This is a genomic window from uncultured Nonlabens sp. (assembly GCF_947495285.1).
Classification (GTDB): Bacteria; Bacteroidota; Bacteroidia; order Flavobacteriales; family Flavobacteriaceae; genus Nonlabens.
On record NZ_CANLXZ010000024.1, the window covers coordinates 1 to 47,868 of the forward strand.

Annotated in this window: 42 protein-coding genes, 2 tRNA genes and 3 pseudogenes; 14 read left to right on the forward strand and 33 right to left on the reverse strand. The window is 32.0% G+C overall.

Features of this window, described 5'->3' with window-relative positions:
- Positions 1-112 precede the first annotated feature (112 nt).
- The 7 genes and pseudogenes from Q0838_RS10435 (at position 113) to Q0838_RS10465 (ending at position 5,799) form a co-directional block, all read left to right on the forward strand.
- A complete protein-coding gene (locus Q0838_RS10435; RefSeq protein ID WP_298954544.1) occupies positions 113-1,042 on the forward strand; it encodes an alpha/beta hydrolase in 930 nt (309 codons plus the stop codon).
- Positions 1,042-1,515, forward strand: a pseudogene (locus Q0838_RS10440) (RNA polymerase sigma factor). Before Q0838_RS10435 ends, Q0838_RS10440 begins: the two are co-directional and overlap by 1 nt.
- Before the next feature lie 796 nt (positions 1,516-2,311).
- Entirely contained in the window at positions 2,312-2,686 is a 375-nt protein-coding gene (locus Q0838_RS10445) for a hypothetical protein (RefSeq protein WP_298954547.1), read from the forward strand.
- A 403-nt stretch (positions 2,687-3,089) separates the two neighbouring features.
- The gene (locus tag Q0838_RS10450; protein WP_298954550.1) at positions 3,090-3,341 is read left to right on the forward strand and encodes a type II toxin-antitoxin system ParD family antitoxin; all 252 of its coding nucleotides are present in this window, start codon (positions 3,090-3,092) and stop codon (positions 3,339-3,341) included.
- The gene (locus Q0838_RS10455) at positions 3,334-3,633 is read left to right on the forward strand and encodes a type II toxin-antitoxin system RelE/ParE family toxin (RefSeq protein ID WP_298954553.1); all 300 of its coding nucleotides are present in this window, start codon (positions 3,334-3,336) and stop codon (positions 3,631-3,633) included. Before Q0838_RS10450 ends, Q0838_RS10455 begins: the two co-directional genes overlap by 8 nt.
- A 122-nt stretch (positions 3,634-3,755) precedes the next feature.
- The gene (locus tag Q0838_RS10460; RefSeq protein WP_298954556.1) at positions 3,756-5,132 is read left to right on the forward strand and encodes an AAA family ATPase; all 1,377 of its coding nucleotides are present in this window, start codon (positions 3,756-3,758) and stop codon (positions 5,130-5,132) included.
- A gap of 1 nt (position 5,133) precedes the next feature.
- Positions 5,134-5,799, forward strand: a complete 666-nt coding sequence (locus tag Q0838_RS10465) for an RloB family protein (RefSeq protein WP_214986716.1) — start codon at positions 5,134-5,136, stop codon at positions 5,797-5,799.
- A 49-nt stretch (positions 5,800-5,848) separates the two neighbouring features.
- Here Q0838_RS10465 and Q0838_RS10470 read toward each other — a convergent pair.
- Positions 5,849-6,516: pseudogene (locus Q0838_RS10470) on the reverse strand (transposase).
- 368 nt (positions 6,517-6,884) lie between these two features.
- Here Q0838_RS10470 and Q0838_RS10475 point away from each other — a divergent pair.
- Positions 6,885-7,568, forward strand: a complete 684-nt coding sequence (locus Q0838_RS10475; RefSeq protein WP_298954560.1) for a VOC family protein — start codon at positions 6,885-6,887, stop codon at positions 7,566-7,568.
- Positions 7,569-8,561: 993 nt separating this feature from the next.
- Here Q0838_RS10475 and Q0838_RS10480 read toward each other — a convergent pair.
- The 5 genes and pseudogenes from Q0838_RS10480 to Q0838_RS10500 form a co-directional block, all read right to left on the reverse strand.
- Positions 8,562-8,838, reverse strand: a pseudogene (locus Q0838_RS10480) (IS110 family transposase); the annotation flags it as partial.
- 309 nt (positions 8,839-9,147) lie between these two features.
- Complete coding sequence (locus tag Q0838_RS10485) at positions 9,148-9,696, reverse strand: hypothetical protein (protein ID WP_298954563.1); 549 nt, start codon at positions 9,694-9,696, stop codon at positions 9,148-9,150.
- A gap of 18 nt (positions 9,697-9,714) precedes the next feature.
- On the reverse strand, positions 9,715-10,263 hold the full coding sequence (locus Q0838_RS10490) for a DUF1629 domain-containing protein (protein WP_298954566.1): 549 nt from the start codon (positions 10,261-10,263) through the stop codon (positions 9,715-9,717).
- An 18-nt stretch (positions 10,264-10,281) separates the two neighbouring features.
- The gene (locus Q0838_RS10495; protein WP_298954569.1) at positions 10,282-10,830 is read right to left on the reverse strand and encodes a DUF1629 domain-containing protein; all 549 of its coding nucleotides are present in this window, start codon (positions 10,828-10,830) and stop codon (positions 10,282-10,284) included.
- A gap of 18 nt (positions 10,831-10,848) precedes the next feature.
- Positions 10,849-11,409, reverse strand: a complete 561-nt coding sequence (locus tag Q0838_RS10500; protein WP_298954572.1) for a DUF1629 domain-containing protein — start codon at positions 11,407-11,409, stop codon at positions 10,849-10,851.
- Positions 11,410-11,906: 497 nt separating this feature from the next.
- Between Q0838_RS10500 and Q0838_RS10505 the strand changes: the two genes are divergently transcribed.
- Positions 11,907-12,314 carry a hypothetical protein gene (locus tag Q0838_RS10505; protein WP_298954577.1) on the forward strand — a complete coding sequence of 136 codons (408 nt, stop codon included), beginning with the start codon at positions 11,907-11,909 and terminating at the stop codon, positions 12,312-12,314.
- A 171-nt stretch (positions 12,315-12,485) separates the two neighbouring features.
- Entirely contained in the window at positions 12,486-12,713 is a 228-nt protein-coding gene (locus tag Q0838_RS10510; protein WP_298954580.1) for a hypothetical protein, read from the forward strand.
- 406 nt (positions 12,714-13,119) lie between these two features.
- On the opposite strand, the gene Q0838_RS10515 is transcribed toward Q0838_RS10510, so the two are convergent.
- From Q0838_RS10515 to Q0838_RS10525, 3 genes are all read right to left on the reverse strand, one after another.
- Positions 13,120-16,431 (reverse strand): N-6 DNA methylase, encoded by a 3,312-nt coding sequence (locus Q0838_RS10515; RefSeq protein WP_298954582.1) that lies wholly within the window; start codon positions 16,429-16,431, stop codon positions 13,120-13,122.
- A gap of 1,526 nt (positions 16,432-17,957) precedes the next feature.
- The gene (locus tag Q0838_RS10520) at positions 17,958-18,764 is read right to left on the reverse strand and encodes a hypothetical protein (protein WP_298954585.1); all 807 of its coding nucleotides are present in this window, start codon (positions 18,762-18,764) and stop codon (positions 17,958-17,960) included.
- Entirely contained in the window at positions 18,761-19,564 is an 804-nt protein-coding gene (locus Q0838_RS10525) for a hypothetical protein (RefSeq protein ID WP_298954587.1), read from the reverse strand. The genes Q0838_RS10520 and Q0838_RS10525 overlap by 4 nt, the downstream gene beginning before the upstream one ends.
- A gap of 444 nt (positions 19,565-20,008) precedes the next feature.
- Between Q0838_RS10525 and Q0838_RS10530 the strand changes: the two genes are divergently transcribed.
- Positions 20,009-20,584, forward strand: a complete 576-nt coding sequence (locus Q0838_RS10530; protein ID WP_298954589.1) for a hypothetical protein — start codon at positions 20,009-20,011, stop codon at positions 20,582-20,584.
- A 10-nt stretch (positions 20,585-20,594) separates the two neighbouring features.
- Here the strand turns inward: Q0838_RS10530 and Q0838_RS10535 are convergent, their stop codons facing one another.
- From Q0838_RS10535 to Q0838_RS10620, 19 genes are all read right to left on the reverse strand, one after another.
- Positions 20,595-22,193, reverse strand: coding sequence for a hypothetical protein (locus tag Q0838_RS10535; protein WP_298954592.1), 1,599 nt, complete (start codon positions 22,191-22,193; stop codon positions 20,595-20,597).
- A 221-nt stretch (positions 22,194-22,414) separates the two neighbouring features.
- Positions 22,415-24,364 carry an AAA family ATPase gene (locus Q0838_RS10540; protein ID WP_298954595.1) on the reverse strand — a complete coding sequence of 650 codons (1,950 nt, stop codon included), beginning with the start codon at positions 24,362-24,364 and terminating at the stop codon, positions 22,415-22,417.
- Entirely contained in the window at positions 24,306-24,773 is a 468-nt protein-coding gene (locus Q0838_RS10545) for an ABC-three component system middle component 5 (protein ID WP_298954597.1), read from the reverse strand. The genes Q0838_RS10540 and Q0838_RS10545 overlap by 59 nt, the downstream gene beginning before the upstream one ends.
- Before the next feature lie 50 nt (positions 24,774-24,823).
- Positions 24,824-25,399 carry an ABC-three component system protein gene (locus tag Q0838_RS10550; RefSeq protein WP_298954599.1) on the reverse strand — a complete coding sequence of 192 codons (576 nt, stop codon included), beginning with the start codon at positions 25,397-25,399 and terminating at the stop codon, positions 24,824-24,826.
- Positions 25,399-25,566 (reverse strand): hypothetical protein, encoded by a 168-nt coding sequence (locus Q0838_RS10555; RefSeq protein ID WP_298954601.1) that lies wholly within the window; start codon positions 25,564-25,566, stop codon positions 25,399-25,401. Before Q0838_RS10555 ends, Q0838_RS10550 begins: the two co-directional genes overlap by 1 nt.
- Before the next feature lie 46 nt (positions 25,567-25,612).
- Positions 25,613-28,294: a DEAD/DEAH box helicase family protein gene (locus tag Q0838_RS10560; RefSeq protein WP_298954603.1), complete on the reverse strand. Its 2,682-nt coding sequence runs from the start codon at positions 28,292-28,294 to the stop codon at positions 25,613-25,615.
- A gap of 6 nt (positions 28,295-28,300) precedes the next feature.
- A complete protein-coding gene (locus Q0838_RS10565; protein WP_298954605.1) occupies positions 28,301-28,594 on the reverse strand; it encodes a hypothetical protein in 294 nt (97 codons plus the stop codon).
- A 5-nt stretch (positions 28,595-28,599) separates the two neighbouring features.
- Entirely contained in the window at positions 28,600-30,204 is a 1,605-nt protein-coding gene (locus Q0838_RS10570; RefSeq protein WP_298954607.1) for a site-specific DNA-methyltransferase, read from the reverse strand.
- Between the two features lie 202 nt (positions 30,205-30,406).
- The gene (locus tag Q0838_RS14395; protein WP_366942037.1) at positions 30,407-30,583 is read right to left on the reverse strand and encodes an NUMOD1 domain-containing DNA-binding protein; all 177 of its coding nucleotides are present in this window, start codon (positions 30,581-30,583) and stop codon (positions 30,407-30,409) included.
- Positions 30,584-30,601: 18 nt separating this feature from the next.
- Positions 30,602-30,793 (reverse strand): hypothetical protein, encoded by a 192-nt coding sequence (locus tag Q0838_RS10575; RefSeq protein ID WP_298954610.1) that lies wholly within the window; start codon positions 30,791-30,793, stop codon positions 30,602-30,604.
- A 533-nt stretch (positions 30,794-31,326) separates the two neighbouring features.
- The gene (locus tag Q0838_RS10580; protein WP_298954615.1) at positions 31,327-31,554 is read right to left on the reverse strand and encodes a hypothetical protein; all 228 of its coding nucleotides are present in this window, start codon (positions 31,552-31,554) and stop codon (positions 31,327-31,329) included.
- A gap of 9 nt (positions 31,555-31,563) precedes the next feature.
- On the reverse strand, positions 31,564-32,322 hold the full coding sequence (locus tag Q0838_RS10585) for a hypothetical protein (RefSeq protein ID WP_298954616.1): 759 nt from the start codon (positions 32,320-32,322) through the stop codon (positions 31,564-31,566).
- A gap of 952 nt (positions 32,323-33,274) precedes the next feature.
- Positions 33,275-34,252: a DUF3871 family protein gene (locus tag Q0838_RS10590; RefSeq protein ID WP_298954619.1), complete on the reverse strand. Its 978-nt coding sequence runs from the start codon at positions 34,250-34,252 to the stop codon at positions 33,275-33,277.
- A 9-nt stretch (positions 34,253-34,261) separates the two neighbouring features.
- Positions 34,262-35,122: an AAA family ATPase gene (locus Q0838_RS10595; protein WP_298954622.1), complete on the reverse strand. Its 861-nt coding sequence runs from the start codon at positions 35,120-35,122 to the stop codon at positions 34,262-34,264.
- A gap of 66 nt (positions 35,123-35,188) precedes the next feature.
- Positions 35,189-35,533, reverse strand: coding sequence for a hypothetical protein (locus Q0838_RS10600; RefSeq protein ID WP_298954625.1), 345 nt, complete (start codon positions 35,531-35,533; stop codon positions 35,189-35,191).
- Positions 35,534-35,740: 207 nt separating this feature from the next.
- Positions 35,741-36,949, reverse strand: coding sequence for a site-specific integrase (locus Q0838_RS10605; protein ID WP_298954627.1), 1,209 nt, complete (start codon positions 36,947-36,949; stop codon positions 35,741-35,743).
- A gap of 209 nt (positions 36,950-37,158) precedes the next feature.
- Positions 37,159-37,233: transfer RNA gene (locus tag Q0838_RS10610), tRNA-Pro, on the reverse strand.
- 84 nt (positions 37,234-37,317) lie between these two features.
- Positions 37,318-37,401 (reverse strand) — tRNA-Ser (locus Q0838_RS10615).
- Positions 37,402-37,498: 97 nt separating this feature from the next.
- Positions 37,499-39,532, reverse strand: coding sequence for an HDIG domain-containing metalloprotein (locus tag Q0838_RS10620; protein WP_298954630.1), 2,034 nt, complete (start codon positions 39,530-39,532; stop codon positions 37,499-37,501).
- 139 nt (positions 39,533-39,671) lie between these two features.
- Here Q0838_RS10620 and Q0838_RS10625 point away from each other — a divergent pair, with 139 nt between their 5' ends.
- Both Q0838_RS10625 and Q0838_RS10630 read left to right on the forward strand, forming a co-directional pair.
- Positions 39,672-40,844, forward strand: coding sequence for an acetyl-CoA C-acyltransferase (locus Q0838_RS10625; protein ID WP_298954634.1), 1,173 nt, complete (start codon positions 39,672-39,674; stop codon positions 40,842-40,844).
- Between the two features lie 11 nt (positions 40,845-40,855).
- The gene (locus tag Q0838_RS10630) at positions 40,856-41,605 is read left to right on the forward strand and encodes a C40 family peptidase (RefSeq protein WP_298954637.1); all 750 of its coding nucleotides are present in this window, start codon (positions 40,856-40,858) and stop codon (positions 41,603-41,605) included.
- Between the two features lie 740 nt (positions 41,606-42,345).
- Here Q0838_RS10630 and Q0838_RS10635 read toward each other — a convergent pair.
- From Q0838_RS10635 to Q0838_RS10645, 3 genes are all read right to left on the reverse strand, one after another.
- Positions 42,346-43,803 (reverse strand): aminoacyl-histidine dipeptidase, encoded by a 1,458-nt coding sequence (locus Q0838_RS10635; protein ID WP_298954640.1) that lies wholly within the window; start codon positions 43,801-43,803, stop codon positions 42,346-42,348.
- A 107-nt stretch (positions 43,804-43,910) separates the two neighbouring features.
- Positions 43,911-44,594: a tRNA (5-methylaminomethyl-2-thiouridine)(34)-methyltransferase MnmD gene (mnmD, locus tag Q0838_RS10640; protein WP_298954642.1), complete on the reverse strand. Its 684-nt coding sequence runs from the start codon at positions 44,592-44,594 to the stop codon at positions 43,911-43,913.
- Positions 44,595-45,149 (reverse strand): DUF4920 domain-containing protein, encoded by a 555-nt coding sequence (locus Q0838_RS10645; protein WP_298954645.1) that lies wholly within the window; start codon positions 45,147-45,149, stop codon positions 44,595-44,597.
- A 248-nt stretch (positions 45,150-45,397) separates the two neighbouring features.
- Here Q0838_RS10645 and Q0838_RS10650 point away from each other — a divergent pair, with 248 nt between their 5' ends.
- A complete protein-coding gene (locus tag Q0838_RS10650) occupies positions 45,398-46,459 on the forward strand; it encodes a branched-chain amino acid aminotransferase (RefSeq protein ID WP_298954647.1) in 1,062 nt (353 codons plus the stop codon).
- A gap of 76 nt (positions 46,460-46,535) precedes the next feature.
- Here the strand turns inward: Q0838_RS10650 and Q0838_RS10655 are convergent, their stop codons facing one another.
- The gene (locus Q0838_RS10655; protein WP_298954650.1) at positions 46,536-47,186 is read right to left on the reverse strand and encodes a hypothetical protein; all 651 of its coding nucleotides are present in this window, start codon (positions 47,184-47,186) and stop codon (positions 46,536-46,538) included.
- Positions 47,183-47,719, reverse strand: coding sequence for a hypothetical protein (locus Q0838_RS10660; RefSeq protein ID WP_298954653.1), 537 nt, complete (start codon positions 47,717-47,719; stop codon positions 47,183-47,185). The genes Q0838_RS10655 and Q0838_RS10660 overlap by 4 nt, the downstream gene beginning before the upstream one ends.
- Positions 47,720-47,868 lie beyond the last annotated feature (149 nt).

The window sequence follows — 47,868 nt, forward strand, 5'->3', positions numbered from 1 at the left end:
AAAAAAATGGACAATCAAACTATAAAATCAATCACAGGAAATCATCATTATCTAAAAGCTTTTTATACGGCATTTAAGAACTAAATTGGTATGAAAACTAAAAGGAAACAAAATGAAAAAAACATTAGCAGTATTCGTATTTATAGTATCTACAATCGTAGTCAACTCTCAAACAATTTATTCAAAAGCATTTGGTAATCCAAATGATAAGCCAGTAATCTTCCTTCACGGTGGACCAGGATATAATTCTGTGGGTTTTGAAGCAACAACAGCTCAGAAACTTTCGGAAAATGGTTTTTATGTCATTTCTTATGATAGACGTGGAGAAGGAAGGTCACCAGATAAAGATGCAAAATTCACATTTAATGAAACTTTTGATGATTTAAATTTAATTTACAAAAAATATAATTTAACATCAGCAACATTAATAGGACATAGTTTCGGTGGTATAATTGCAAACTTATATGCAGAAAAATATCCAAATAAAACTAAATCTATTATTCTTGTCTCTGCACCACTTTCGATGCAAGAAACTTTTTCTACCATCTTAAATTCATCAAAATCAATTTATATAAGTAAGAATGATTCAGTTAATCTTAACTATATAAATATGTTGGAGAAAATGGATAAAAACTCTATAGAATACAGTTCATACTCTTTTAGTCACGCTATGCAAAATGGATTTTATTATGCAAAAAAACCAACAATTGAAGCTTTAAATATTTATAAAAAATTTAGAACAGATTCTTTGCTTATAAAATATAGTTCAAAACTGACGTATGAAGCACCAAGAGGTTTTTGGGAAAATGAAAAATATACAACTTTAGACTTAAAAGATAATCTAAAACAAATAGTGAAGAATGGCATACCTGTTTTTGGTTTATATGGTAAAGATGATGGGCTGTTTTCAGAAACTCAAATAGAAAATATTGAAAATTTAATTGGAGACGTTAACTTTAAATATATGGATAACTGTTCGCATAACCTCTTTATAGACCAGCAAACCAAATTTATCAATGCATTAAAAAAATGGACTGAATAATGGATTTTGAAACTATTTATAAAACACACTGGCAAAAAGTTTTTAGGCTATGTATGGGTTACGTAAATGATACTGATAGAGCAAAGGATTTAGCTCAAGAAACATTTATTAAAGTTTGGCAACAATTACCCAAATTTAGAAACGAATCTTCTATTGGAACTTGGGTATTTAGGATTGCATCTAATACTTGCTAAAGGCAGATTCAAAAAGATAACAAAATGCCTAAGTCCGAATTACCATTAGATATTAAAGATGAAATTTTGGACACAAACATAGAGAAGGATATTCAGTTTTTATATCAGTGTATTTCTGAACTACAAGAAGTAGAACGAATCATTATATCATTAGAATTAGAAGATATAAATCAAAAGGAGATAGCTCAAATTCTTGGTCTGTCTGAAGGCAACGTTAGAGTTAAGATTCACAGAATAAAAGAAAAATTAACACAAAAATTTAAAAAAAATGGAAACTAATATAGATTTAAAAAAATATGGAATAAACAAAAGATAGAAACTCCAAAAGTAGAAATTCTTTATGCTAAGGCAAATAAACTAAAAAGTAGAAGTTTTTTAAAACTAATAGTAGTCAACATCACACTTTTACTAACCATCACTTTTATTGGCTTTATTTGGTATTATTATCAACCTGAATTAGTAACGACTAAGATTGGTATTATATTAACTATTTTAGCTATGATTATTTTTTTGCTACCGTACAATAAGCAATTTTCTCTACTTTCTAAAACTAAAACAGAACCTAATAGCAAGGAATACCTCCAACAACTTATAAAATTAAAAGAAAAACAAACATTTCAACAAACAACAATGTTAAATATCTATTTTATAATTCTTTCTTTAGGAATTGGGCTATATCTTTTTGAGCATGTTTCTAGAATGACAATTACTTGGGGAATAATCACCTATGCTATAACGATACTTTGGTTTGCGATAAATTGGTTTTATTTAAGACCTAAAACAATTACGAAACAGAACGCAAAACTTAATAAACTATTAGTTGAATTTGAGAAATTGAATAATCAAATGATTGAATAAAAGGCAGCATACAACAAAGACGTGTATAATTCATTGCTAGTTATAGCCTACTTACGAAAGTCCTCGCGGACTTTCTATCTGTGATTTATTTGCTAACTTTAGTGCTTAAACACGCAACGAAATCATACACAAAACCGTTGCCATTCATTGGTAAAATCACTCATAATAAGGAATAAAAGAGAAAAACAGAAATTACGATAAAATAAATTATTGAAAAATGATACTAGAAAACACAGGTCCAAAATATTCTGAAATGTTAATGCAACTTGTCGAAGAATTTGATGAACAATTACCCAACAAATTAACATTTGAGGACACTTTAGAAGTTGGAATTGATGCCTGGAATTTAGCAAATAAAAAGGAATTTCTAGTTGCTAAACATTTATATGAAAAAGAATTAGAGAATTATGAATATCATTCGGTTATTGACAAAATGGTTAATTATAAAATAGATAAATTTCCGAAATTTAAGAATGAGATTATTGACTTTAGTACTAAAGATAATATTCTTCAAGTCAAAACTCAAACTCAAGAAAATCATTTCAATAGCATTATAAAACAAATGGTGAATATGAAATCAAAAAACGGCTGAAATAAGCAAATTGGAATTGAAAAATATTACGGAATAAAAAGCTGACTGAACACACTCAAACGCTGAAAAGTGGAAAAGAAATTAGTCGAATAATAGAAACCTGAAAAAAACGTCGAGTAGGTAAAGGGGAATCTCACCCCTAAACCTCTCACAGAACCGTACGTGATAGTCTCCCATCATACGGCTGTTCTTAGCAAGTCATTGCATACATCCATATTGCCAGTGTACGAACATTTTAGGATACTGCTTTGCAGTTTCTTGTAACCATTTGTAGGTAGTAAACCAGTGTTTATGCCTAAATCTTAGTTCAGGCCAATTACCTGCGGCCGTAGTTCTACGCAATTTGAAAAAAACTTTGAGATTATACCAAATTTTGGTACATTTGAATTAAACTAGTTTCAAAATGAACAAAAACACATCAATATCGCTCGGAAATTATTTTGACCAATTCGTTCAAAGTAGTATTAATGAAGGAAGGTTTAAAAACGTTAGCGAAGTTATTCGTGCAGGATTAAGACTTTTGGAAGAGGAAGAAAGTAAAGTGATTGCATTGAAAAAAGCAATTCAAGAAGGAATTGACAGTGGAATAGCTCACGACTTTGACCCAAAAAAACATCTTGAATCTCTAAAAGCGAAAAAGCACTCGAATGGCTGAATATAAACTGACTAACAAAGCTGTCGAGGATTTATCAAAGATTTGGGATTACACGTTTGAGGTTTGGTCAGAAAAACAAGCCGACAAATATTATGATGAATTAATTTCAGATTGCGTAGAAATTGCTGAAAACCTTAATTTAGGGAAAAAATACGAAGGAATTTCAAATCAACTTCTCGGATTTAAATCGAACCGACATATAATATTTTACCGAACACTAAGTGAAAGTTATATTGAAATAACGAGAATATTACACGAAAGATTAGATTTAAAAAAGAGAATAACGGAATAAAAACTGCGTAGAACACCGTTGTGCAACGGGCGGAAAAACTAAACTACTAATCAACTTCACATTAAATAAATCAGCTTAGATGTGATTTATTCACTACATTTGCATAAATTACAAATAAAACTATGTTAATCAGGTTTACAGTTGAGAATTTTTTGTCATTTAAAGACCGAGAGGTGTTTTCTCTCATTCCTGGAAGAGGAACTTTAAAATCACATCATAAATCCAAATCAATAAAAGGAACTTCCGCTCTTAAAACAGCCGTAGTTTATGGTGCTAATGCATCTGGAAAATCAAATTTAATCAAAGCTTTTGAATTTGGAAAAGAACTTATTCTTAAAGGTAATAAAGCAGAACAACCTATAAAATTTAGTAGTTTTAAACTAGATAAAAAACTATTAAAGCAAAATTCAAGAATAGAATACGAAATACAGCATAAAAACAAAAACTATGCTTATGGTTTTGTTTTCAATTCAAAAGAAATAATAGAAGAATGGCTTTACGAAATCTCAAAAAAATCTGAAAAAGAAATATTCACTAGAGACAAGAATAGAACAAAAGAGTTTGACCTTGAAGCAATACTAACCAAAAATAAAAAAAAAGAGGAAAAACAATTTTTAGAATTCACTGCAAAAGGAACGCAAAAAAACCAATTATTTCTGTCTGAAATTAGAACACGAAAAGTTAAGGAAAACGTTTCTAATATTGAAGACCTTATCAATGTCATTGATTGGTTTCAAAATGCTTTAACTGTTATATATCCTAATTCTAAAAATGTTGGAAAGAAATTTGAATTATTAGAAGACACAGATTTAAATAAAGTTTTTACTGAAATGCTTGGTTATTTTGACACAGGTATTGATGGAATAGAATTTAAAGAAGTCGATATAGACAAAATTGACATCCCAAATGAAATCTTAAAAGATATTGAAAATGATTTATTAGGAGATAAATCAGAAAAAACTAATGCATTTATTTCTAATATACAAGATGACAAATATTATGTCATTTCTTTACTTAAAGACCGTTCATTAAGAGCTCAACTTTTGAAAACAAAGCATAAGATTTCTGGAGGTGGTTATGAACTATTTGATTTAAGAGATGAATCAGATGGAACAAGGAGGATAATGGACTTAATCCCATTAATAATTGATTTTTTCAAGGGAGATAACGTCTTTGTAATTGACGAAATGGAAAGAAGTTTACATCCTAATTTGATATATGACTTATTCGATTTTTTTCTATCTAAGTGTAAAAATGTTAATAGTCAGTTTATCGTTGCAAGCCACGAGTCAACGCTTTTAACACAAAAATTATTAAGAAAAGATGAAATATGGTTTGTTGTTAAAGATAAGTTAGGAGCAAGTAGACTTCATTCATTAGAAGACTACAGCATTCGATTTGACAAAGAAGTTAGACGTGATTATTTACTTGGAAGATATAGAGGAGTTCCTAAATTTGGGAATAGAGATAATTTAACTGTTATCCCACAAATTAACTAATATGCCAAGAGAACCAATACCATTAATAAGAGAAGGAGGTTTTAAGGATGCGGAAAAATTATACATTCTATCCTATGAAGGTCAGAAAACTGAAGTCACATACTTCAATGATTTTAGACAATCTGAATTCTTTAATGATTCGGGAATAATAGAAATTATACCTTTGGAAAGAGAGGTCAATACAGGAACAGACCCATTGAGTGTTAAAAGGTTGCTTAAAAAAGCTAAAGCAAATTATCCTTTTAAAAAATCAGATGAATTTTGGCTTATTGTAGATAGAGACCATTGGGAAACTATTCATAAAATAGATTTTAATCAATTAGTAATAGACTGTAATAAAGAAAAAAACTTTTTCTTAGCAATGAGTAATCCTTGTTTCGAAATATGGCTAATTATGCATTTAAAAGAAATTTCGGAGTTTAATGAGGAAGAACAAAAAGAACTTTTAGAAAATGCTAAAGTCAGTAAAAAGAAAAACCATATTGATATAGTTTTAGGAAATTTACAAGGGATTGGTTATAACAAAAATCCAAACCCTGAAACATTTTTACCTTTGACAAAAACTGCAATTGAAAGAGCTAAAAAATTGGATGTTGATAATGAGCCATACCCAAAGAATTTAGGTTCACACATTTATAACTTAATTGAGAAACTGCAGAAAGAATAAAGCCCGATTGCACAACAAAGTACTGTGGTGAAAAACTGGTAAAAACTCATTAATTTTTCAATAAAACACTTCTATAATTATTATCATAAGTTAGCCCTGATTTTGCTATAGCAAATGCATGTTTTAAGAGCTTATTACAGACAGCTATAAGGCTAGTTTACTCTTTCTTTTGGCTGTACTATTCGATCTTAAATTGCCTTGTGTGTCTTGTTGTATTTGTATTTACAGGCATTAAAACTGCGCATAAATAATAAATTTCGGAGCTTTTGATTACCTATTTTACTAATTCTAGCGCTTCCGTTTATCCTTGTTCTGCTTTGCCGTATTTTGAGTGTCTAGTCATTTGAAGGCATTCTATTTGATGTTTAGAATTACCTTGCCATAGCATTAAATCTACTTGTTTTGCATAAGCACAAATCAATTTAGAATCACTTTTGTCTGTCTTGATTTTTGACAATTTCATCTGTATAAATCGCTTTACAGATAAAGGATTCTCTACCGATACTTTCTTACCTGATTCTAATAGATAATAAGCAGTTGGTAGTGATAATATCTGGTAGCTTCTATTACACCATGACTATTAAAATCTAACAATTTTAACAACTTTTTAAAGCCAGAAACACTGTTTTTAAACCGGTAATAATTACTATCAGAATCTTTAACATCAAAAACCAAATGACTAATATCTATTGCAAAATATTTTATATCTTTATCCATAACAAAATGTTTTTTGAAAGGACAAGCTACGCAAGTTTCAACAACTTAAAATCGAGGTCTAAAAGCCTCATAGAACTGTACGAAATCTGTGTAGTAAAAGAGAGGGGATTTTCAATGTTGACGAGATCATAGTCTCTGCGTATATAATAACCTTATTCCTCTCTTTTGTTCTTTCTATTTATAAGTCTTTAATTTAGTGATTTCAAACTTAAGACGTATATAATCCATTGCTAGTACTCGCCTATTTACGAAAATCCTCGCGGATTTTCTATTCGGTTTTTATTTGCTAAATTAGTTGCTGACACACGCAACGTATCATATACAAAACCGTTGGCAGTAATTCTGACCAATTTAACTGAAAATTGACAATGAAATTTAAGAAACTTAAGCTTTACACAAATAAGTTAGAATCAGAATTAAGGTTCTACTCGGAAACTTTAGGATTTGAAATATTAGAACAAAAAGAGAAGTTTTTTACTGTAAAAGTTGGCTGGAGTGAATTATCGTTTGAAAAATCTGAAAAAGAATATAAATATCATTATTGCTTTCTAATTCCTGCGAACAAATTAAACGAAGCTTTAGAATGGATGGAAAAAAGGACTGAAATTGTGAATATTGATAACGGTAGAAAAATTCAGAACTTTGAATCTTGGAATGCTGACTCTTTTTACTTTTATGATGCAAGTGGTAATATTGCAGAATTTATTGTGCGATACGATTTGAAAAATAATGACAATTATGACTTTGACATTTCTAAAGTTTTAGGAGTGAATGAAATGGGAATGCCAACAGCGGATGTTAAAAAAACAAATGACCAACTTCAAAATGAATTAGGAACAGAATACTGGAAAGGAGATATTGTACGATTTGGAACTAATGGAACACAAGAAGGAATATTTCTTTTACCAAACTATGATATTAAAGACATTTGGTTTCCAACTTCAATAAAGATAAAACCAGAACCATTTGAAGCTATTATTGAAAATGGAAAAAAGGAATATCATATAGAATACAGGAACGAAAAAATAAAAACTACTGCCAACAGGGTATAAAAAAACATAGGGCGGTTTTCGCTTTCCGAAAGGTCTGTGTTTATTTACAAAGTCGCCAAATATAAAATTTGGCATTTTCAACAAAAAAGATAAAAGCAAAATATTATATTTGGCTTAGTATAAAACCGAAACGTATCGTTTATCACCTGACCTACGTTTCTTATAATCACCGTTATAAGCAATGACAAAAACCAAATGAATATAAAAGGCTTATCCATATTTGCAGTTTTTTGCTTAGTAATCGTTTTGATTATTGACTTTTCAACATTTAAAATTCCTATGCTAATAGAAGGAACTGCAACAAGAGCAGAAACATTAATTTATACTTTGTGCATTTCATACATTGCTACTTATATTTTCTATGTCTTAAATGTTTATTTAAGACATAGAAAAAGGAAAGAGATTCATTACTACCTTTAATAGCTAATGATGTCTTACTAATTATAGTCAACAATCAATCAATAATAAACGCACTGAAACAACAGGATATAAACAGGCCTTTAAAAGATCTACCAACACAAGAAGAATTTAAACAGTTGCTAAAAGATGTCGACCCAAAGAAAAATGCTCCAAAATTCTACAAAGACAAACCTTGGACTTATCTATTTCAGAATAGAAGAGTAAGTACTTTAGACAAGATTGATAAAATATTTTCATTAGGTAAACATGTTGACGCACAACTGAGAGCTACTTTATTTAAAATGCAAAGGTCTCTATATTTAAGAGAGCACTATGCTTTTAATTCATCGAGTTATGAAAAGGATTATCTAGCTGAATACAGTTTAGTTTTCTACAATTATTTTGAATTAATTCAAGAGTTGCTTGGCTTCTATCAAAAGAACCTAAAGAAATACTACGAACGAAGTTTAACTGAAAAAATGCATATTTTGACTCCTATTGGGGACGACAAGTTTAAAATTGAAACTCAATATCGAAAAAAGAAAAAATAAAGCTTATAACAAAGAACTGTGGTAAAAAACAAGCGAATTTCACTTAATTTCTAACCAGTACACTTCTATATCCGTCATCATATATTAATCCTGATTTTGCTATAGCAAATGCCTGTTTTAAGAGCTTATTACACACAGCTATAACGCTATTTTACTCTTTCTTTTGGCTGTACTATTCGATCTTAAATTGCCTTGTATGCTTTGTTGTATTTGTATTTACAGGCATTAAAACTGCGCATAAATAATAAATTTCGGAGCTTTTGATTACCTATTTTACTAATTCTAGCGCTTCCGTTTATCCTTGTTCTGCTTTGCCGTATCTTTAGTGTCTTGTCATTTAAAAGTATTCTATTTGAAGTTTAGAATTATCTTGCCAAAGCTTAAATCTACCTGTTTTACACAAGCACAGAACAGCTCTATAATTCATTCTTGTCTGTCTTTATTTTTAACAGATTTCTTTTTTAATTCCGCTTTCGCGAAAGCGAACTCGTAAAAGACTAATAATCTAACGCCTTAAAAAGTAGGAATGGTATTTTAAATTTGAGATATACCATATGAAAATGGCCCCTAGAATAGAGATTAGAAATGTTATAAGTTTCTGAAGAAATGCTCAATGCATTAATATAATATTACAAAATGGTATACTCGTCGGTTTCACATAAAATAGCACCGCTTAAACCTTTATCGACTAAATAATTTTTGAGTTCGTCGTTTATAATAACGAGACGTGGCGATTCTGCTAATCGAAAAATAGCCGCACCACCTGTTTTCTCAGGATCAATTGTAAACCGCTCTAAAAAGGTAGGTCTGTCTAGTGGCTTAGCATTATGATCGTATCCCTTAACACACTTAATTAATCCTACTATATTTATTAAATAATAACCGTACTCTAGTTCTTGATCTTGGGGATCTAATAAGTGAACTGGACGGTACTGAATATTATCCACACCAAATTCTTTTATCCAAAGTATGAGTTCGTCCCGATAAAGTGGCAACATTCCACCAATAATATGCCCTCTGAAATCGCTGCTTCCTGATTTTAGTGTCATATTAACTGGTTCTCGAGAAGATGGTATAGATTTACCTGATAACCATTCCAGTATATCTATACCTTCTGGTATGTCAGATGTAGAGGGATAATTTTTTATTTTATCATTTTCTTTTAAAATCCAATACATATAATAGTTTCTGATTATTTATAAAATGGTATACTCGTCGGTTTCACATAAAATAGCACCGCTTAAACCATTATCGACTAAATAATTTTTGAGTTCGTCGTTTATAATAACGAGACGTGGCGATTCTGCTAATCTAAAAATAGCAGCATCACCAGCCTTTTCTGGGTCAATTGTAAACCGCTCTAAAAAGGTTGGTCTATCTAGTGGTTTAGCATTATGATCGTAACCCTTAACACACTCTATTAGTCCTACTATATTAACTAAAAAATAACCGTACTCCGTTACATTTGTGTCGGGATCTAGAAGATCTACAGGGCGATATTGCACATTATCAACGCCAAATTCTTGAAGCATTAAAAGTAGCTTTTTGTGAAAAAGTGGCAACATTCCACCCATAATATGCCCTCTGAAATCGCTGCTTCCTGATTTTAGTGTCATATTAACTGGTTCTCGAGAAGATGGTATGGATATACCTGAGAAATAATCAAGCATATCTATACCTTCTGGTATGTCAGATGTGGATGGATAATTTTTTATTTTATCATTTTCTTTTAAAATCCAATACATATAATAGTTTCTGATTATTTATAAAATGGTATACTCATCGGTTTCACATAAAATAGCACCGCTTAACCCATTATCGACTAAATAATTTTTGAGTTCGTCGTTTATAATAACGAGACGTGGCGATTCTGCTAAGCGAAAAATAGCGGCATCACCAGCCTTTTCTGGGTCAATTGTAAACTTTTCTAATGAGGTAGGTCTGTCTAGTGGTTTAGCATTATGATCGTAACCCTTAACACACTTAATTAATCCTACTATATTTACAAGAAAGTAATCATACTCACTTTTATTTGTATCGGGATTTAAAAGATGAACCGGGCGATATTGCACTTTATCAACGCCAAAATCTTGAAGCATTAAAAGTAGCTTTTTGTGAAAAAGTAGTAACATTCCACCCATAATATGCCCTCTGAAATCGCTGCTTCCTGATTTTAGTGTCATATTAACTGGTTCTCGAGAAGATGGTATGGATATACCTGAGAAATAATCAAGCATATCTATACCTTCTGGTATGTCAGATGTGGATGGATAATTTTTAATTTTATCATTTTCTTTTAAAATCCAATACATATAATAGTTTCTGATTATTTATGAAATGGTATACTCATCGGTTTCACATAAAATAGCACCGCTTAACCCATTATCGACTAAATAATTTTTGAGTTCGTCATTTATAATAACGAGACGTGGCGATTCTGCTAATCTAAAAATAGCAGCATCACCAGCCTTTTCTGGGTCAATTGTAAACTTTTCTAAAGAGGTAGGTCTGTCTAGTGGCTTAGCATTATGGTCGTAACCCTTAACACACTCTATTAGTCCTACTATATTAACTAAAAAATAACCGTACTCAGTTTCATTTGTGTCGGGATCTAGAAGATCTACAGGGCGATATTGCACATTATCAACGCCAAATTCTTGAAGCATAATCAATAATTCTTTACTGTATAAAGTCATCATACCGCCCATTATATCACCACGATAATCACTTGCTCCAGCTTTAAGAGTCATATTTACAGGAACTCTTAAAGATGGTATAGATTTTCCAGAAAACCACTCCAACATATCAATACCGTCTGGAACACCTACTGTATAATTATAATCGCTCATTGCGTCATTTTCTTTTAAAATCCAGTACATAGTTCTATCCATAGTCCACTAGTTAAATGTTAAATAGTCATGAGAGCAGCTAAGTTTTAAAAGCAATTTAAAATAGTTAATTTCATTACTTGAGATCGTATTTTTCATACACTGAAAAACTAGACCGCCTCTCTGTACCAAATATACTATATCTACCGAGATAAGCATGACTGTTTTACTGGTAAGAAGTTAGTTATAATTAAAAAATAGATGCAGAATCAAAAGATTAGGACTACCTATTTATTCAGAAACTGATAGTATTTCTAACTTCTGTTCTAAGGTCTTTTTCTTATATTTTATATCACAAATACAATAGTTTTTAAAATTTAAAATATCGCTACTATTTTTTAAGAGAATGAATGAGGCTAGATATAAAATAGGCGCTTACAATGAATGATAAACACAATATATTTATATTTGGATTAATGTTTAAATCGTTGGGCCTTTAATATTTAAAGCTCTAACTTTTTATTTCTTACGTTAGAAAATACTGAAATTAAATTTAAATAATGAGCTCAAAAGATTCACTAAATAACATACCTGCCTTTGATCAACCAAAATGGGGAGATGAATCATTTGATTATTTTGGGTGGTTTAAATTTCATCATCTCAATACACTGAAGAAACACCATACCTTAATTAAAGAACACTACAAAACACTTCCTTCGGGAAAAGGTTATCATAAAGAAGATATTGAATTGTTACTGAATTCTCTCGATGAATTAATTAAGCTTTATGATTGGTTACCAAATACTGCTGGAGGCACTGATGCAATGGATAAGGTAATTAAATACCGTAAAGAATTTGAAGAATTATATATGAATAAGAATGCTGATGATAGTAGCTACTGGTTAGCTCAAGAGATTATATTTAAAGTATCTACCATCTATAATTATATGGATTCTATTTGTGAGTGAAGGTTAACGAGTTGAAAAGAGAAAATACAAAGATTCTAAAAACACAGGATAAAAAGCATTAAGACGACTTTTATTCAACAAAATTTCATGATTTGTTTTTTTGAAAAGGCGAATGGAAAGAAATCAACTAAACTTTATGAATGCATTTATAATTATGTAAACTAATTGAAAATGAGTAGGTCTATAAAGAAAACAAAAATACAAGGAATTACAACTGCCCAATCTGAAAAAGAAAATAAGCAAGATGCAAACAGAAAATTGCGTAGAGTAATAAAACAAATGGTTAAAGAAGTAAAAACTGAATTACCAGAGTTGCGCGACGTTTCAAATACCTGGAGCTTTGACAAAGACGGAAAACGTTATAATCCTGAAATGACTGACAAAGATATGCGTAAATAAAAACGACCCAACAACAAAGAACTGTGGTAAATAACAAGCGGATTTTACTTAATTTCTAGCAAGTATAAAGTAAACTTCTATGATCCATCTTCCTATATTAATCCTGATTTTGCTGTAGTAAAATCCTGTTTTAAGAGCTGATTATACACAACTATTAAGGCACGTTTTAGCTTTAAATCTATTGGTTTAACCTATTCAAAAATCAACTATAAATTATTCTTGTCTGTCTTTATTTTTAACAGATGTCTTTTTAAAAATTCCGCTTTAGCGAAAGCGAACTCGTAAAAGACAAAAAATCCTGTCCCTTAAATGTATTTTTTTGCATAGGTTATGATTGAATCAATTGCATGATTTAATGCATCTCCTGTTAAAAATGTACTTATTATTTTTAATTTCAATTTAATCCCTAACTCTCCTCCACTATCGCAATCTCCTCATCACTCAACCCATACAATTCATAAACCATCTGGTCTATTTCTTTTTCGGTTTGATTGATTTGTGATTGTAGTTCTTGTACTTCTTTTTTCTTTTCTTCAAATAGCTCCATCCACTCAAACTCATCTTTTTTAGTGAGTGTTGGGATCTCGACTGCGCTCGATCTGACTTTGTTCTCGTTGTCAAGTCGAGCGCAGTCGAGACTGTTTTTAGTTCTCGATGCTGACTCGTTCTCGACTGCGCTCGAACTGACATCTTTTATAGAACTGACATTTGCGGCAGCTTCTTTTTTAAGCCTTCTATTCTCTGCTTTTATGGCTTTATTTAACTCTTTGATAAAATCTCCAAAAGCCAACTCGTGCCAGTTTTGGAGTTTTCTAGTCAAATTAGAAGTAGTTAAACTTACTAAGTAGTCAATAAACTTATTAATTTTTGAGTTTTCGCTTGATGTTAATTCTATTATTTCATTTGTTTTACTGATCAATCTTGTCTTAATCAACGATGGATAGAAATCAGGTAAAGGAAACTTTTTACAATTTGCAATCAATATTTTCTGAAATAACTCCTTCTCTAAATCTAAAAATGAAAATTTGTGATAAAAATTAATCAATGTGGAATTTAAAATTGCCAATAATATCTTTATATCCAAGACTTCGTTATTCGGTATAATTGAAAAGCCTATTTGAGTAAAATACAAATCTGATTCCGAAAAGCCCGCATATATTCTAGGTGGATTTCCAGAAACTATCTGTCTAACAATAATCCTTGGTTCTGTAAAAAACCTTTCCTCTCTTGCAGCGCCGAGCCACTCTCCATAATATATATACTCTTTGATGTCTTCCGTTACCAAATATCTTGAGATATTTGAACCGCTAATTAATGGCTTATAATTATGATTAATCGCTGTTCTAGAATGAAACTCTCGATTTTTGATCAATTCTTTTGAATGTCCTCTATACTTATCATATGGAGTGATGCCTAAGGTAAAGTCCGCAAGATCACCAAGGAGGTTTTGATTTTTTTCTATTTTCCTGAGTGTTTCAAGTTGTTGCTTGGAAACGAAAATGTTATAATTAATAGATTCATTTTCTTTCCAAATCTCACGATCTATTTTCCTAATTAAATTATTGTCGACAAATTCAATCGCTTCGTTTTTGGAATAAACAATTGTATCTATAGTAGGATCAATATTGTCTTTACGAAACTCAAATATTATTGTTTCAACAATTGCATCTTTAAAAACTCCATCTGGTAATTTTACTATTAATGACATATGATCAATTAACAGACTTCTAATTTTTGTGTAAGACGAATTAATTAAGATTGAGTTGGGATTAATAAACGACAAATAACCTCTACTTTTTATCAAATCAAATCCTCTTTCAATAAAAATAGAGTAAAGGTTAATTCGGTTTTCCGCCGTCTTATACTTTTTAAATAGCTCTTTAACAATTATTTGATCCAAAGCCTTAATGTCTACATAAGGCGGATTCCCAATCACGACATCAAAACCACCTTTTGCGAAAACTTGTGGAAACTCTTCTTCCCATTTAAAAGCCTTGTCGCCAGCGACGGCTTTTACGTCTATAAGACTGTTACCGCATTTTATGTTACTGCTTAAATCGTTTAACTTCCTGCGTGGTTGTGCGGTGCGTAGCCAAAGCGATAATTTTGCAATCTCGACACTTTCTTCATTGAGATCTACACCATAAATGTTGTTCTCTAGAATGGTGTTTTCTATGTCTGACAGTGCGATAGAACCACCTAAGAGTTTTGATTTTAACTCGTCTATATAATTGTGCTCAGTAATCAGAAAATCCAGTGCCTGGTTAAGGAAAGCTCCACTACCACAGGCAGGATCGCAAATAGTAAGTTGCAATAACCACTCGCGGTAATCGTCTAGAATTTTGACCAGATTTTCTAAGGTAGATTTATTACGGTTTTTACGACCACGGTAATATTCAGATTCGTCAAAACCCAACTCGGTTTTCTTCTCTTCACACAGTTTCCCTACTGTATTATCTACGATGTATTTGGTAATGTATTTAGGTGTGTAAAAAACACCATCTTTTTTACGTTTGCTGGTTTGTTTATCAAAGTCGGCACCATCGATCTCTGCATTAACGCTCTCGATCTCGTTTAAGGAGTTTTCAAAAATATGCCCTAGAATATTGACATCTACTTGCGATTCAAAATCGTAAGCCGCTATTTTCTTAGTGTGTTTTAAGAGTAAATCGTCACTAATAATGATGTGATCTAGAATGGTATCTGGTTTAAAAAGCCCACCATTATAAGCAAATATTTCACTAACGCCATCGGTCTTTTTGCGTCCTTGATCTAGGTAGTTAAAATGTTTTTTAAAACGATCGTACAGCGATTCTTCCACACCTAGTTTGCGCACCGTTTCCCATTCTTCTATACTTTTAAGCGTATAATTAGGTTGGAGTAAACCACGATCTTCAGCAAAAAAGATAAATAGAAAACGATCTATGAGTTTTTGCGATTTTTTAAATAAGGTACGTTTTACATTTTTTTCTAGTCTGGTAAGATCATCATCTGCCTCAGTAACCAGACCATCTACTATCTCATTTTCTACACTTCTATGCTGGGCAGCGAGTAATTTCAGTGATTTTACATTATTCTTTGCCAGATCTTTCCACAACTCTCGTTTAAAAAGCGAGTAATCCTTATAAAATGATTTGGTTATTTTCTCCTCTTCAACTAGAGATTCCTCTTTTATAGATTTAGGTGTATGCTGTAATAACTGTTCTTTATTTATGCACAGGTATAGAAGTTCAAACCGCTTTCGCGAAAGCGAGAACAAATCAAACTCTTCAAAATTACTAGCGTCGTCTATATAAAAACGCAGCTTTTCAAAATTAGAAGTGATCACATAATTACAGCCTGTATTGAAATTTTTATAGTCAAAAGCCTGTTTTCTAATACTCTCTAAATCCTTAGTTTTAGTTCCTTTTAATTCTATCACCGCAGTAACAGCATCGCCTTTAAGAATAGCGCCGTCTGCCTTGCGAGAGTTGCCCTCATTCTTTTGCTCTGTCACCAGGTTGTGATTTTTATCAGGAAACAGTGTGTAACCAAAGATCTTAACAAACAACTCGGTAAGAAAAGTCGCCTGGTATTGCTCCTCTTTTGCCACTTTAATATTCTCCTGAATCTTAGGGTCTAGAAAATAGTTTGCAAACTGTTTATAGGCTTTATCTATCGCTTTATGATCTAATAAGGCAATATGGCTCTTAAGAACCGATGGTTGGAAAATGGGCATAATGTAACTTCTGGTTGAAAAAGATAAAGTTACGATATGTTAACCATTGTACTACTGCGGGAATCCTCATTTTATAAGGTTTTATTAACTAACACCGTGTATTTATACATTTATAATGAGGTACATAAAAGGCCATCTATTCTATTGATTTTAAAAACAAGATATCTTAAAGTTATTTTAATCAACACACTACTAGTTGATTATCTAACTAGACATCTTTAAATTATAATGACTTTAAAGCGACGGCACGTTTATAACTGAATCAGTACGTGTATTTACACAGGCACAAATCGTGTGCAATACAACACTATAAGCTACTGAAACTACATCATACAGCGATTACAATGATGCCAGCGCTGTTAACGATGTAGAAATACAATTTACCTAGGTATCCATTAACGACGTCTACAGCGCTATCTTATAGTTGTTAAAGCTCATTTTATACTAGCTAGCAAATATTTATTATTATAAGAACAAACTTTTATGAATGGTAGATTTTTAATGACCGCTAGTAAATTAGAAAAAGATATATTTTTTAATTGCGAGTCTAAAAAAATTGCTGGCTCCTCATAGATTTAATTTAAAAATAATAACTATGTGGAATAAGCCATATAATAACAGCTGAATAGAAAACTAAGATCTGTTTACAAGAAATGTAAAGACTTTATACTGAGATTCGTTATCCTATAGTCGTTAAAGCTCATTTTATACTGGCTAGCAAATATTTATTATTATAAGAACAAACTTTATGAATGGTAGATTTTTAATGACCGCTAGTAAATTAGAAAAAGAGATATTTTTTAATTGCGAGTCTAAAAAAATTGCTGGCTCCTCATAGATTTAATTTAAAAATAATAACTATGTGGAATAAGCCATATGATAACAGTTGAATAGAAAACTAAGATCTGTTTACAAGAAATGTAAAGACTTTATACTGGGATTCGTTATCCTATAGTTGTTAAAGCTCATTTTATACTAGCTAGCAAATATTTATTATTATAAGAACAAACTTTTATGAATGGTAGATTTTTAATGACCGCTAGTAAAATAGAAAAAGAGATATTTTTTTAATTGCGAGTCTAAAAAAATTGCTGTCTCCTCATAGATTTAATTTAAAAATAATAACTATGTGGAATAAGCTATATAATAACAGCTGAATAGAAAACTAAGATCTGTTTACAAGAAATGTAAAGACTTTATACTGGGATTTCATATGTATAAAAAGAAATTTTGACCAACAACTGCGGGCTGTAATAAAGGTATGAAAAGATGATAAAATAGATTCTTACCTCATCTAACACACTTGAAATCGTTTCCTATAATTAAAAAAATAAGCTAAGAGAAATAAAAATTTGTGAGCAGTATGGCGGCAGTTTATGTCATAAAAAAAGCCTCACTACACAAAGTAGTAAGGCTTTTTGTCGGGGTGGCAGGATTCGAACCTGCTTTATTATTGATCTAAATATCAATAACTTAACCTCTTTGCAAACCTTTAAACAGCCTAAAAGAGCACCTTTCACAGACGTTTAATAGTTTATACTACCTGATCTGGTTTCTAATCCTGGTCTAACAATTCTATATGATGTTGGATGATCATCATTATCATATTCATAAGTAATTATAACAGCTTCATTACTAGCAATATTTTCTCTTCTAACTACATTGTTTTTGAAAAAACAGAAGTTTTCTCTTGGGAAACTTCCAATGTCAAAAAATGAAAACAAGAAAGAATCATTTATCCAGTCTTTATATAAAGGGTTAACCTTATCATCAAATGTTAATTCCCATCTTACTACATCAGATGCATTAAATAAGTTTCTCCTTGTGTAAGCAACTGGATTATCAGAAGTACCATCATATATAAATGTAAATAGAAATGAACCTAGCTCAACGGAATTTATGGTATCATCTGCATTGTACGTGAAAATTATTCCTGCTGATTGGTAATTTCCAGTAATAGATGTAAGAAAAGCACCAGTATAATTAAACTGAGCTTCTAATGGGGTAGTAACACCTGTCAGATAATCATAATTAAACCCTGTAAAAGGTAAGCTGGCATTTCCTGTGCCATCAGTATTCATTCCTTCCACCTTTAAATCTGAATTATATTTAAGATGATGATAAATGGTAGTATTTTGACTATAGTATTTCACGATCCTATCGTCTTCCCTCAAAATATAAAGGTCATCATTACCAGAACTGGCAATAATTGATTCAATACTTTTTCTATTTATAGTAGGTTCTACTACACTAGATGGCTCATCATCACTTGAAGAGCAAGACTGTATTAATGTTGCTAGTGCAATGAATAAAATGTTGTTTAAGTGTTTCATTTTGATTTATTTAATTTATTGTTTAAAAATTTTGTGATTGTTTGTAAATCATCATTTTGTAGTCGTCCCATATTTGAGCTTGATCCGTTTGCGTTTACCTTTCTTAAAGTAAAACTGTTTAGCAAAAAAGTTTTAACTACTACATAAATAAACACAGGTTGATCGTTTTCAAAATGAATTATGTATCTCGTAGCTACTGACATTGGTAAATTATCTTCAGTAGATTCTCCAAAATCATTGGACAATACCTCTAGATAATTGTTTGGATTATTCAGTGTAATACGTTCAGCTTTAAGGGTAAACTTAAAAGAGTTATGCTGTTGATGGACACTATCGTTAACTTTAATTATAATACCTTTTGATTTTGCCTTTCTACTAAACAGGATAAGACTAACAGCATCTTTTTGAGTATTATACTCATTCATTATTTGTCTTAAATGATAAGATATCTCTTGACTATCTAAAATAACGTTTGAATAATATGAATCAAAACAGAATTCATAAAAAACACTTGTTACTAAGTTATAATCCGTAACGCAAAGACTTTTTAAATCATCTTTATTTTTTAATTGGCTTTGATCTACTGGCTTTTCCTTTTGCTCATCATTTTTCTTTTTAGAGTCCTTAAATAGACTATCAACTATGGTAATCACTAAAAATATTGAGACTCCAAAAATTGCTAATGCTAAAAAAAGTTGAGCTATACCTTCATTTGGAACAATGTCTTCTATTAGGTTCATTATTAATACTGCTAAAATCGTCCCCATAATAAATGATAAGATGATTTTTAATGTGTCCATATTGTTTAAGTTTTTAAAAATTTGATTGGCTAAGATGTTTTATATATGTTAAAAAGTCTAATACTTACTTTTTCCATGTCCAAATAGAACCAATAGAATTGTTAAGATTAATAGACCGACAATGACATAAATAATCCAAACCGATTCATCTAGAAAACCTTTCAAAAAGCTACCGTCTGTAAAGTATGAAACTATACCACATAGAATTCCTATAAATAAATTCATCCCGATGATGAAACAGATTATAGCAGCAATTGGACTCTTTTCTTTACTCATTTTTTTTAGTGTATTTAGTTTCCTTACAAAGGAAAATCTTTATTGTTTATATATTTTACGGTTTCCCTCATCTGAAACTAGTTTAATTTATAGTCCTATTTTTTATTTATATTGTTACTACAAATAGAAGTAATATAATTGCAGTCTATTTGCAATTCTCAATTAAATATGCCAGTAAATCTCAATGCTTTAATTAGATATAAAACTATAGACTTGTGTTTAAGAAACACTGCTGTACTAGTTGATGTTGACTATTTGATTAAGCAATGCTCGGAGGCTTTATATGATTCTACAGGGAACAAAAGCGGTGTGTCTGAAAGAACTATCAGAAATGATATTAGGATTCTTAGAAGTGATATTCTAGGCTTTAACGCTCCTATTATTGTTAAAGATGGAGTCTATAGATATACTGATAACGACTATTCTATTTTCAAGACCTCTTTTTCTGAAATAGAACTGCTTATGGAAATACAGGAGTTACTTGTAGAGGAGTTTCATAATATTACTAACAAGAATTTACCCATTCTCCTAGAAAGACTAAGTAGTATTACCAAAAAAAATGTTTTACCAGAATTTCTACCAAAGCCTCCGACTACATTTGATAAAAGGATTGGTGGGTTTGATAATTATTCAACTGATTTAGATAAATATTTGAGAGCTCAAAATGTAAAGAAATCATTTTGGATAAAACCAAAGCCGATAGTCTTAAAATGGGGGTTTGTATTTAGGGTTATCATTAAGTGATGTTGCCACCTCAAGTATTAGCATCTAAAATTTTTAAATAATCTATTCTAGAAATTTTAAAAGACCTTTCCTCTTTTCTTAACGAACAATAACCACTAAAATGTTCCTTATACTCATATCCATCTATTATAAATTCTTTTGTATACGCTAAGTCACTTACCTTCCTGTCACTAGAAATTAAACTATAGTTAGTGTATGTCATTTGAACAGCACATCCCTTTTCTATTGCGATTGAAATTAAATATTCCAATTTATAATTATTAGAATCTAGTGATTTTTCTGGCGTGTTAATAATAAGAGTAGTATCTACTGGTGTGGCAGGATCTGATTCTAAAAGTGGATCATTAAGATCAGAGAATATATCATCCGTTGTATCTAGTAGAAGGGTTAAATCAGGTGGCTCCATTGTAACTATAACAGTATCTGAATCTACTGTTGTAGCTATATCTGATTCTAAAATTGGCTCATGAGGATCAGTAACTATATCATCCTCTAAAAAATCTATTTCTTCCATTGTATCTAGAAAGGAGAAATCTATTTCCTCCACTTCAAAACCATGACTTACAACTATTTTAGCGTCAGACTCCTTATCTACTAGTGATTCCTCAGAATGTTCTTGAATAGTTAAATTTTGAAGTTGTTTGATTGGATCAGAATTAGCAATGCCAAATTCATGATTTAAATACGATTCTCTATATTTATTTATTTCCCACTCGCTAGCCTTTGCTCCATTCCATATCTCTTCAAATATAGATTTCTTCAAATCAACAATATCATAGTCTGTGTATTTAAAGTTGTAATTATCCAGATTTGCTAAAATTTCTTTTATTAAATCAATGCATGTTTGTGGAAACTTATGAATTTGCTTTTCTGTAAATCTTAATACAACCCAGCCGCGTCTATTAAAATAATCATCTCTTCTTGTGTCATTTTTACCTACATGAGTTAATTCTCTAGTATAACCATTGTAGGGCTCATCAATCTCAATATCTATTCTAATATTTCTCCAGGATTTAACAATTAATGCTATATCTGGTTCATAAGGAAAGGTTTTGTTTGAGGTTGCAATACTTAAATTACCGTAGATCTTAACCTTTGTAGGTAGTTCTTCTCTCAGTAAATTTTGAAACTTTTCTTCTGTATATCCACGACGTTTAATTTTCTTCTTATCTCTAATAAACTTATGTGTTCTAACTATACAGAGGTGTTCAGGAACCAATATCTTTGGATAGCCATCTTCATAGGAGTCTATTGAGACATTATAACCTACTCTCTTGTGCTCTTTGGTTTCATTTATCTTATTTAAATTATTTTCATTTTCTCTTTTTCTTGCTTTTGCAGTTTTAGTGGTTGGCTTTGAGATTACAACCTCTATTTCATCATCTGGAATATCATTTGGGGATTGTTTCGTCGGTGGGATTTTGTCATCGTTTCCAAATAATCCATCTACTATCAAAAAAACTAAACCAATTGAGCCAATGAATATAACTAGTCCTATAAAAAGTGGAGCAACTCCATCCTTTGGAAGAATAGGCTCACATAATGTTACGATACCAATCGCTAGAAATATCCCACCAATAAAAGAAATAAAACCCCTGACATAATCCATAACTTATTTATTTTGACATTAAATCTAAATAATAATTACGGTATATCTCTTCTGTTCTTAAAGCATTAGATTTATGATCAAAGACTCTATTTCCCGTTCCTTTCCCTATATAAAATGGTGAATTAGTGTTAGGATGTATTAACGCATAAACGTAATACCCTAAATACTCTATCGTTTTATTATCAAACATATATTAAATAAAGTATTCATTTCTTATCATGCTATACATGTTTTAAAGATTTATTACCTCCTTCTTTAGAGTAAAATTCACCTATACAATACTCTGGGCTATTTAGTTCATCCGGTATAAACGATGTGGTATAAATTAATTGATAATTTTCTTTATCATAATTTGAAGCTGTTTGAATAATAAGATTTTGAAAGTTTTTTGCTCGTCCATCTTCAATACCGTTATCCTCCATGTTGTCACAAAGAATAAACCTTGGATATCTCATGTTTTCAATTTCTAAGCTTGCAAAAAAGATTGCGTAACGAACAACTGTTTTAAGATAGAAATTACTACTTGCTGAGAAACGTTGTTTTTTATCATTAACATAGATTGAATTGCTCGAATAATCTATTCTTAAATTAGATGCTAACCTAAAGCCTTCCTCTCTATTCAAATCGGAGTGCAGCATATCTAATGCAAATTTCTCGACCTCTTCAGAAGTTTTTTTAAGAGTTTCCTTTTGAATTTTTTCAAAATGTTCAATAATAGAACTGTCTGTGGCTATTTCTGTTTTTAGCTTTTCAATTTCTTTAAGTTTAGCTTGATATTTATCTGCTTGCTCAAGCAAAGTAGCAAATTGCATGTGTTGACCTTCTATTTGCCCTTTTTCTACTAACAAAGAGTCTATTTTTTCTTCTCTAAATGATTTTACATCTTTAACAGAGTTATTCAATTCAATTTGGTGACTTCTAACTATTTCTAGTTGTTTGGATTTTTTTGCTATTAAGTCAATCAATTGTTCTTCATGTCTTTTCTTAATTTTATCAGACTCTATGATTTGAAAACTAATTTCTTGTAGCATCTTTCCTAGCATTAAATTATGCTCATTATTATCTAAAGTGTTTTTACACAAGCTACATGTTCCTGGATCACTAGGTGTAATTCCACTTAGACACTCAGGACAATATTCTATTGTTACATCTTGAAATGCTTCTTTTGTTTTCAATGAGTTTTCGATAGAATCTTTCTTATTCTGTAACATTTCAATAAAAAACTTGGTATCATTTATTTCATATTCCAATTCAGCTATTTGTGAATCTAAGTAGTCTAAGACTCGTCTCTCTTTAATGACCTCCTTATTTATGACTTGAAATTCAAGATTTTGTTTTTTACCGTAGATAACCCTTTTCTTGTTATCTTTTAATTCTTGAATAAGAATATTTAATTCATTTGTTTTAGTAACTAAGTTTTCTATTTCAACTTCAATATAATTTCTATCCAAATGAAATGGATTGTCAACTAGACTTTTAAGTGCTTTAGTTTGATTCTCTAATTCTTCAAGTTTTTTAGAGTTTGTTCTTTTATTGATCCTAGAATCATATAATTCTGTTTGATATACGCCTAATAGAAGTTCAGCAATTGTTTGACGAGTCAACGAAGAATCAAATGGTTCAAATAGGAATAAAGAATTTGTAGGTGAATCTTGATCCACATAAAGTAATCTTAGTAGTTGATGCATCGTAATATTTGCATCTCCATAAACTATTGGAATATCTAATAATTCAAAGAACAAATTAGAAAAGCTCTTTTTGTTAGTAGTAGTATTGTATGGATACTTAACCCATTCTATTTCTTCTGATGTAGCATCAAGAATAAATTCAAGCGTGTTAAATGTTATATACATAGGTTGTCCAGGCGCTTTATTCACGTATCTTTTGATAGTCATCATAGAGCCGTTTACATTCACTTCTGCAATCACATAATCGCATTTTAGTGCCTCATCTACCCAATTAGTCATGGAACCACCTAAAACGTAAAATATAAAATGGGAGATGGTAGATTTACCACTACTATTATCACCTCTTATTATATTTATCCCAGACTGAAATTTTTCATCATAAGAAACCTTACCATTATTAGTAATTATTCTTAATCTATTTATTTTAAGATTGTTGTGCATCGTATTTAAATTCAATAAGTCCGCTCCTTGATTTAAGTCCATTATTTCCATAATAACTCATAAAGAAAAAATAAGTGCATGCTACGTTGAGTGCATTTTGTTCACTTACAGATAAGTTGATTTCCATATTTTGAATAATGGTGGAAAGCGAGTTCTTATCTTTGACAGTAACGGATCCTTTATTCGTGAAATCAATCTCTATCAGACCATAACTTGCTAAGCGTTTAATAGCAATTTGTTGATAGGGATTCATTCTAATAAATAGTTTTTTAGGGTTTCTAAGATTTTGATAAGGATTTATTTTTCTTGGAAAAAGAGATTTCATTTGTCTATCAAAGTCTAAAGTCCCAAATCGAAAATTACTTATTTCAAAAGGATGAGCTAAGTAAAAATCTAATATTCTTAAACGTTCAAAGTCAATTTGATCACTTTCAATTTTATTTAGAATCATCACGAATCTAAATATTGTATGGTTTAAGTCAAAAGTAGAATTGTATGTTATCATAATACCCATCTTAAATGACAGCGTCCTGTTAAAAAGTATATCATACCTCTTATCTCTTCATGATTGATGTACAAAACTTCATCTTCAGAAGTTTCGGAATGCAATGCGTCCACTATGGGAACAATAACCTCTTCAAACAGCTTATTATCTACTTTTGCAAGATCAGTATAGTCATCAATATTAGGCAAGATTTTAGCTCTAAATAATTCAATCACATGAGCCATAATTAAAACGTAAATTTTTTGAGCCGATGGATATTCTTGAAAATGATATAGTTTCTTTGCAAACTTGTGTTTTATGAACTCTGCATCGTTTAGATAGTTGTCTGAACATCCTGCTTCTTTCAATTTAGATGGTAGCCCAATAACATCCCTTTCAGTTAAGTAGTCGTTCAACTCCTCGCTTATCTTTGATATCTTTATCTCATTATCCCTTTCTTCAACTAAAGTTTGAAAAAGTTTTCTAAGTTGACTAATTTTAACTTTTCCTATTCTTTTATTGATAATTTTATCACGCCCTACAACATCTCCACCACCACTATCAATATCTTTTTGTGTAGTACTTCCAAGCATTAATCTTTATTTTTATCACGCCCTACAACATCTCCACCATAGGTATCAATATTTTTTTGCTTTACTCGATTGTTGTTTTTACTTTTTACTTTTATTACCACACCAATGGCAGCAAGGGCAACAATACCGCCTACAATAACTTCAATATTATCTTTTAGAAACTCCATATCTTTTTTTTGAAAAATAGTTTTTTTGTTGTGAATGAAAATACTTTTACAAATTCTTAACCACCTCAATTATACTTTTAGCTGTATAGCAATCTTCCACCTCTTTGGTCTGGAATACCATGAAGTAGCTGAATTGATCTCCAGCTGCTTTATCCCATGCTTTACCTAGTCGGTTCTTATCACGGCTATCATCATTATCTCTATCATCTCCTTTGGTTTCTATGAGGATGACGTTATTCGTTTTCGTGTAAACGATAAAATCAGGATAGTGATTAGAGCTAAATCCATTTAAGTAGAATCCTTTTCCTCTATCTAGATTACGATGCCAAAACAGAATATTATCTAGAGCTGCAATATCTGTAATCATATCTTGCTCATAGTTATTCATGTGTCCTTCTCTCTCATACAAAGACTTTGCAATTGACGTACTTGTTCTAATAGGTGTTATTTGCTCTGGCAAGCTGAATTGTGTTTTAGTGAAAATGCTTTTAGTAGCAAGTCCATGCTTAAACTGTTCTCTGGAATACGTACTGGTCAATGATTTGATATGATTTTTAATACTTCTAACGTAATTAAAATCATTTGTAATGATATCTTGAATCTGTTGTTTTTCTAATGAGCTGAATATTCTAGAAACGTAAGATTGTAAATCTTGTTCTGGAATAGGATACATATCTCCTAGTTTAGAAACTACATGATAGGTAACATCTTTAATTTGTGATTCTTTAGGTTTTGCTAGTATGTTTTCTAGTAAAATACTCTTAGTCCTAGAACGCATTTTAGCCACTTCTACGGCTTTCTTTTCTTCATTAAAGTCAATTGTCCTAATGTCTGCTGCAATGTCTTCAAATTTCACATTAGCGTCTTGTGCAGATAGATTAAATCCTGATAGTAACCGTTCTTTTTGTAATAGCACTTCATAACTAGCAGCTTCTTCAAATAGTATATTTTGAACCTCAGCATCGTGCTCTTGTTTCAAGTAGAATTGTGGTAGTTGAAGAGCTAACCATTGATCTCTATATTTATCTATAATTTTATAGATTGCAGGCTTTTTTCCCATGACTTGTGTCATTAATGCTGTGTTATCATCTACCTTAGTATTATTTACTACCTCTTCAAATGCTTTTCCTTTTTGGACTGCTATATCTGTAATATCTGTTACAATACTAGGTTGATGATCTGTGACATCTTCCAAAGTCACTTGATCTTCTGGATTAAAGTCTATATCCTGTACAGAAAAATCATCATCACTTACTGGCTCATTATCTTTTGGTTTTTCTCCACCAAATAAATCTTTTTGTAATACTTCGTTATCAGTTAACTCTTCTTCTGGAGCTTCCTCTGCATAGTAATCATCACGTGAGAAACCAGACTCTTGCAGTCCTTCAACTATGTTCTCTAGTGTTTCATTGAATTTACTAGAAGCGGTAAGTACAAATGATAGGTTTAATAATGGATTTTGATGCTTTGTAACATAGGGTTGTCTTAAAACTCTACCTAAAATTTGCTCAACCTCAACTGGACTAGATTTATCGGCTAGAGAAGCTAAGATATAGGCATTAGGACAATCCCAGCCTTCTTTTAAGGCATTAACAGTAATAATGTACCTAACAGGACAGTTCTTAGAACTTAGGTCTTCTCCTTTAAGCTCATCAATTCCACTTACTTTTATGCGGATTTGCTCTTCTGGTATCTTGAGTTTTACTAGATTATCTTTAATCTTTTGAAAGGTGGTATTGTTCTTCCCTTTAATATTACTTTGTGCTTGAAATAAGATAATAGGTCTTATGTACTTGCCAGTAATTTGCTCTTCTTCCTGTGCATGCAGTTCTAGCTTGCGTTGTAAATGTAGTGCACTGCTTATTACTTCTTCTTTACGGTTATGGTTATATACTACCACTGGTAGTTTTACCATATTTTCTTTCTTAAGCTCTATAGCATTTACAAAGCTTATAATATTACTATTAGACTTAGGTGTTGCAGTAAGGTCTAAGACTAGAGAAGGATTAAGGTTGTTCAACATTTCAACACTTAGATCACTTTCTGCATTGTGACTTTCATCCACTATGACTACTGGATTCAGACTGCGTATAACGTTAATTAGAGCGGTTTCATCAGTTTCTGGTAGCACGAGGTTTTTATCTATTACGCTTTCGCGAAAGCTTTCATAGGCTCCATTTTCTTGATATACTTTTCTATCATCTTTCTTACGGCTGTTTATCCTAAGACTGCTGAAGTTAAATACAAAAATATTAAGCTGCTCGGTCACTGAAGAAGGATTAAAGTTTGCTCCTTGCAGTAAACTCTCTTTATCATATACCTCAACTCTACCATTAAACAAAGTATTGAGTTTATCACGATAGGGATGCGATGGATTTGATAGGCTATTATAGGTTTGCTGTAATAGATTAGACCAAGGCACTAACCAGATTACCGCTTTTGGATTACCTTGATTAAAGTGCTTATTGATACTGTGCAATGCATTACAGGCTATAAAGGTCTTACCACCAGCTGTAGGTACTTTAATAGCAATATGTGTAGCACCAGGAATATTATCTTTATAAGGTCTCATTCCTGTAAACGAGCCATCTATTTGTGGAGTATAAGGACCTACTTTATCTTCCCAGTAGCTATTAAAAGCTGCACTAGGCTGTTCTTTATCTCTTATGTACTCTAGAAACGATTCTAGATCCTTAATTACTTTATGTTGGTATGGTTTTAATTCCACTTTTATTTAATTTTTTTTAATAATAGAGTAAGAAAGTGTGGAAATAATTATAAAAATTAGAATAACAAGGAATTCGTCATAATTTAATTTCATTGCATAATTTCTTGAATAACTATCACTCAAATGAGAATGTCCAATCCAAAAAATCTCGGTGTAAACACTCTTTTCTGTTTTGTAAAACACAGTTTGACCAGTGGATAATAATGTGATTAATGCCGCTACACTACCAAAAAAAATACATTTGGCAACCTTAGCCTTTTCCCCTTGAGCTGTAAAAAGCCATTTTTTTAATTTTTTCATAAAGCTTAAAATCTTGAAATATCTCTAGGTATCTTTTTAAAAATGATGTGGTACTTATCCATGATATCTTTATCTAGCAAGCAATTATCTGCATAGATGATATAACTACTTGCTTTGGTTTTAATTTGTCTTAAGAAGTCCATGTCTAGCGTGGTTACAGAGTTCTTAGTATAATAGAAATAATAAGCTACATCTTCCTTTGTACCTAATAAAAACTCTTCGTCCGTAACTTTGTAAGATGTTTTAGTTTCTGAATACCAGACGTATTCTAGAATTTTAGATAGTTCAACATCTTCATTAAGCAAATTGTCATCATTAAATAATGGTTTACCTAATTCATAGTAATTGAAATCACCACCAGTTCCATCTACAGCTTTTTTCCCCTTACCATAACCATCTATGACTCTTTTTACACGTTCTGCTGTGATGTCTTGTGCATAATCTTCCATTTCTACAAGAATGAATTTACGATTCCCACCATCTTCTTTATTCAGATTAAGAACTGCGTGAGCAGTTGTTCCTGAGCCCGCAAAGCTGTCTAGAATGATAGAGTTCTTTTTACAAACAACAGATATCAAATATTCTATTAATGACGTTGGTTTTGGGGTTTCAAAAGAGTTAGTACCTTTTAGAATTTCATTTATCTCATTTTTGGAAGTTCTATTACTTCCTACTTTTTCATGTCTTAAGAGTGTTTCAGGTGGTCTGTAAGCTTTTTTAGTAAGGAATATTTTATAATTAGGATTCCATCCATTTTTAGAACTCGTCCATTCTATTCTGCTAAATTCATCTTCTACTTTCTTTGAAGACCATCTCCAAGCTCCATCTCTCCCGTCTTTTAATTTAGGAAACACTTCATTTCCATCGGGATCGGTTAAAGCATAGTACAAGTTTGGTCTTGCTTCTCTAGTTTCGCCTTGTCCACCCATAGCTCTCAAAGGTTTCAAATAATACTTTTTTCCTTTATCATCAACCTTATTATAATGTTTAATTTCTGAGGGATCTGGCTTTAATCTATTAAGGTTAACCTTTGATTTAGATTTTGCATAACATATAACATGATCATGTTTATTTGCAAAATATTTTGAATCCATTTTTGGGCTATCACTTTTTTCCCAAATCATGTTAGCGAGTAGGTTGTTGACTCCAAAAATCTCATCGCAAATCAGTCTTAAATTAGCTTGTTCATTATCATCAATCGAAATAAAAATGGCGCCAGATTGAGATAATAATTTGTTAAGAAGCTTCAACCTTGGAAACATCATACATAACCATTTATCGTGTCTAGATAAATCCTCGCTTTCCTTTCCAACTACTTTTCCTAGCCATTTTTTTAAACGTGGATGGCTAACATTATCATTATATACCCAGCCTTCATTACCTGTATTGTATGGTGGATCTATATAAATACAATCTATTTTGCCCTCATACTCTGGTAATAGACTTTTAAGAGCTTCTAGATTATCTCCATGAATGATTTTATTATCACTGCTGCCAGTGCTGGATTCTTTTCCATCAGTATAAGTATATTGCTTTTCTAATATTTTATAAGGTACATCTTGATGATGGTTCACTACCTTTTCTTTTCCTATCCAGTTGAGTGTGGGCATGAATTGATTTAGTTTTGATTGATACTTCAGGGGAGAGTTTAAAAGTACTTATTGTAAAGATATAATCCTACAATAAGAGGTTTATTCTATAGATAAATTTAAAAGTAGGTAGGTAGGGTAAGTAGAATGCTTGAAACTATATTTCATTAAAAAACCCTATTACATATTGCAATAGGGTTTCTAATTTAGCTTAAACGTATTTTCATACGTAACCGTTTGAGGTTTTTCGTTCTCCTCTACATACTTTAGCTATACAGGTTTTATTGATCCCTGTAGCTCTGCTTGCTTCTGCTATAGACTTAAAGGCACCTACCATATTATCTTCCAGATCTAGCTGCTGTACTTGCTTGATACGCTTATCACGTTGAACAGGTAACACATCATGCTTATGATAGCTTCATAGATATCCATTACAAATATTATTAATGCTAAAAGCAGTTTTTGATAATGCTTTTCTATCTGCCTTACATACTCTAGCTGCACTTTCTAAATCTTCATATTCTGCTATGAGTTTTCTAGTCTCTAGTTCATATTGGTAAATAGATTTTTTAAATCCTCCACCTCTATCACCATTGTAACCGTTATTCATAGAGTCATAGTAATTTATTCAGAAGCTTTCTTTACTAGCTAGCTCATTCATCGTTTCTGCTTGGTCTATTTCTTTTCATACAAAGGAATCAGAGCCATAAGTTCTAATATCCTCATATAATTCACTGTTTACGGCATTAGCAGCTTTTGTTAGGTGGTCATGTTTTCTTGAATTTAAACTTTTGGTAGTAGCACCAATATAAATTCTTTCCTCTATGGTGTTTATCGCTTTATAGATTATATATTTTTCATTTCTCATCATTAAATTATTTATCATTTTATGTCTAATTAACCAACATAGGTATTAACTCCTAAATTTTTGATTGTCCTGTTCATTATCTCTGTTACCACAGATTCATCGGATTTTTTGCAATACAGTGCATCATAGACATAAAGAACATAAATATTTAAACTATTAAGCTGTTTAATAATTTGAGTCATGATTTCAACCTCTTTTTTGAAAAGTACTCTAGATGTCACTTTATAATCGTATTGGTTTTTATCCTTGATAATATTTTTAAGCATTACAGGCTCTCATTTGGTATAATAGTTATACAAAGGACTCATTTTCATTAGATACGGTGTTTTATTAAAAAAAGATAAATGCTCTGTTTTTACCTTATCTCTTGGAATATCTAAGTCATTAGCAATGTCATCATGGCTAATATGTGCATTTGTTCCACCGTAAATATTCTTTGCAATATTAGGGTGAAGTGCTTTGAAATCTAATTCAACTATAGGTTCTCCTTCAATGGTTATCATTTGTCTTATTCATGACGGCATTAAATTAAAGCTATCAACAACTCTACCACCTGATTTTGAATCACCAATTTTTGGGATGATAAAACCTAACTTAGTTAAATAATTAAATTGCTTAATATTATCCTCAACAAAAGATCGTTCTTCATGATTTGCATAATATTCTTTTGATTTACCCTTCAAACGAGTTAGAAGTTTACCTTTTTTGTTACGGTATTTCTGTTTTTCTAAAGCTTTTCCTTGTGATTCAATTTCCACTACAGTTGGTAACGAGATTTTTGAATATACATGAATTAAGTTTTTACAAATAACATTTCCTGTAGCGATACTTAGCTGTTCTGAGAAAAAAATTCTTCGTTTTTGAATATTTTCCTCAAACTGCAATTTGTATTGAACTAATTTTTTATTCCTCTTAGAAATATGATATCTGTAAAGTTTAGAGTAGTAATTCTTTAGATAACTATCTTTACCTAATCTATTTTTAAAACATTCCAAGACTGGTGAAGTTGTTTTAGTATTATAGGTTAACGCATCAATGATACGTTTATAAACATAAGTATTGTCTTTACCTTTTTTAAATTGTTTATGCATTACCTCTGAGGATAAACTTTTCCATTGCTCAAGCTCATTTTCATAAAACACTGTATGAGTAAGAGCTGATGACAAAATCAAACATTTTTCTTTTGCTAAGCTGACGTTTTTATCAATTTTTTTTAGAATCTTTTTTGGTAGTCTATCTATATGCCTTTTAATTCCTTTAGGTAATTGCAAAATATCCGCTTGATGAAAAAATGTCGGTAAAGTGTCATCATTTCCAATATCGTGAGATAGTACTATATCTCTTCAATCCGTATTAAAATCAGGGCTTTCAAGACTTATATAATTTCCATCTCTTCCAGTAACATTATTGATAGGAATGTTATTATTAGATTTAAATTGATTAAATTGTAATTGATTTAAATTATTCATTAAATTCTTTTTTTTTGTGCATCAAATAATGATACAATAAATACTCTGTGTATTTTTTTACACAGGATAGTTTCCCATAATAAATTAAAAGGAAAAAAAAAATAATCAAATACTGAATTCAGTAAAACGAGTTTTGCAAAACTTTAGAATTGCACGTTAAAGAAGTATCACAACAAAGACTTGTTGGATTTATATTGTTAAAAGAGTAACCCATAATTTATATTTAAAGGGTTAATTCAAAGTACTAACTCATGTTAATACTAACTGTAGTATACAAAAAATAATTGACATATGCAAGTATAACTGACTATATTTTGAATATTATTTCAAAATCTGTAATAATTACACCATAAATCAACCAAATTTCAGTTGATTTAGAGGGTGTAATTTCATGAATAGCTACACGTTTTCAGAGGTTTTATTGTTAAAGCAGAAACCGGCTCAAAAGTTTGCATCAAAATACAGCATAACTGCTAAAACTGTTTTCAAATTATATCAAAATGGTAGTAATAATATGCTTTACCAGATATAATGAAGACAGTGATTAATTCTCTAGTAACTCTAACAGAGGTTACTACTACGATATCGTCTTTATTGAAATTTTCCAATCTCCTTAATACTCTTACCTTAAATGGACATACTTTTTCTTTCAATTTCTTATTATGATCAACTATAAGAAGTGAATTAGGAGTAGAATATTTTAAGATAACGGCAAGTATTTTTTCATCCATGAAATGAAGAGAGCGCTATGACATTAATTGAGGTACCAACATGGTAAATCATTTTTAAGTGCGTTTTCTAGATGTTTTACGAACTCAAAGCAATTAACGTTACGCTCAAAATTTTTATCTATATAAGATGATTTATTGGCTTCTGTCAAAATGTTATACAAGTTCCAAAGGGAAATATCTCCGTTTAAATCCCTTTTAAAGTTATTATCTAAATGGAAATCTTTGATCATGTTAGATGCCTGACTATCTGATATTGATGTAATAAAAATTTCAGGGTTTTGTTTTTTATCTAGATAAGGTAGCATCCTTAGTTTACCAATCAAGAATGTGAACTGGTTTTCGTTAATTGTAAAATTGGTCAAGGATTTTAGTTCGTTGAAATGCTCTTCTGCTTCATAGCTTTGAATCAACTCTGTTGCTTTACTTCCTAATTCTTCAATACTAGAAACTCTTACAGCACTTAGTAAGCCATCCGTACTTATACAAAGGTTTGTACACACGGCGTTTTTAAACCCAATAAAGAGTTTAAATTTTTCCATAGACTTTGTGCTATAAAGGTTTTCTTGATTGTAAGCTCTAACTCCACCTATACTTAAATTCAATTTTGAACCAGCTATTTCATTATTGAACTCAGGAATATCTATTGAAAATGCAAGACGTTCATAATACCTAGTCTTTTCACTTTCCAAAAGTTCTTTTACAGGCTTTCTAATAGCACTTGGTGTTCTTCCTTTTATGACATGACTAACTCTAATTTTAGGCTCTGAAATCGTTAGATTACCCATAAGATTTTCCAATGATTTTTGAACCTCATCAATAAACTGATAGTGACTAATCGTTGTCTCGTTATCTTTGGTAAAAACGGGCACAATACAATCCTCTTTGAGATGTTTTAGAGAAACCACTTCCGTATTTGCTACAATAAACTTATCATTTTGTTCTACTGGGTTCTCAACTACCATTTCTAAAGGATCGTTGTTGTATTCTATTATATTACTCATAATATTTTTTTAAGGTTTAATTACTTCTTCTTGATTAATGATATTTTGATTGACTCCTTTAATCTCAGCTTTTTTTTCTGCTAAGACTTCAATCAACTCTTTACGGTAGTTTCCATATTTATGATAGACCGCAAGAAGTTCATCTTCTGTGGTACAATTAGTGACCTCAACTTTAATCTCATCAAGTGATTTGCTAGCATTACACCATTGCTTTAGCTTTTTACCTGTAGCCGAGTTGATTACAAATTCAGGCTTATCCATGAACAATCCAGTTCTATCTTTAGAAGCAGAAACTAGATGTTTGTCATTTAACAGTTCAAAGTTCACCGTTAGCTCATACTCAAAACCTTCCCTCGTGATCTCTTTAGTACCGTGCTTGTTGACTTTAGTTCTACCATTTGATCCTACATCTAAAGAATAATCTATTTTACGCCTAACTGTAGTTATCACATGAGCTGTTGAGTTTAAAATTTTATCAATAAACTTCTGATGTCTAGGAGAAACCTTGCTCCAGTCCTGAAATCTGCCACCTAGCTTTTCATGTATATTTAAACAACCTCCAGCTCCTTGCCATTCGTGAGTGATTGAATCTATAATAATAACCTCAACATTAGCATTCTCACAGGCTTGGATAGCTTCTACATATCGTTCTGGAGAATATGGTTCACTAAGAGTAAGGACGTTATAAGAACCTAAATGAGAGTATAGACTAGCACTATTGTTTTCGGTATCTATAACTGCAATTTTATTCCAATCGTCCGTTATTCCATACGCTAGTAATAATGCTGACATCGTTTTACCAAAACCAGATGGTCCAGATAATCCTAATCGTAATTTAACTTGATGCCTTTCAGCTTTTATTAATTTCATATTTAAAGTTTTAAAAAAAGCTCCAAACGATATGGAGCTTTTAGGTTTATTAATTGGTTTAATTTTTTATTGCACTACAGTAGTAGGAATAACTTGAGATTCTACTATCTCTTGCGTTTCATCTATATACCTGTAGCTGTGAGATAGTGTTATAATTTCACCTGTTGAAGGAACGGTGTATTCATACGGATCAACCTCCACCTTTTTAACTTGTCCATCAATTTGCTGCCCTATTAGACCTTTACAAGTTGCTTCATCAAACGTACAAGAGACATTTGCTGTTTTGGCTGTGAAATAATTTCTCCCTGTAACTTTACTTTTTACAGTTTGCAAACCTCCTTGTACAACAAGTACATTGAAAGATTCTCCAATTTCGTTTTCAATTGTTTTGTAATCTGTGATCGTAACCATAGTTTTAAATTTATAAGATTAATGGGGGATCATTCCCCTTACTCAAAAAAGGGTGGGGTGATCGTTGGTTATCAAAATCAGTGGTTTTCTCAGAAAATTTTTGAAAAAAAAATTAAAAAAATTGATACTATATTATGAGTGCTTACACACTGTAATAAAAACACATATAAATAGCTAAATAGCTGTTATGAATAAAGTTCAAGAATTTTATTTCAACTTCTCTGATAATACTTTCATTTGCTCACTAATACTCTTTTGTACCACCTTACCGTAATGAGCTTGTGTAACTGACATATTGGAATGTCCGAGTAATTCACTTACAATCTCCATAGGCACATCATTATAGAGTAGTACAGTAGTTGCAAACGTCTTTCTAGCGATATGATGAGTAAGTCTCTTTTCAATCCCACAAACCCCAGCTATTTCTTTCAAATAAGAATTAAACTTTTGATTAGATATTACTGGTAACAATCCTTTTTCACTATCATTCTTGTAAATTTCAAGAATATTTTTAGCTCTAGGCAGCAATGGTATAGACAGTGCTGAGTCGGTTTTCTTCCGTTTCATTTTAATCCAGTCACTACCATCAAAGCCTTCAACAATATTCTTACGTGTTAAAGCGGACATTTCAGCATATGCTAAACCTGTATAACAACAGAATATGAACATATCTCTTACTTGCTTTAATTTCTTCTGAACAAATACCTTTTTCTCTAGAGTTTCAAGTTCTTTAGAAGTTAAAAACACTACTTGTTTACTGTACCTCTTGGGTTTATAAGCTAAGAAAGGGTCTTTGTTCAGATATCCCTCAGAAATACCTAATGCAATCACTTTTCTAACTCTCTGAATGCATTTGTTAACTGTAATCTGCTTATGATCTTTTTCTGATTTTAAATAATAATCTAGATCTTCCAGAAACTTCATAGTTAAGGTTGACAGCAACACATCTGTTTTCTTATAAGTAAATTTTACAAAGTCTTTCAGTAGTGTTTCGGTACCTAACCACTTCTCATAATATCTAGGTGCATAGCTTTTACCAACTAGCTTTTCCATTCTAGAGTTATGGAGTGAAACTGTTTCTAAAAAAGTTCTATTTTTCTTGATATTTTTTCCTTGATATGCATAAAGTATATCTACTACATCAAATTCAATATCTTGAACTTGGAGCATAAAAAAAGCCTTATTAATCTTCTGACTAATAAGGCTTATTTGAGAATTTAAAATCTCATGTTCTTCAGTAGGCGGAAAAGCTTTCTGTTTCTTACTATTCCAATAGTTTGGGTTAATAAATAACCCAGTCGCAAATTCTTTACGTTTATCATTATAGGTTAATCTACATTTTATTGCACACTTCCCTTTTTTGTTAATTCTAGCTTTAAGTAGAAGAAACAACACATTTAATTTATTGATTTCCATTATTTTGTTATTTTAAAACATGCACACCTGAGAAAAAAAGTTGCACACCTAAAAGCACACCTTTTAAAGATAGGTTTATACTTTAATTATTAAATTTATTCGGTTTTGAATTTTAAGTAGAAATAAGAAAACTCTAGGTTTTATAGTAGGTGCGAGAAGTTTTACTGCATAAAAAAAGCCCTACCACATATTGTGATAAGGCTTGTAAGTCGGGGTGGCAGGATTCGAACCTGCGACCTCCTCGTCCCAAACGAGGCGCGATGACCGGGCTACGCTACACCCCGATTTTTATTTATATCAGTATCGGTTCTGATGTACTAACCTATTATGTTACTATTTAAATTCTAACATTAAAGAGGTTAATTTTGCGGAGAGACAGGGACTCGAACCCTGGCGACGGTTGCCCGTCGACAGATTAGCAATCTGCTCCATTACCACTCTGGCACCTCTCCTAATATGTTTAAGAACTCGCTTTCGTTTCCGTTAGCGGTTGCAAATTTAAGACTACTTTCTGTTTCTCACAAATAAAAAAGACTTTTTTTTCAAATTTTATTCTGGATATTCAATTCTCACGTGATAAATACTGGCTAACTTTTTCTTAATCAATACTTTAATCAACTCAATTTGTTTAAAAGTAATATTTGCATTTAAGAACTGTCCACTATCCACTTGTCCTTCTATGATTTTATCTACTAATTGATCTATTTTAATAGATGTAGGATTCTTTAAACTTTTTGAAGCTGCCTCTACACTATCTGAAATCATGAGTATCGCTGTTTCTAGGCTAAAAGGTCTAGGTCCTGGATACCTAAAATTATCTTTATCAACATCAGGGTTATCTTCTTTTGCTTTGGTATAGAAATAATATACTAGACTATCTCCATGGTGGGTTCTAATAAAATCAATAATTCTATCTGGCAAATTATATTTGCGAGCGATTTCTATACCGTTTATTGTGTGATCTATAATAATTCTAGCACTATCTTCTGGATCTATATCATGGTGTGGATTGATACCGCTTCCTTGATTTTCAGTAAAGTAAGTTGGATTCTTCATTTTACCGATATCATGATAAAGAGCTCCTACTCTTACTAGCATAGCGTTAGCACCTATTTCATTTGCTATGGTTTCTGCAATATTTGCCACATTTAAAGAATGGTAAAAAGTTCCTGGGGCTTTATTAGATAATTCTTTAAGCAGTTTTGAATTAGTATCACTAAGCTCTAATAAAGAAACATCGCTAACCAGTCCAAATATCTTCTCAAATATGTAAATAAGTGGCCACACAAATAACATAGCTAGACCACATAGTACAAAGTAGCCTAGACGGCCCCATTCCCACCCTACTACTCCACCTTGATTAATTGCATAAAAAGCAAAATAGGATATAAAATATACTCCTATTATTTGTGCCACGGTTAGAAATAGATTTGCTCTTTTATATATTTCATTACCTGAAAGGATGGTTACTATACCTGACATCATTTGAAAAAAAAGATACTCATCGCTATTAGGAACTATAAAACTTAATATAAAAATAGTTACTACATGAGTAAACAGGCCTAGTCTTGCGTCAAAAAAAGCTTTGAGAACTAGGGGAAGAATACATACAGGAACTATATATATGTATTCTACATTAATATTTACTACTGTCGCTGTAAGTACAATAATTAAACCTATATTAAAAAATATAAAGAACAACTTCCTGAAATTAGAAAAAATTTCTTTGCGATACCTCCATAAAAACAATAGTAGCATCGCATATGCCATACCTACTAGTATAATATAACCGGTTAATTTCCAGTTATATTGCGAGTCTGTCCAGGTTTGTGACTTATAAGTATTATTTAAAGTGTTTAATATAAGTAGTTTTTGTCCTTCTACTATTTCGCCCTGAGCGATAATACGAGCACCTTGAGAAACCAGTCCTCTAGTGGTTAATATCTTACTTAACTCTTCTTTTATGGCAAGGTCTGTTAATTCTTTATCATAAAAAACGTTAGGCTCAAGAGAACTAAGTAAACTCGAGATTAAAACTGTTTTATTTACTTTTGGATTATCGGTTAAAATGTTTTTTTTACTTATTAAATCGCTTAATTCGTTTGGTAAATAAATATTATCATAAATGGAAGAAGCTACCTCATCATCGGCAGTTAAGACTATGGACTGATTATTATCTAGATCTAATGGAACTTCAAGGTAACCTACTTTATATAATGTATTTAAAATAGATTGTACATCATTTACAATAAGTTTAAACTCTTGATTACTCAAAGAATCGGTAATTGATTTATATTTTGTAAACCAGTTTTTATACACCTTATCCTTTATATCTTTATCTACTTTAAAATAACGTGGTGTTTTAGCAGAAACAGCTTGTTGCTCTAATAATAGAGTTTGCTCTCCTTTTTCTATAGGGAACGAAAAAGGAGCGTATAAGGTCTCATAATCCCATGGTTCTCCCTGGTTAAAATCATATTTAAAACGATTGTTATTAGGAAAAACATAAACAGTGAGCGCAGTACAAAAACATAGTAAAATGATTTTATAAACAAGACTCTGGTAATGGTACAATCTATTCATTATGTGAGGCAAAGAAGACAAATTAACGACTATAGTTTTAATAAACCATTAATATAGTGATACAAATAAGAGTTTGATAGACGAGTTAGACCTAAATTACTTATTAAATTCATTATTTTTGCTTCATAAAAATGAAGACATGAAAAAAGTAGTTATAGTATCTTATGCAAGAACTCCTATAGGAAGTTTTATGGGTAAATTATCATCAGTTCCAGCCACAAAATTGGGATCTGTAGCTATTAAAGGTGCACTAGATAAAATTTCTTTAGAGCCCAGCCTAGTAGACGAGGTTTTAATGGGTAATGTAGTACAGGCAGGTACTGGGCAGGCACCAGCTAGGCAAGCCGCTCTAGGCGCTGGTATACCTATAGAAACACCGGCCTCTACGGTTAACAAAGTATGTGCTAGTGGTATGAAAACTATTATGATGGCGGCGCAATCTATTGCCTTAGGAGATAACGATATCGTAGTTGCTGGAGGTATGGAAAACATGAGCATGATACCACATTATGTTTCTATGAGAAATGGTCAAAAATTTGGACCTACGACTCTAGTAGATGGTATGCAAAAAGACGGATTAGTGGACGCTTATAGTGAAGAAGCTATGGGAACTTGTGCTGACCTTTGTGCTACAGACCACAGTTTTACTCGTGAAGATCAGGATAAATATGCCGTACAATCTTATGAGCGTTCTAAAGCTGCCTGGGAATCTGGTAAATTTAATGCCGAGGTTGTACCAGTATCTGTTCCACAACGAAGAGGTGAAGATGTAATAGTCGATACAGATGAAGAGTTTTCTAATGTTAAAATGGAAAAAATCCCTGCACTAAGACCTGCATTTTCTAAAAATGGAACTGTCACTGCTGCAAATGCATCTACCATCAATGATGGCGCTGCAGCACTAGTCTTAATGAGTGAAGAAAAAGCAAATGAATTAGGAATAACGGCTCTAGCAACTATAATAGGCTATGCTGACGCCGCACAAGAGCCTAAATATTTCACTACAGCACCTGCCAAAGCACTACCTAAAGCACTTAAAAAGGCAGGTATAGCTATCGATGCTGTAGATTACTTTGAATTTAATGAAGCATTTGCCGTAGTAGGACTAGCTAACATGAAAATATTAGGTCTTAACGATAGTAATGTAAACGTTTACGGTGGTGCAGTCTCATTAGGTCATCCTCTAGGCTGCAGTGGCGCTAGAATAGTCACAACACTTATGAGTGTTTTAAGACAGGAGAAAGGAAAGATAGGTGCTGCAGCTATCTGTAATGGCGGCGGCGGTGCAAGTGCAATCGTGATACAATCCTAAGTTAAGAATCTATGAGATACGGTGTATGCCCGATTTCTATCGCTCCTTTAAGGTTAGAAACTAGTGATGCCAGCGAGATGGTATCACAAGTTCTCTATGGAGAATTATTTAAGGTGCTAGAAAGAAGGAAAAAATGGTCTAAAATAAGACTCGCTCATGATAATTATGAAGGCTGGATGGATAACAAACAGTTTATAGAAATTGAATCTGAACAATATCAACATTTTGTAAAGCACTCAAAATTATATTCTAAGGATTTAATTTCTCATTTAACTCATGAAGATAAAACATTAAGCACGCTAACCATAGGCGCTCAAGTAAGCTCTGTATCTTTATTAAAGGATACTTTTCAGAACGAGATAAACACGGTTACACCAGGTAGTTCTAACCTTATCAATAACGCTTTATTATTTCTCAATACTCCTTACTTATGGGGAGGCAGGACTCCTCTAGGTATAGACTGTAGTGGTTTTACTCAATTAATCTATAGACTAAGTGGCTTTGACTTGTTGAGAGATGCTAGCCAGCAAGCTACTCAAGGTGAAGTATTGAGTTTTATAGAAGAAGCAGAACCAGGTGATCTTGCTTTTTTTGATAATAATGAAGGTAAAATTACTCATGTAGGAATTATAATGAGTGATAATTATATCATCCACGCTCATGGAAAAGTAAGAATAGATCGCTTAGATCAAAGCGGAATCTTTAATGTTGAACAAAACATTCATACTCACAAGTTGAGAGTTATTAAGAAAATTATTTAAATAACAATAAGGCTGTCGTAGAGGCAGCCTTATTTTTTTGATAATTTAGTTTTTATTTATTTTCATATAATATAAGCAATTCCTGAATGGAAGAACTATAGTAAATCCCTGCTAGGCATTGCTGCACTGCGTTATGTTTACTTTGTTCTAGATAATCACCCTACTGTGCATTCATCACGGTTCTTAATCATAAAAGTATATCTTGTAATGATATTAACTATAAACGTATCGTTACCTCTAGTTATCATACGTATGATTTCATAAAAGATAGATATAAGTTTACCTCATTATTTTACTCTATAGAAAAAAAATGGACAAAGCCTTAGATTAGAACGTCCATTATTAATAAGCTATTCCTTTACAGACGTATAAAATCGAATTATAGAACACAACTACTCACTTGCTGTAATTCAAAGAAGCGGTAAAAAAAAGGAATAAGTAGTCTAAGCGTAGTATACCTTAAACAAGGGCGCCGGAGTATAGAAACTATTTTTTGATATTTTAATTTTAAGCACTCTACGATTAGAGCGATCGATAAGTTGAATACTTAAACCGTAGTGATGGCTATGGCACATCTCCTAAAAAAGATCATTTTATCTCCCTAAAAGCAAACCATACACCTTTATCACTTAATTGCCTCCTTACATCTGTGATCTCTTTACAAAAATATGAGTACAAAAAAGGCTGCCCAGAACAAATCTAGGCAGCCTTTATGTATTATTAGTGCTATACTAAGTAAACTATGCTTTTGGAATCTCTTTTAAAATTTCTAAGAGGAACTTCCAGAATTTCTGAACAGATTTAATCTCTACACGTTCATCTGGGCTGTGAGCTCCTCTTATGTTAGGACCGAATGAGATCATATCTAGACCGGGATAACGCTCTCCTAACAGGCCACATTCTAATCCTGCATGACAGGCTACCACTCTAGGCTCATGATTAAAGAGTTCGATATATTTTGCTTTTGCTATATCTAAAACCGCACTATTTGCATTAGGCTGCCAGCCTGGATAATGACCAGAAAGCTTAGTGGTCATTTGTGCTAGTTCCATTACAGCGACTATACTACTAGCTAGATCTTCCTTAGAACTATCTACAGAAGATCTCGTAAGACAGGCTATCTGTAATTTAGAATCTTCTAAGGTTACACGCGCTAGATTATTAGAGGTTTCTACCAGTCCGTCTATATCTGGACTCATGCGGTATACTCCATTATGAATTCCTAATAACGTATATACTAGAATACGGCTATCTTCTTGAGTTAGCACAGGTCCATTAGGTGCATCTTCAAAAGAAATGGCAATATTGGGTTCTAGAGATTTATACTCGTCTAGAATTGCTTTTTTACATGATTGATACGCATTAAGTATAGAGTTTAAGTCACTTTCTAAAAAGCTAACTACTACTACCGCTTCTCTAGGAATAGCGTTTCTTAAACTACCACCTTTCATAGATTGCAAATGGACCGCACCCTTCTTTTGCATCGCATCTAGAAGTCTAGTAATCATCTTATTTGCGTTACCTAAACCTTTTATAATGTCCATACCACTATGTCCACCATTAAGACCTTTTACCGTTATCTTTTTTGATAAATAAGAAGCATCTATATTACTAGTAGAATAACTCTTTGTTGCCGTAATATCTACACCACCTGCACAACCTATGTCTATCTCGTCATCTTCTTCTGTATCTAGGTTTAATAATATCTTAGAAACAAGAATATTTTGATCTAATTCTTTGGCTCCTGTCATACCTGTTTCTTCATCTATAGTAAACAACGCTTCTATTGCAGGGTGTGCAACATCGCTAGAAGAAAGGACTGCCATGATAGCAGCAACACCTATACCGTTATCTGCACCTAGTGTAGTACCGTGTGCTTTGATAATATCTCCATCTACAAACATGTCTATTCCTTGTGTTAAGAAATCAAAGTCTGTGTCGTTATTCTTTTGATGTACCATATCCAGGTGTGACTGCATGATGATACTCTTGCGATCTTCCATTCCTGGAGTAGCGGCTTTTTTAATGATCACATTACCTATGGCATCTTCCATAACCATAAGGTCATGTTGCTTTGCAAAATCTATCATAAAAGCACGTACACGCTCTTCTTTCTTAGAAGGTCTCGGTACGGCATTTAAATCTGCAAAATGATTCCATAATACCTTTGGTTCTTGTTCTCTAACTTCTTTAGACATAAAAATGTATGATTTTTTTTTGCAAATGTAAAGCTACTTATAAAATTGTTGCGCTAACTGTTTGCCAAATGATTGTTGATTTATAAATCACCAGTAGAATTAAAGAATTACAAACTCTTAGTGGCTCTTAACATTTCTCTCTTTCCTGGCGGCCCTGGTAAACGTTCTACCTTAAAACCTACGGCTTGCATGTTGCGCCTTACCTGTCCTGCTGCACAATAAGTAGTGAGAACTCCATTACTTTTTAAAGCATTGTAGGCAGCTTTAAATATATCTACGGTCCATAATTCTGGTTGCGTACTAGGGCCGAAAGCGTCAAAATAAATCAAATCATAAGAGTCTTGATCTGCTATTTGCTCAAAGGTTTTTTGCTGCTTTATCAACAAAAAGTGATTATTAATTTTATGAGTTTTTTCCCAGCCGCATTGATGTATGTGTTTATACATCGCTTCATGTCCTAGTAATTTACCATAGTCCATAACTAGTACTTCTTCTTCATTAATAGGGTATGCCTCTACCGCCGTATACTCTACAGGTGTCTTAGAATCATGCAGTGCAGTTACCATAGCATTAAGACCTGTACCAAAACCATATTCTAAAATCTTAAGAGGATTTTGTTGAAAGTTACGCTTTCGCGAAAGCGAGACCTCTATAAAATGTTCTAGACCAGTATTTATAAAAACATGAAGCGCCTCCTGTAAGGCGCCATGTTTAGAATGATATTGTTCATTGAGATCGGGCATATGGATCGTTTTTGATCCATCATCTGTAATCATGATCTCACGTTTCATTTACTCTTCTGTATTTGTTAATTGTTCTACATCTGGATTATCAAATTTTTCAACAAGCGCTCCATCTGCTACAAAGCTTAAAGTAACTTCTTCTTTTACAATAGCTGCTATTTCTTCTTTAGATTTACCAGCATCCTGGGCATAGTGACGTAATTCTTCTACCGGTGTAACGTTCTTATAAGCCTTACCGCTCAAGATGACCTCTTTTCCTTTACCATTTTTAGGTAAAAAGAAACTATAATCTTTAAATTTTACGGTTGCCGCTTGATTTCCTACTGGTAATTTAATCCAGCATCCTTTTTTTACACATACGTCTGCTATCATACCTTTTACTTTTACGGCAGTGGTATCTCCTACAGTCATACCATCATAAATAGCTCTTAACTCCAGGGCATCGATTACGTCTTTATCGGTGATTTTTACTCCATAATCTAGATATGCCATCTCTTGTACTTGCTCGTCGTTTACAGCAGGTACTTCTTCTTCAACATCTTTTTGTTCTTTACACGCTACAAATAAAGACATTGTAAAAAAAACAATAAATAACTTTTTCATGTAGTTATAGTTTTAACAGTTAGGTATCCATTATAATAACATATTTCATTTACTATTTATAAAATAAAAAATGCAGGCGTTAAAATGGTTTCATTAATGGATTGCTTAAAATTATTATATCTAAGCAAATTATTAATAATGTATAGATATTAATATACAAATGTTTATAATTAGCGCAAATTTAAGAATTCATTGACATAATATCGATGCAGTATTAAAGTATATTTACAGAAATAATAAAAACCACCATGACAAATACTTACGAAATCGTTATAGATAAGGTAAAAAAATCTAAAATTGAAGCCATAGATTTTAGTAATTTAACCTTTGGAAAGACCTTCACAGACCACATGCTGGAATGTACATGGCGCGATGGAGAATGGCATACGACAGTGATTAAACCTTATGGCCCTATTCAAGTAGACCCTAGTAGTAAAGTCTTTCATTATGGCCAGGCTATTTTTGAAGGTATGAAAGCCTTTAAAGATGTTGAAGGAGATGTATTTCTTTTTAGACCAGAAGATAACTGGATACGCTTTAATGAAAGCGCAAAAAGACTCGCAATGCCAGAGGTGCCTAAAGAAATATTCTTAGATGGTCTTAAACAGTTAGTTAACCTAGATAAAGAATGGGTAAGATATGGAGAGGGACTTTCCTTGTATCTAAGACCGTTTATGATAGCTAGTGAAAATGGTGTTGCCGCTGCACCAGCAACAGAATATAAGTTCATGATTATTATGTCACCAGCATTTTCTTATTATAAAGGTGACGTGCGCGTTATGATAGCATCAGAATTTTCTAGAGCTGCTGACGGTGGTGTAGGATATGCTAAGGCTGCTGGTAACTATGCAGCAAGTTTTTACCCTAATAATCTTGCTCTAGAAAAAGGCTACCAACAAATTATATGGACAGACGCCGCCTCTCATGAATATCTAGAAGAAGCTGGTACGATGAATATATTTGTTAGAATAGGTGATACATTACTTACTGCGCCTCATAACGACCGTATTCTTAATGGTGTAACACGTAGAAGTATCATGCAAATGGCAAAAGATCATGGTATTACCGTCGAAGAAAGAAGGGTATCTGTTAAAGAACTTACTGCAGCTGCTATAGATGGTAGCCTAAAAGAAATCTTTGGTACAGGAACAGCTGCTGTAATTGTACCTATAAAAGGTTACAAACATGAAGACTTTACATTTGAACTTCCTACTTTAGAGCATTCTTATGCGACTTTATTAATGGGTGCTTTAAAAGATATACAATATAATCGCGCTGCAGACAATCATGGATGGAGAGTAAAAATTTAATATAGTAATTACACCTATAAAAAACGCCCATTTTGATAAAATGGGCGTTTTTTGTAAATCACATAGTAATGTATAATCAAGGAGCTGGTGGATTATCTTTTCTCCATTTTACCCATAAACTAAACATGGGATCTCGCACAGGGCCATCTGCCGTTCCATCATCTGCGATATCAGATACTATAACCTTAGCCCATATTCCAGCAGGAAAATCATCATCACGTTCTTGAAAGGGTAAAGCTATTTCTCCATTCTGTAAAAATATGGATACAGAAAAAACTGGTCCAGCCGGATTTAACGGACTATAAATTTCTATCCCCATTTGTTTATTCAGTTCCCCACCATTTGCACTTGCGGTAACACTCACCACCGTACCATCCATAGGTAACATGGGGCCACCTTCTTCTACGTCACCTACATATTCAAGAGGTTCATTATCTACGTTACCTAATAAGGCAAAAGTAAACATACTAGTCTCTATACTTAACCATTTATTTCTACCCTTATCATATCTATACAATATACCTTCTATTACCGCTAGTTGCCCATCAGTATCTCCATGAGGGACTGTTTGCGAGTTCATTGCTAACGTAGGAACCCCTGCCGTTTGTGAATTAATTACCACCTCTGCCTCTGGATCACCTAATATAACACCGTCTTGAGCACTTGAAAGCAGAGAAAGTGTAATACAACAACACGATAAAAGTATTTTTTTAATTTGAATCATCATTTTCTCCATTTTAACCATAATAAAACCACCGTATCCTCAATATTACCTCCAGCATTTGCTACTCTTACTCGTACGGACTGTCCTTGATCCACATCTATGTTGTGCGTTCGGGAGATAAAAAAGTTACTATTTGTAGATGTTCTAACTACTCCATCCACACTTATTCCTTCTGGACTTACGGTATCATTATTAGGCACGGGCGTATTATCAATATAAATTTCTATATTTTTATCCCTAGGTGTGGGCGTAGGTAATGCCTTTACCGTAATGTATACAATGGTAGCATCATAAGGTAAAATAGCTCCATTACGTGTTACATCACCTACAAATTCTAAAAAACGCCCAGAACTATTGTTTTCATTTGCATAACTAAGTAATGTAGTTTGTGCGCTTAACCATTTACCTCTCGCTTGATCATATACAAATAATTGATCATCAATTACCACTATCTGTCCTGTATGAGAACCCACTGGCGCTGATTGAGGTTGTATAAACAATGGAGGCAAATTAGGGGTGCTATTAATATGTAACATCGCCTTAGGGTCATCTGTATTTATACCGACTTGAGCTTGAGTATAAACTAAGCTAAATAAAATAATAAATACTATAACAATCCTGTCCTAAATAAATTTAAGACATATCAAACCTAACCATTTTACTGGTTTGATTAGCTGTTTTATTG

Excerpts from the sequence above, each read along its gene's own strand:
- Q0838_RS10655 (WP_298954650.1), bottom strand. The coding sequence starts at position 47,186 with ATGATGATTCAAATTAAAAAAATACTTTTATCGTGTTGTTGTATTACA.
- Q0838_RS10570 (WP_298954607.1), bottom strand. The coding sequence starts at position 30,204 with ATGCCCACACTCAACTGGATAGGAAAAGAAAAGGTAGTGAACCATCAT.
- Q0838_RS10620 (WP_298954630.1), bottom strand. The coding sequence starts at position 39,532 with ATGAATAGATTGTACCATTACCAGAGTCTTGTTTATAAAATCATTTTA.
- Q0838_RS10435 (WP_298954544.1), top strand. The coding sequence starts at position 113 with ATGAAAAAAACATTAGCAGTATTCGTATTTATAGTATCTACAATCGTA.
- Q0838_RS10595 (WP_298954622.1), bottom strand. The coding sequence starts at position 35,122 with ATGAAATTAATAAAAGCTGAAAGGCATCAAGTTAAATTACGATTAGGA.
- Q0838_RS10490 (WP_298954566.1), bottom strand. The coding sequence starts at position 10,263 with ATGTATTGGATTTTAAAAGAAAATGATAAAATAAAAAATTATCCATCC.
- Q0838_RS10515 (WP_298954582.1), bottom strand. The coding sequence starts at position 16,431 with ATGCCCATTTTCCAACCATCGGTTCTTAAGAGCCATATTGCCTTATTA.
- Q0838_RS10525 (WP_298954587.1), bottom strand. The coding sequence starts at position 19,564 with ATGGACACATTAAAAATCATCTTATCATTTATTATGGGGACGATTTTA.
- Q0838_RS10450 (WP_298954550.1), top strand. The coding sequence starts at position 3,090 with ATGAACAAAAACACATCAATATCGCTCGGAAATTATTTTGACCAATTC.
- Q0838_RS10565 (WP_298954605.1), bottom strand. The coding sequence starts at position 28,594 with ATGAAAAAATTAAAAAAATGGCTTTTTACAGCTCAAGGGGAAAAGGCT.
- Q0838_RS10580 (WP_298954615.1), bottom strand. The coding sequence starts at position 31,554 with ATGATAACCATTGAAGGAGAACCTATAGTTGAATTAGATTTCAAAGCA.
- Q0838_RS10475 (WP_298954560.1), top strand. The coding sequence starts at position 6,885 with ATGAAATTTAAGAAACTTAAGCTTTACACAAATAAGTTAGAATCAGAA.
- Q0838_RS10540 (WP_298954595.1), bottom strand. The coding sequence starts at position 24,364 with ATGGACTTAAATCAAGGAGCGGACTTATTGAATTTAAATACGATGCAC.
- Q0838_RS10460 (WP_298954556.1), top strand. The coding sequence starts at position 3,756 with ATGTTAATCAGGTTTACAGTTGAGAATTTTTTGTCATTTAAAGACCGA.
- Q0838_RS10545 (WP_298954597.1), bottom strand. The coding sequence starts at position 24,773 with ATGATTCTAAATAAAATTGAAAGTGATCAAATTGACTTTGAACGTTTA.
- Q0838_RS10575 (WP_298954610.1), bottom strand. The coding sequence starts at position 30,793 with ATGAATAACGGTTACAATGGTGATAGAGGTGGAGGATTTAAAAAATCT.
- Q0838_RS10550 (WP_298954599.1), bottom strand. The coding sequence starts at position 25,399 with ATGCTTGGAAGTACTACACAAAAAGATATTGATAGTGGTGGTGGAGAT.
- Q0838_RS10485 (WP_298954563.1), bottom strand. The coding sequence starts at position 9,696 with ATGTATTGGATTTTAAAAGAAAATGATAAAATAAAAAATTATCCCTCT.
- Q0838_RS10660 (WP_298954653.1), bottom strand. The coding sequence starts at position 47,719 with ATGTTACATATTAATAGCACCCCTAATTTGCCTCCATTGTTTATACAA.
- Q0838_RS10465 (WP_214986716.1), top strand. The coding sequence starts at position 5,134 with ATGCCAAGAGAACCAATACCATTAATAAGAGAAGGAGGTTTTAAGGAT.
- Q0838_RS10555 (WP_298954601.1), bottom strand. The coding sequence starts at position 25,566 with ATGGAGTTTCTAAAAGATAATATTGAAGTTATTGTAGGCGGTATTGTT.
- Q0838_RS10520 (WP_298954585.1), bottom strand. The coding sequence starts at position 18,764 with ATGAAACACTTAAACAACATTTTATTCATTGCACTAGCAACATTAATA.
- Q0838_RS10455 (WP_298954553.1), top strand. The coding sequence starts at position 3,334 with ATGGCTGAATATAAACTGACTAACAAAGCTGTCGAGGATTTATCAAAG.
- Q0838_RS10445 (WP_298954547.1), top strand. The coding sequence starts at position 2,312 with ATGATACTAGAAAACACAGGTCCAAAATATTCTGAAATGTTAATGCAA.
- Q0838_RS10635 (WP_298954640.1), bottom strand. The coding sequence starts at position 43,803 with ATGTCTAAAGAAGTTAGAGAACAAGAACCAAAGGTATTATGGAATCAT.
- Q0838_RS10535 (WP_298954592.1), bottom strand. The coding sequence starts at position 22,193 with ATGGATTATGTCAGGGGTTTTATTTCTTTTATTGGTGGGATATTTCTA.
- Q0838_RS10600 (WP_298954625.1), bottom strand. The coding sequence starts at position 35,533 with ATGGTTACGATCACAGATTACAAAACAATTGAAAACGAAATTGGAGAA.
- Q0838_RS10650 (WP_298954647.1), top strand. The coding sequence starts at position 45,398 with ATGACAAATACTTACGAAATCGTTATAGATAAGGTAAAAAAATCTAAA.
- Q0838_RS10645 (WP_298954645.1), bottom strand. The coding sequence starts at position 45,149 with ATGAAAAAGTTATTTATTGTTTTTTTTACAATGTCTTTATTTGTAGCG.
- Q0838_RS10495 (WP_298954569.1), bottom strand. The coding sequence starts at position 10,830 with ATGTATTGGATTTTAAAAGAAAATGATAAAATTAAAAATTATCCATCC.
- Q0838_RS10605 (WP_298954627.1), bottom strand. The coding sequence starts at position 36,949 with ATGGAAATCAATAAATTAAATGTGTTGTTTCTTCTACTTAAAGCTAGA.
- Q0838_RS10505 (WP_298954577.1), top strand. The coding sequence starts at position 11,907 with ATGAGCTCAAAAGATTCACTAAATAACATACCTGCCTTTGATCAACCA.
- Q0838_RS10500 (WP_298954572.1), bottom strand. The coding sequence starts at position 11,409 with ATGGATAGAACTATGTACTGGATTTTAAAAGAAAATGACGCAATGAGC.
- mnmD (WP_298954642.1), bottom strand. The coding sequence starts at position 44,594 with ATGAAACGTGAGATCATGATTACAGATGATGGATCAAAAACGATCCAT.
- Q0838_RS10530 (WP_298954589.1), top strand. The coding sequence starts at position 20,009 with ATGCCAGTAAATCTCAATGCTTTAATTAGATATAAAACTATAGACTTG.
- Q0838_RS10630 (WP_298954637.1), top strand. The coding sequence starts at position 40,856 with ATGAGATACGGTGTATGCCCGATTTCTATCGCTCCTTTAAGGTTAGAA.
- Q0838_RS10625 (WP_298954634.1), top strand. The coding sequence starts at position 39,672 with ATGAAAAAAGTAGTTATAGTATCTTATGCAAGAACTCCTATAGGAAGT.
- Q0838_RS10510 (WP_298954580.1), top strand. The coding sequence starts at position 12,486 with ATGAGTAGGTCTATAAAGAAAACAAAAATACAAGGAATTACAACTGCC.
- Q0838_RS10590 (WP_298954619.1), bottom strand. The coding sequence starts at position 34,252 with ATGAGTAATATAATAGAATACAACAACGATCCTTTAGAAATGGTAGTT.